Annotated in this window: 56 protein-coding genes (2 of these 56 only partly in view); 36 read left to right on the forward strand and 20 right to left on the reverse strand. The window is 63.9% G+C overall.

The window, feature by feature from the left end; all coding sequences use genetic code 11:
* From ACUXV1_RS05655 to ACUXV1_RS05665, 3 genes are all read left to right on the forward strand, one after another.
* Positions 1–812, forward strand: partial view of a valine--tRNA ligase gene (locus ACUXV1_RS05655; RefSeq protein ID WP_446015029.1) — the 3' end only. It extends 2,020 nt beyond the left edge of the window; the window shows 812 of its 2,832 coding nt (coding positions 2,021–2,832); the start codon falls outside the window, past its left edge; the stop codon is at positions 810–812.
* 148 nt (positions 813–960) lie between these two features.
* Entirely contained in the window at positions 961–1,959 is a 999-nt protein-coding gene (locus tag ACUXV1_RS05660) for a hypothetical protein (protein ID WP_446015030.1), read from the forward strand.
* Between the two features lie 597 nt (positions 1,960–2,556).
* A complete protein-coding gene (locus tag ACUXV1_RS05665; RefSeq protein ID WP_249605331.1) occupies positions 2,557–3,069 on the forward strand; it encodes a hypothetical protein in 513 nt (170 codons plus the stop codon).
* Between the two features lie 145 nt (positions 3,070–3,214).
* Here the strand turns inward: ACUXV1_RS05665 and ACUXV1_RS05670 are convergent, their stop codons facing one another.
* Positions 3,215–3,706, reverse strand: a complete 492-nt coding sequence (locus tag ACUXV1_RS05670) for a DUF2269 family protein (protein WP_019103105.1) — start codon at positions 3,704–3,706, stop codon at positions 3,215–3,217.
* Positions 3,703–4,179: a MarR family winged helix-turn-helix transcriptional regulator gene (locus ACUXV1_RS05675; RefSeq protein WP_039755883.1), complete on the reverse strand. Its 477-nt coding sequence runs from the start codon at positions 4,177–4,179 to the stop codon at positions 3,703–3,705. Before ACUXV1_RS05675 ends, ACUXV1_RS05670 begins: the two co-directional genes overlap by 4 nt.
* A gap of 404 nt (positions 4,180–4,583) precedes the next feature.
* On the opposite strand from ACUXV1_RS05675, the gene ACUXV1_RS05680 reads away from it, so the two are divergent.
* Genes ACUXV1_RS05680 through ACUXV1_RS05690 form a run of 3 tightly spaced genes read left to right on the forward strand, consistent with a single transcriptional unit; the run spans position 4,584 to position 7,278 of the window.
* A complete protein-coding gene (locus tag ACUXV1_RS05680) occupies positions 4,584–5,600 on the forward strand; it encodes an ornithine cyclodeaminase family protein (protein WP_052052096.1) in 1,017 nt (338 codons plus the stop codon).
* Positions 5,597–6,598 carry a threonine ammonia-lyase gene (locus ACUXV1_RS05685; RefSeq protein WP_019103102.1) on the forward strand — a complete coding sequence of 334 codons (1,002 nt, stop codon included), beginning with the start codon at positions 5,597–5,599 and terminating at the stop codon, positions 6,596–6,598. The genes ACUXV1_RS05680 and ACUXV1_RS05685 overlap by 4 nt, the downstream gene beginning before the upstream one ends.
* Complete coding sequence (locus tag ACUXV1_RS05690) at positions 6,595–7,278, forward strand: helix-turn-helix transcriptional regulator (protein WP_191186606.1); 684 nt, start codon at positions 6,595–6,597, stop codon at positions 7,276–7,278. The genes ACUXV1_RS05685 and ACUXV1_RS05690 overlap by 4 nt, the downstream gene beginning before the upstream one ends.
* 209 nt (positions 7,279–7,487) lie before the next feature.
* Here ACUXV1_RS05690 and ACUXV1_RS05695 read toward each other — a convergent pair whose 3' ends face one another.
* Entirely contained in the window at positions 7,488–8,393 is a 906-nt protein-coding gene (locus ACUXV1_RS05695; protein ID WP_191186607.1) for a LysR substrate-binding domain-containing protein, read from the reverse strand.
* 119 nt (positions 8,394–8,512) lie between these two features.
* Here ACUXV1_RS05695 and ACUXV1_RS05700 point away from each other — a divergent pair, with 119 nt between their 5' ends.
* Positions 8,513–9,436, forward strand: a complete 924-nt coding sequence (locus ACUXV1_RS05700; RefSeq protein WP_019103099.1) for a DMT family transporter — start codon at positions 8,513–8,515, stop codon at positions 9,434–9,436.
* An 18-nt stretch (positions 9,437–9,454) separates the two neighbouring features.
* Here ACUXV1_RS05700 and ACUXV1_RS05705 read toward each other — a convergent pair whose 3' ends face one another.
* Positions 9,455–10,003, reverse strand: coding sequence for a disulfide bond formation protein B (locus ACUXV1_RS05705; RefSeq protein ID WP_114153556.1), 549 nt, complete (start codon positions 10,001–10,003; stop codon positions 9,455–9,457).
* Positions 10,004–10,013: 10 nt separating this feature from the next.
* A complete protein-coding gene (locus ACUXV1_RS05710) occupies positions 10,014–10,169 on the reverse strand; it encodes a DUF5993 family protein (RefSeq protein ID WP_019103097.1) in 156 nt (51 codons plus the stop codon).
* 267 nt (positions 10,170–10,436) lie between these two features.
* On the opposite strand from ACUXV1_RS05710, the gene ACUXV1_RS05715 reads away from it, so the two are divergent.
* From ACUXV1_RS05715 to ACUXV1_RS05785, 15 genes are all read left to right on the forward strand, one after another.
* Positions 10,437–13,778, forward strand: coding sequence for a hybrid sensor histidine kinase/response regulator (locus ACUXV1_RS05715; RefSeq protein ID WP_446015031.1), 3,342 nt, complete (start codon positions 10,437–10,439; stop codon positions 13,776–13,778).
* Complete coding sequence (locus tag ACUXV1_RS05720) at positions 13,775–14,668, forward strand: response regulator transcription factor (RefSeq protein ID WP_081554660.1); 894 nt, start codon at positions 13,775–13,777, stop codon at positions 14,666–14,668. The genes ACUXV1_RS05715 and ACUXV1_RS05720 overlap by 4 nt, the downstream gene beginning before the upstream one ends.
* Positions 14,669–14,798: 130 nt before the next feature.
* Complete coding sequence (gene urtA, locus ACUXV1_RS05725; protein ID WP_194426215.1) at positions 14,799–16,064, forward strand: urea ABC transporter substrate-binding protein; 1,266 nt, start codon at positions 14,799–14,801, stop codon at positions 16,062–16,064.
* An 18-nt stretch (positions 16,065–16,082) separates the two neighbouring features.
* On the forward strand, positions 16,083–17,663 hold the full coding sequence (urtB, locus tag ACUXV1_RS05730; protein ID WP_446015032.1) for an urea ABC transporter permease subunit UrtB: 1,581 nt from the start codon (positions 16,083–16,085) through the stop codon (positions 17,661–17,663).
* 8 nt (positions 17,664–17,671) lie between these two features.
* Positions 17,672–18,772 (forward strand): urea ABC transporter permease subunit UrtC, encoded by a 1,101-nt coding sequence (gene urtC / locus ACUXV1_RS05735; RefSeq protein WP_446015033.1) that lies wholly within the window; start codon positions 17,672–17,674, stop codon positions 18,770–18,772.
* Positions 18,773–18,809: 37 nt separating this feature from the next.
* Positions 18,810–19,643, forward strand: coding sequence for an urea ABC transporter ATP-binding protein UrtD (gene urtD / locus ACUXV1_RS05740; protein WP_446015034.1), 834 nt, complete (start codon positions 18,810–18,812; stop codon positions 19,641–19,643).
* 1 nt (position 19,644) lies between these two features.
* Positions 19,645–20,343, forward strand: a complete 699-nt coding sequence (urtE, locus tag ACUXV1_RS05745) for an urea ABC transporter ATP-binding subunit UrtE (RefSeq protein ID WP_446015035.1) — start codon at positions 19,645–19,647, stop codon at positions 20,341–20,343.
* Positions 20,344–20,346: 3 nt separating this feature from the next.
* Positions 20,347–21,189 (forward strand): urease accessory protein UreD, encoded by an 843-nt coding sequence (locus tag ACUXV1_RS05750; RefSeq protein WP_043641691.1) that lies wholly within the window; start codon positions 20,347–20,349, stop codon positions 21,187–21,189.
* A 27-nt stretch (positions 21,190–21,216) separates the two neighbouring features.
* Positions 21,217–21,519: an urease subunit gamma gene (gene ureA / locus ACUXV1_RS05755; RefSeq protein ID WP_019101202.1), complete on the forward strand. Its 303-nt coding sequence runs from the start codon at positions 21,217–21,219 to the stop codon at positions 21,517–21,519.
* A 10-nt stretch (positions 21,520–21,529) separates the two neighbouring features.
* The gene (locus ACUXV1_RS05760) at positions 21,530–21,835 is read left to right on the forward strand and encodes an urease subunit beta (protein ID WP_081554666.1); all 306 of its coding nucleotides are present in this window, start codon (positions 21,530–21,532) and stop codon (positions 21,833–21,835) included.
* Positions 21,832–23,532: an urease subunit alpha gene (gene ureC, locus ACUXV1_RS05765; RefSeq protein WP_043641699.1), complete on the forward strand. Its 1,701-nt coding sequence runs from the start codon at positions 21,832–21,834 to the stop codon at positions 23,530–23,532. Before ACUXV1_RS05760 ends, ureC begins: the two co-directional genes overlap by 4 nt.
* A gap of 9 nt (positions 23,533–23,541) precedes the next feature.
* Positions 23,542–24,036, forward strand: a complete 495-nt coding sequence (gene ureE / locus ACUXV1_RS05770) for an urease accessory protein UreE (RefSeq protein WP_019101199.1) — start codon at positions 23,542–23,544, stop codon at positions 24,034–24,036.
* Complete coding sequence (locus tag ACUXV1_RS05775) at positions 24,033–24,713, forward strand: urease accessory protein UreF (protein ID WP_446015036.1); 681 nt, start codon at positions 24,033–24,035, stop codon at positions 24,711–24,713. Before ureE ends, ACUXV1_RS05775 begins: the two co-directional genes overlap by 4 nt.
* Positions 24,714–24,743: 30 nt before the next feature.
* Positions 24,744–25,409, forward strand: a complete 666-nt coding sequence (gene ureG, locus ACUXV1_RS05780) for an urease accessory protein UreG (protein ID WP_019101197.1) — start codon at positions 24,744–24,746, stop codon at positions 25,407–25,409.
* Positions 25,393–25,983, forward strand: coding sequence for a HupE/UreJ family protein (locus tag ACUXV1_RS05785; protein WP_446015038.1), 591 nt, complete (start codon positions 25,393–25,395; stop codon positions 25,981–25,983). Before ureG ends, ACUXV1_RS05785 begins: the two co-directional genes overlap by 17 nt.
* A gap of 99 nt (positions 25,984–26,082) precedes the next feature.
* Here the strand turns inward: ACUXV1_RS05785 and ACUXV1_RS05790 are convergent, their stop codons facing one another.
* Positions 26,083–26,604, reverse strand: a complete 522-nt coding sequence (locus ACUXV1_RS05790) for an AAA family ATPase (RefSeq protein WP_446015040.1) — start codon at positions 26,602–26,604, stop codon at positions 26,083–26,085.
* Positions 26,605–26,826: 222 nt separating this feature from the next.
* Between ACUXV1_RS05790 and ACUXV1_RS05795 the strand changes: the two genes are divergently transcribed.
* Positions 26,827–27,516 (forward strand): SOS response-associated peptidase, encoded by a 690-nt coding sequence (locus tag ACUXV1_RS05795; protein ID WP_446015042.1) that lies wholly within the window; start codon positions 26,827–26,829, stop codon positions 27,514–27,516.
* 68 nt (positions 27,517–27,584) lie between these two features.
* Here ACUXV1_RS05795 and fumC read toward each other — a convergent pair whose 3' ends face one another.
* Positions 27,585–28,964: a class II fumarate hydratase gene (fumC, locus tag ACUXV1_RS05800; RefSeq protein WP_446015043.1), complete on the reverse strand. Its 1,380-nt coding sequence runs from the start codon at positions 28,962–28,964 to the stop codon at positions 27,585–27,587.
* A 327-nt stretch (positions 28,965–29,291) separates the two neighbouring features.
* On the opposite strand from fumC, the gene acnA reads away from it, so the two are divergent.
* On the forward strand, positions 29,292–31,964 hold the full coding sequence (gene acnA / locus ACUXV1_RS05805) for an aconitate hydratase AcnA (RefSeq protein WP_446015044.1): 2,673 nt from the start codon (positions 29,292–29,294) through the stop codon (positions 31,962–31,964).
* A gap of 77 nt (positions 31,965–32,041) precedes the next feature.
* Here acnA and ACUXV1_RS05810 read toward each other — a convergent pair whose 3' ends face one another.
* The gene (locus ACUXV1_RS05810; protein ID WP_446015045.1) at positions 32,042–33,130 is read right to left on the reverse strand and encodes a polyamine ABC transporter substrate-binding protein; all 1,089 of its coding nucleotides are present in this window, start codon (positions 33,128–33,130) and stop codon (positions 32,042–32,044) included.
* A 490-nt stretch (positions 33,131–33,620) separates the two neighbouring features.
* Between ACUXV1_RS05810 and ACUXV1_RS05815 the strand changes: the two genes are divergently transcribed.
* Positions 33,621–35,171, forward strand: coding sequence for an APC family permease (locus tag ACUXV1_RS05815; RefSeq protein ID WP_446015047.1), 1,551 nt, complete (start codon positions 33,621–33,623; stop codon positions 35,169–35,171).
* Positions 35,172–35,229: 58 nt separating this feature from the next.
* Here the strand turns inward: ACUXV1_RS05815 and ACUXV1_RS05820 are convergent, their stop codons facing one another.
* The 9 genes from ACUXV1_RS05820 to ACUXV1_RS05860 all read right to left on the reverse strand — a co-directional run bounded on the left by ACUXV1_RS05820 (position 35,230) and on the right by ACUXV1_RS05860 (position 41,621).
* Positions 35,230–36,861, reverse strand: a complete 1,632-nt coding sequence (locus tag ACUXV1_RS05820; protein ID WP_052370947.1) for a methyl-accepting chemotaxis protein — start codon at positions 36,859–36,861, stop codon at positions 35,230–35,232.
* A 254-nt stretch (positions 36,862–37,115) separates the two neighbouring features.
* A complete protein-coding gene (locus ACUXV1_RS05825) occupies positions 37,116–37,898 on the reverse strand; it encodes a peptidylprolyl isomerase (RefSeq protein ID WP_446015048.1) in 783 nt (260 codons plus the stop codon).
* A 26-nt stretch (positions 37,899–37,924) separates the two neighbouring features.
* On the reverse strand, positions 37,925–38,713 hold the full coding sequence (locus ACUXV1_RS05830; protein WP_446015049.1) for a peptidylprolyl isomerase: 789 nt from the start codon (positions 38,711–38,713) through the stop codon (positions 37,925–37,927).
* Between the two features lie 25 nt (positions 38,714–38,738).
* On the reverse strand, positions 38,739–39,005 hold the full coding sequence (locus ACUXV1_RS05835) for a BolA family protein (protein ID WP_043641717.1): 267 nt from the start codon (positions 39,003–39,005) through the stop codon (positions 38,739–38,741).
* Positions 39,002–39,304 (reverse strand): YciI family protein, encoded by a 303-nt coding sequence (locus ACUXV1_RS05840; RefSeq protein ID WP_048414803.1) that lies wholly within the window; start codon positions 39,302–39,304, stop codon positions 39,002–39,004. The genes ACUXV1_RS05835 and ACUXV1_RS05840 overlap by 4 nt, the downstream gene beginning before the upstream one ends.
* Entirely contained in the window at positions 39,304–39,837 is a 534-nt protein-coding gene (locus ACUXV1_RS05845) for a septation protein A (protein WP_114153524.1), read from the reverse strand. Before ACUXV1_RS05845 ends, ACUXV1_RS05840 begins: the two co-directional genes overlap by 1 nt.
* A 119-nt stretch (positions 39,838–39,956) precedes the next feature.
* Entirely contained in the window at positions 39,957–40,901 is a 945-nt protein-coding gene (locus tag ACUXV1_RS05850; RefSeq protein WP_043641720.1) for an SPFH domain-containing protein, read from the reverse strand.
* A gap of 5 nt (positions 40,902–40,906) precedes the next feature.
* Positions 40,907–41,341 (reverse strand): NfeD family protein, encoded by a 435-nt coding sequence (locus tag ACUXV1_RS05855; RefSeq protein ID WP_043641722.1) that lies wholly within the window; start codon positions 41,339–41,341, stop codon positions 40,907–40,909.
* A gap of 151 nt (positions 41,342–41,492) precedes the next feature.
* Positions 41,493–41,621: a hypothetical protein gene (locus ACUXV1_RS05860; protein WP_019100378.1), complete on the reverse strand. Its 129-nt coding sequence runs from the start codon at positions 41,619–41,621 to the stop codon at positions 41,493–41,495.
* A 117-nt stretch (positions 41,622–41,738) separates the two neighbouring features.
* Here ACUXV1_RS05860 and ACUXV1_RS05865 point away from each other — a divergent pair, with 117 nt between their 5' ends.
* Entirely contained in the window at positions 41,739–42,326 is a 588-nt protein-coding gene (locus tag ACUXV1_RS05865; protein ID WP_446015051.1) for an IMPACT family protein, read from the forward strand.
* A 58-nt stretch (positions 42,327–42,384) separates the two neighbouring features.
* The gene (locus ACUXV1_RS05870; RefSeq protein WP_019100376.1) at positions 42,385–43,314 is read left to right on the forward strand and encodes an exopolyphosphatase; all 930 of its coding nucleotides are present in this window, start codon (positions 42,385–42,387) and stop codon (positions 43,312–43,314) included.
* An 80-nt stretch (positions 43,315–43,394) separates the two neighbouring features.
* On the opposite strand, the gene ACUXV1_RS05875 is transcribed toward ACUXV1_RS05870, so the two are convergent.
* Entirely contained in the window at positions 43,395–44,057 is a 663-nt protein-coding gene (locus ACUXV1_RS05875) for an HAD family hydrolase (RefSeq protein ID WP_446015052.1), read from the reverse strand.
* 103 nt (positions 44,058–44,160) lie between these two features.
* Here ACUXV1_RS05875 and ACUXV1_RS05880 point away from each other — a divergent pair, with 103 nt between their 5' ends.
* Positions 44,161–44,808 (forward strand): ParA family protein, encoded by a 648-nt coding sequence (locus tag ACUXV1_RS05880; RefSeq protein ID WP_232060562.1) that lies wholly within the window; start codon positions 44,161–44,163, stop codon positions 44,806–44,808.
* Positions 44,809–44,996: 188 nt separating this feature from the next.
* Complete coding sequence (locus ACUXV1_RS05885) at positions 44,997–45,947, forward strand: GMP reductase (RefSeq protein WP_446015053.1); 951 nt, start codon at positions 44,997–44,999, stop codon at positions 45,945–45,947.
* 14 nt (positions 45,948–45,961) lie between these two features.
* Here ACUXV1_RS05885 and ACUXV1_RS05890 read toward each other — a convergent pair whose 3' ends face one another.
* Positions 45,962–46,447: a MaoC family dehydratase gene (locus tag ACUXV1_RS05890; protein ID WP_019100372.1), complete on the reverse strand. Its 486-nt coding sequence runs from the start codon at positions 46,445–46,447 to the stop codon at positions 45,962–45,964.
* 97 nt (positions 46,448–46,544) lie between these two features.
* On the opposite strand from ACUXV1_RS05890, the gene ACUXV1_RS05895 reads away from it, so the two are divergent.
* The 5 genes from ACUXV1_RS05895 to ACUXV1_RS05915 all read left to right on the forward strand — a co-directional run bounded on the left by ACUXV1_RS05895 (position 46,545) and on the right by ACUXV1_RS05915 (position 50,646).
* Positions 46,545–47,297, forward strand: coding sequence for a copper homeostasis protein CutC (locus ACUXV1_RS05895; RefSeq protein WP_446015056.1), 753 nt, complete (start codon positions 46,545–46,547; stop codon positions 47,295–47,297).
* A gap of 324 nt (positions 47,298–47,621) precedes the next feature.
* Positions 47,622–48,143, forward strand: a complete 522-nt coding sequence (locus ACUXV1_RS05900; RefSeq protein ID WP_052052229.1) for a cupin domain-containing protein — start codon at positions 47,622–47,624, stop codon at positions 48,141–48,143.
* A 64-nt stretch (positions 48,144–48,207) separates the two neighbouring features.
* Complete coding sequence (locus tag ACUXV1_RS05905) at positions 48,208–49,014, forward strand: transporter substrate-binding domain-containing protein (RefSeq protein ID WP_161523609.1); 807 nt, start codon at positions 48,208–48,210, stop codon at positions 49,012–49,014.
* 86 nt (positions 49,015–49,100) lie between these two features.
* Entirely contained in the window at positions 49,101–49,778 is a 678-nt protein-coding gene (locus ACUXV1_RS05910) for a hypothetical protein (protein ID WP_043593544.1), read from the forward strand.
* A gap of 91 nt (positions 49,779–49,869) precedes the next feature.
* A complete protein-coding gene (locus ACUXV1_RS05915; RefSeq protein ID WP_446015057.1) occupies positions 49,870–50,646 on the forward strand; it encodes a transporter substrate-binding domain-containing protein in 777 nt (258 codons plus the stop codon).
* 153 nt (positions 50,647–50,799) lie between these two features.
* Here ACUXV1_RS05915 and ACUXV1_RS05920 read toward each other — a convergent pair whose 3' ends face one another.
* A complete protein-coding gene (locus tag ACUXV1_RS05920; protein WP_446015058.1) occupies positions 50,800–51,591 on the reverse strand; it encodes a helix-turn-helix transcriptional regulator in 792 nt (263 codons plus the stop codon).
* A 114-nt stretch (positions 51,592–51,705) separates the two neighbouring features.
* On the opposite strand from ACUXV1_RS05920, the gene ACUXV1_RS05925 reads away from it, so the two are divergent.
* On the forward strand, positions 51,706–53,076 hold the full coding sequence (locus tag ACUXV1_RS05925; RefSeq protein ID WP_446015059.1) for an APC family permease: 1,371 nt from the start codon (positions 51,706–51,708) through the stop codon (positions 53,074–53,076).
* 2 nt (positions 53,077–53,078) lie between these two features.
* Positions 53,079–54,060 carry the 5' portion of a DmpA family aminopeptidase gene (locus ACUXV1_RS05930; protein ID WP_446015061.1) on the forward strand. It continues 140 nt past the right edge of the window, so the window shows 982 of its 1,122 coding nt (coding positions 1–982); it begins with the start codon at positions 53,079–53,081; its stop codon lies beyond the right edge, outside the window.

Here is a 54,060-nt window from a genome sequence, read left to right on the forward strand (position 1 = left end):
ACCAGTGGATCATCGGCCGCCTGCAACAGGCCGAAATCGACGTCACCAACGCGCTGGAAACCTACCGCTTCGACATCGCCGCCCAGACCATTTACGAATTCATCTGGAACGAGTACTGCGACTGGTATGTGGAACTGGCCAAGGTGCAGCTGCAAACCGGCAACGAAGCCCAGCAGCGCGCCACCCGCCGCACCATCGTCCGCGTGCTGGAAGTGGCGCTGCGCCTGACCCACCCGCTGATGCCCTTCATCACCGAAGAGCTGTGGCAGACCGTGGCCCCGCTGGCCAACGCCAAGAGCGCCCCGTCCATCATGCTGGCCCCGTGGCCGGTGGCGGACGCCGGCAAGATCAACGCCGCCGCCAACACCCGCATGGACGCGTTCAAAGACATGGTCAACGCCGTGCGCAATCTGCGTGGCGAAATGGGCATCGGCCCGGCCGTCAAAGCCCCGCTGTTCATCGAAACCGGCGACGCCTCGGTGGCGGACTTCGTGCCCTACCTGAAGCTGCTGGCGCGGCTGACCGAAGGCTCCATCGTCGCCGCGCTGCCGGAAGACGACGCCCCGGTGGCCATCTCCGGCGACGCCCGCCTGATGCTGAAAGTGGAAGTGGACAAGGCCGCCGAAACCGCGCGCCTGAGCAAAGAGCAGGGCAAGGCGGAAGCCGAACTGGCCAAGCTCACCGCCAAGCTGGAAAAGCCGGGCTATGTAGACAAAGCCCCGGCCCATCTGGTGGAGCGCGACAAGGCGCAGTTGGCCGAGTTGAACGACAAGCTGGACAAGATCAAGGTGCAGTTGGCTAAGCTGGCTTGAACTTAAGCCTGATCTGGAAGTGAAGAAACCCGCCGCGAGGCGGGTTTTTTTTTTAAAGTGGTGTTATTTTGATGTAATATGCTAAATGATTTTTGTTTTTTAATGCGATGCTTGTGTAATTGATTTTTATATTTGGGAGGGTGGAGTGATGCAAGGTTTAGAACAATTGGTTCCAGCATTGAAAAGCTTCAAGGGTGGTGACTCGGATGTGCCGCTATCTAATTTGGTTGAGGAGTTGCTCAATTTTTTGGAAAGTGAGAGTGATGATTTGAAGTGTTTGCATCAGATTGCAAAAGAGAATTTCTATATTTCTGATGATTTTAACTTGGCTGAGTGCGTTGCAAGATTCGCATGGCCATATTTTTTGGATAACTTGCAACGCGATTTACCTTGGGGGGGAAGCTCTGGGCAGAGTAAGGAGGTGACGAGCTATAATAATTGGGCGAGAAAGTGTGTAGAGGTGTCATGTGTTGCTTTTTTTTTGAATGAAAAAATAACTAAGTGGTCTCTAAGTGAAAGGCGTAAAAGAGATGAGGATGTGGTTGCACAGTTTGACTTGTTGAAAATGGAGACTCAAGCAGTTTTGGGCGGTTTGGATGATCGCAAAAAAGATTTTGATTTGGTTAAGGGTGATTTTGACTCTTTGGTTAATGAACTAAAAACGTATTTGGCAAGGGCCAACTTTACTAAACTTTCAAGTGGATTTTCTGATTTAATTGAAAGTATTGAAGAGAGAAATGCTGGTGAAAGAAAGCGTATTTATATATTGGGTGTTGTGATGTTGTTGATTCCTGTTGTGATTTTCATTTTGACTTTTTGGGTGGGTGATTTGGGGTGGAGTGGCTATTTGTTGCACGCAGCCCCTCTTGCAACTGTCGAGTTGGTGGTTTTCTACTACTTTAGATTGTCTGTTATGTCTTGGAAGGACTCATCAGGACAAATTCTTCAGTTGAAAAACAAAAGATCATGCCTCGAGTTTATTGAGAACTACGTGGATTTTAAAGTAAATAAAGTGGATGTTAGGTTGGAGAAATTTGAATCATTAATTTTTTCAAGTGTTGTTGCCGATGAGGCAAAAATACCTTCGGTATTAGATGGTTTAGATCAGTTGGCAAATGTGCTAAAGGCACTAAAGTCCAGTAAGTGATGCGATTGATGGTATCCGCTGCGCGGATGATGATTTAGGGCCGGTTCCGCCCGGCAAACGGAAAAGGGAATTTGCGCGGCCAAATTCCCCTTTACCCCAAAGGCCGCCCTGCAAGCCTGGCCTGCGGCTTCCCGCCGGTTCCCGCCAGGCCCGAGGCGCGGCTGAACTTGCAGCGCGCTAACGTCGCGCTGCTCGAACAGGCAGCCGCTTAAGACCTCGGGCCTGCCACCCGCCGGCAGGCTTGAAGGGAGCAGGGGCGCGTCGGATACGCGGTCTGCTCGGTGTAACAAGCGAGTCGGTCTCGTTTGCTATGAACTGGAGCCGCTCTGGCTTGACTCCCCCCGCCATCTAGCCAACAATGGCCCCTGCGCTGCCACACAAACAGCGCCAGGATTAGTCTCCTGCAATCCATCCCAGCGGACACGCCGCGAAAGCGGCATTTTCGTGTCCGGTTGCTATTGCTTTGCCTAAAATCCGGGCGGGCCATGGCAGGGGCGCCCATGGGCGCGCCGGGGCTGGGATGCCGGTGAGACTAACCTTGTCATGTGCCCGCCTTGCCGCGTCTAGCGGCCAGGCCCTTCATTTAAGGAGGTTGCAATGGCGAAGCCAGTCCGTCCGATGCCCAACATCGAATCCACTCCATCCCATTCCAAGGACCCCGCCGTCCAGCAGGACAGCGTTTCCCCGCAACAGCCGGCGCTGCGGCGCTCGCAGTACCGCTGTGCTTCCGTGGAAATCAAGGCAACCCGTCTGCCTTTTGTCCGCTTCATTCCGGGGCGAAATCATCCGCATTACTGGCAACCGGCCGAGCCCGAGGATTACGCCGAGGCCTGCATGCTGGGCCGCCAGTACGCCGCGCACCTGGCGCAGTGGCTGAAAAGCAATGAGCTGGACGCCGGCCGCGGCTTGCTGCTGCGCATTGCCAGGGATATGGACCACAGCGACCACAGCCACCGCAACGGCTTGCGCCGCGGCTTTTTCAACTATCTGGAGACCTTGCTGTGCGTGGCCGGGCGGCAGTTGAACTTGTATCGCCACGTGGAGGCGATGCACCAGTTGCAGCGCAGCCGGGATCTGATGGCGTGGCTGGAGCGCAAGCGTAGGCGTTGAGCGGGTTTAAGCGCGGCTTGGCCTGGGTCAAACCGCGCTTGAGCTGATTGTAAAATGCCCCGCCTGCTGACGCTGGCGGGGCATTTTATTGAAAAAGAACAGGTGTGAGCGGAGCCGCTCATACGGCTTCATGCCCAAGCCTCCCTCAGCCAACTGACGGGATGCTTCCCGCCGCGCGAGCGCGAACGCCGGGTCGCCAAACCCCGACGGCGGCGGTGGCCACGATCAGCAGGATGTTGAGCCCGCCGCCTATGGCTTCGCGCAAAGTCGCGGCGTGGAAGTCCGCGCCCAGCGCTCCATTCAGCAGCGCGGCTTGGGCCAGTTGATTGGCTTGGTCCACCGCCGGCACCACCACGAAAGAGGCGTTGAGCAGGATCAGCAGCGTCAGGCCCAGCTTGAGCTGGAAGAAGCGGTTGCGCGGGCCGTAGCGCCGGTAGCCCAGTAGCAGGCCGCTGATTAGCATCAGCCACAGGCCGGGCACGGTCAGCGCCCAGGTGCCGATATGGATGTACTGCCGTGTTTGCGCCAGCAGGGCCGGGGTGGCCGGGCCGGTTTCGGACAGCACGACCCAGGCCAGGATGCTGCCCAAGAACAAGGCCAGCGCAATGAAGTGAATCAGTTTGAGCGTGCGGTTCATGACTCTTCTCCAATTGGGGGGCTGAGCGTGTCCAGCGTGCTCAGCAGTTGTTGCAGGGTGTGGCAGGCGGCCTCGAAATCCGCGTCGGGCAGGTGCCGCGCCAGTTGCTCCGTCCATTGCGCCTGGCTGCGCTGGGTGCCGGCCACGGTGCGTTCGCCCTTGGCGCTCAGCTGGTACAGCGGGGAGCGGGCGTGCTGGGGATTGGGCAGCACTTCGAAATAGCCTTCCTCCACCAGCTTGTGCAGTTGCTTTTGCGCGCCTTGGCGGCTGATGCCCATGCGGGCGGCGATTTGAGGCGCGGTTTGCGCTTCGCCCGCCAGGCCCGCCGCGCCCAGCACTTGCCAGCGCGCGCTATTGATGCCCAGGTGGGCTACTAGTTGGTCGCCTCTGTCCAGCAGGGTGCCGTTCAGGCGGAAGATCAGCAGCATCAGATCGGTGATGCGCTGTGGGCGATGGTTTGGTTTTGATGGCATGCGGCGCTCCTGTTTGACAACTGGTTGCCATTATTGACAACTGGTTGTCAAATTGCAAGCACTAATGGCTTGGAACGCGTTTTGTTGGATGGAGCTAGGGCCTGTTCAAAGTCTCGCCAGTAAGGGCGAGACAAGGCGAAAGCGGCTGAGAAAGCGGAATGTATATGTGGTACATGAGTATTTCGAAGCGGGTTTCAACGCCGTATCGCGCGATGCGCAGCAGACTATGTACAGGTTCTTAAGACGAATGAGGGTTAGGGCGGAGGCTAATGCGCGTTCGCGACGCAGTGCGCGGCACGACATCCAGCGAATATCTAGACAAATAGTCTACGGTTGACAGTTTGAATACGCATTCTTAGAATTAAAAACAGTTAGCTGCGTAGAGACGCCGGAGGAACATCAAGATGTTTTTCGTCAGTGAAGCAATTGCGGCCCGCGTTGTTGGCATATTGGATGCAATCGAGGTGGTTGAAGATGTATTCCGCCAGCTCTTTCGAGGCGAAGCGAGGGCGTATCCAGCGGTCATGGCAAAGGGTCCGAGCATGGCCGAGCTATTCGGCGTGAAATGCGGCGCGCTGGACAATGGCGCCATCTATGGCGCAAAGCTAGGCAGTTACTGGCCCGGCAATCGCCATTCGGGACTTCCTGCGCATGCGTCGTCAACGCTCCTGCTCGACGCGGAAACGGGTTTTCCCAAGGCCCTCATCGCCGCCACCTACCTGACATCGCTAAGGACGGCTGCTGCCAATGGCGCCGCCATACGCCATCTGGCGCGGGAAGACAGCCACAGCGTGGGTCTCGTGGGCGCCGGTCATCAAGCATGGTTTGAACTGCAAGCCGCTATTGCGGTGCGGCCAGTCGATTGCGTGCGCATATGGAATCGCAATATGCCGGAGGCCGAGCGATTGGCCGAGCGAGTCCGGCACGAGCTCGGCATTCAGGATGCAGCGGCGTCTGATCTTGAGAGCACGGTCAAGGCTGCGGATATCGTCATTACCGTCACTGCGGCACGGCAGCCCCTGGTGTCGCGCGAATGGGTGCAGCCTGGCACGCATATCAGTGCAATGGGGTCCGACGCGCCCGGCAAACAGGAACTCGATGCTTCTCTGGTCGCCTCTGCGCGATTGTTCACCGATTTGCTTGAGCAGTCCGTTTCGCTGGGCGAATTTGAGGCGGCCATCAAAGAAGGCCTCATAAGGCAAGAGGATATCGTCACACTTGGCGCCGTTATCGATGGAAGCGCAAAAGGCCGCGCCGGACGCGATGACATCACGATCTTCGACAGTTCGGGTATCGGTTTGCAAGACCTTGCCATAGGAGCGCTTGCGCTAAAACGAGCTTTGGAACTGAAGTTGGTGAGTCCGATTGGATTTCTTGAACAGGTTCCGGGCAGTCATCAAGTCCAGGGAGTGTTGAAATGAGAATCCCCACTTTTGCCGATATTGAGGCCGCGGCATCCAGATTGCGCCCATATATCGCCCATACGCCATTGCTTCGCAACCCGGTACTGGATCGGCGGCTTGGAGCACGACTTCTCATCAAGGCCGAATGTCTCCAGCTCACCGGCTCTTTCAAAGTCAGAGGGGCTTTCAATCGCCTTCTGATAATGTCTGAAAGCGAGCGCAAAGCGGGCGTCGTAGCCTGGTCTGCGGGCAATCACGGCCAGGCGCTGGCGTATGCCGGACAATGTCTCGGGGTCGCCGTGACGATCGTCATGCCTTCGGATGCGCCACGCGCAAAGATTTCGGGTACGGAGCGGTGGGGGGCTAAAGTCGTGTTGTATGACCGGCTCACCGAGAGTCGAGAACAAATTGGCCAGGATCTTGCTCTGCAAAACGACTTGGTCATCGTGCCGCCTTTCGATGATCCCGACGTCATCGCTGGGCAAGGTACTGCATTTCTCGAGGCCATTCGGGATGCCCAGGTCGTTGGTGAAACGCCGACGATGCTGCTGTGTGGCACGGGAGGCGGCGGCTTGATCGCAGGTTGCGCGCTAAGCGCCGAAGGCTCCGGAATGGACATCCGCATGCACGCCGTGGAGCCCGTAGGCTATGACGACATGGGCCGTTCGCTAGCCGCAGGACGACTAGTGTCCAACAATCCGGCGGCAGCTTCGATATGCGACGCGCTGATGACGATTAAACCGGGCGAAATCCCCTTTGAGATCAACAAGCGTCTCCTGGGCCCCGGCTATACGGTAAGCGATGATGAGATCCGTGAGGCAATGCGCGTTGCGCTTCAGGACCTCAAGCTCGTTGTCGAACCAGGCGGCGCAGCCGCCTTGGCGCTGGCATTGTCGCGGCCGGAACTTGTTCGAGGACAAACGGCGGTCATTATGGTGACAGGTGGAAACCTGGATCTGCCCACGCTGGCGTCCATTGCGGCTCCGATTCCAGATTCCTTCGAGGTGAAAAGATGAGCAGGAACGATGCCGACGTGGACAACCGCTTGAGATCCTATTACCCAATCGCCACGGCGATCAGTGGATTGTTTCATCCGCAAGTGGAAGTCGTGATCCACGATCTTAAGACTGAAAGAATTGCCTTCATTGCCAATCCAATCTCGAAGCGGAAAATGGGCGACTCGTCTCTTGGTGATCAATTCCCAAAGGCGGAATTGGAAGCAGACGTGATTGGCCCATACCGGAAGGTGAATCGCGATGGTCGCAACCTCCGGTCTATGTCGGCGGTAATACGCGATACCAAGGGCAAACCTGTCGCCGTCATGTGTATCAACTTTGACGTCTCGCAGCTCGAGAATATTGCGGACCAGATTAAGACTCTTGCATTTCTGCCCGGCTCGCTTGAGCCGCACGCTCCGTTTTTCCATGACAACTGGCATCAAGCATTGGACCGGGCCGTTGAGGAGCAGGAGTCAAGTTTCGGGAGGCCCATTAAAGCCATGGATGCCGAGCAAAGAATACAGTTCATCCGCCGGCTGGAGACTGGAGGCTTGCTCAATGTACGCAACGCGCCGTCAGTAGTAGCGGAGAAACTGGGTATTTCGCGTGCGGCGCTCTACAAGTACTTGAAGACGATCCGACGTGATGCGGAGAAAACAGGCCTAGAACCTAAAGAGGAGAGCAACAAAGCTAGATAAGACAGGTCGGCTTGCGCTCAGTGTGTGTCAAGGAGTGTTAGGTCAGCATGGATATATGCGCTGATATGCAGAAGCCCCCGCGCGGGGCTTTTTTCATGGGCGCGCGGCAGGGCCGGCGACACCGCATCTGGTGGCGGTGTACATCTATCAGCCGCTGGGCGGCAAGCCGCCGCATGTGACTCGCATCGAGAACGTGCGTCTGTAAACTGCTAGGCAAGACGCTGTTGCGCAACAAGCCCGCCGCCCGGCGGGCTTTTGTTTTGGGCGGCCGCGGCTTGTTTCAGCAGCCATTGTTTGAAGACGCCCATTTCCGGGTCGCGCAGGAGGTCCGGACGGTGTATCAGGTAATAAGCGAGGTCGCTTCGCAGCGGCGGCGCCGGCAGTTCGCGCAGCCGGCCGGCGGCCAGTTCGGCTTGCAGCAAGGAGCGTCGCGCCAGCGCGTAGCCGCGGCCGGCCAGCGCGGCTTCGATGGCCGCGTTGGAGTCCACGCAGACCACGCCTTGGTCGCAGTCCAGTTCCAGGCCGGCGGCGCGGCTCCACAGCCGCCAGTCGCCGCGGTGTTCGTCGTGCAGCAGCCGTTCCCCGCTGAGGGCGTCCAGCCGCGCCGGCAGCGTGGGCGCGCATACCGGCGTCAGTTCGTCGTCCAGCAGCTTGCAGGCGCTGAGGCCGGGGTAGTCGCCCAGGCCGTGGCGCACGGCGAAGTGGATGTTTTCCGAAGCGAGGTCGACCACGCGGTTGCCGGTACTGACGTGGACGTCGATGCGCGGGTGCTCGCGCATAAAGCCCTGTAGCCGAGGCAGCAGCCATTGAGCGCCGAACGATGGGGTGCAACTGAGCAGGATCACCCGGCGAGCGTCGGTCAGCCGCGCGGTGGCGTGGTCTATCAGGTCCAGCGCTTGGCGGCAGGCGTCCAGGTAGTCGCGGCCGGCGGCGTTGAGCGCCAGGCCGCGCGCGCGGCGTTCAAACAGGGGCTGGCCGAGGAAGCTTTCAAGTTTGCGCAGTTGTTGGGAGACGGCGCCGGGCGTGACGTGGAGTTCTTCGGCGGCTTGCTTGACGCTGAGTCGTCTTGCGGCGGCTTCAAAGAAGCGGAGGGAGTCCAGCGGCGGTTTGGGCATACGGTTTAGATTTTCTAAATCATCAAGCAGGAAAAATCGTTTGTTTGCCACATCTTTGCGGTTGATGATTTCAGTATCTGGTTTAGCAAAGTTAAATACAAGGCGAAGGGAGAGGCATCATGGGGATGGCGAGCTTGAGTCGTTTGCTGCTGTTGGCGGCTTTGTGGGGCGGCAGTTTTTTGTTCATGCGCATCGCCGCGCCGGCGCTGGGCGCGTTGCCCACGGCATTTGGCCGGGTGGCGTTGGGGGCGGCGGGTCTGTTGGGGTTGATCGCTTTGCTGCGGGTGCGTTTGTCTTTCAAGGGCAAGCTGGCCGCCGCCATGATGCTGGGAGTGATCAATTCCGGCCTGCCTTTTCTGCTGTTCGCGCTGGCGGCCCGGGTGTTGCCGGCCGGTTATAGCGCAATCTTGAACGCCAGCACGCCGCTGATGGGGGTGTTGATCGGCGCGGCGGCGTTTGGAGAACGTATTACCGCCAACAAGCTGGCCGGCGTGTTGATTGGCCTGGCGGGCGTGGCGGTGTTGACGCGGACGGGGCCGGCCGCGGGGCCGGAGGCGCTGTGGGGCGTGGCGGCTTGTCTGACGGCCACCGCCTGCTATGGGCTGGCGGGGTTTCTGACCAAGCGCTGGATAGCGGACCGGGGCGGCCTGGATAGCCGCGTGGTGGCTTTGGGCAGCCAACTGGGCGCGGTGGTGTTGCTGTTGCCGTTCATGGCGTGGCAGGCAAGCGCGCAGCCCTTGAGGTGGCCGGCGGCGGGAGCGGAAGTGTGGCTGGCGATGCTGGCCTTGGGCCTGCTGTGTACTTCGCTGGCCTATGTCTTGTACTTCCGCTTGATAGCCGACGTCGGCCCGCTGAAGGCGTTGACGGTGACGTTTTTGATTCCGCCCTTCGGCATTTTCTGGAGTTGGCTGGCGCTGGGCGAGACGGCGACGCTGTCCCAGGCTTTGGGCGGAGGTTTGATCGCGCTGGCGCTGTGGTTGGTGCTGCGGCCGGAAGCGCCGGCGGCGCGCGCCGCCGCGCCGGACGAGGATTGGTCGATCTAGCGGCGGCGCGGTGCGGGTTTAGTTAAGCAGCAGATAGTTGATCGGGCTTTCTCCGCAGGCCGCCAGGCCGCATTCGAGGAACACGGACAGGGCGTTGCTCAAGAGCAGCAGCATGGTCAGGGCCACGCCGGCTCTGGCCAGCCGGCTCAGTTGCGCCGGGGGCTGGCGGTCGAAGCTGTGTTCTCGCTGGCACAGCATCAGCAACAGCCCGCTGCCGATGAAGACGGCGAAGAAGGCGATGGCGGCCCAGGTGTAGAAGTGCAGGCCCAGGACGGGCGGGCCGAAGCCGGCGTCGCCGGGGGCGATGTGCAACAGCACTTGGCGGCCGGCCACGGCGAAGCCGGCGGCGGCGGCCAGCAGCATCATGCCGTAATGGCCGGGCTTGTCGCCCAGCAGCACGTTGGCGGCCAGCGCCACCGCTATCGCGCACAAGGCCACGCGTTGCAGCAGGCAGAGCGGGCAGGGCAGTTCATGCTGGGCGAACTGGAAGTAGAAGGCGACGAGCAGCATCAGGTTGATCAGCAGCAGGCCCAGCTGGTTTAGTTTGCCGGTGAGGTTTTGCGTCATGTCGGGTTCCTCACAGGGAAATGGGCAATGTGCTGGTGGCGTGGAACTTGAACCAGTACAGCGTGAGCGCGAAGGCCAGGCCCCAGCAGGCGTAGGCCCATTGGCGCTTGCGCAGAATCAGGGCCAGCAGGGAGGCGGCTAGCAGTAGAAACAACAGGGTATCCATCGGGAAGTCCTTAATGTGGCGGGTCGGCGGGGCCGGCCTGGGTGGTGGTTGCCAATGAATATTAGCGCTTGCTTAATGTTGTGTGAATAGCTTGTTTGCGGGCGGTGCAGCGAAATTCTTTACACAATCAGTACATTTACGATTCGTATCGTATAAAACGGGTGCGGCCGCACGCGATGCCGCGCCGCCGAGCTTTACGGCCCGTGGCGGCCATTGGCAAGCTTTTTGCATTGAAGCTGTTGTTAGCATACGCTCAAGGCCGCCGCCATGTCCGCCTCCGATCCCGCGCCGCTTTACGCGGTGAAAGTCCGTCGCGATTACAACAGCTGGGTAGCGCGCGAGTCGCTGGAGGATTTTGCGCTGCGTTATACCCCGCACAGCTTCCGGCGCTGGTCGCCGTGGCGAGTGGCGCACACCGCGCTGGGCGGCGCCGCCGCCTTTCTGGTGTTGGAGGCGGTGGGCGCGGCGATGCTGACGGCGGGAGGCTTCGTCAACGCGGCCTGGGCCATTCTGGCGGTGGGGCTGGTGATTTTGCTGGTTGGCCTGCCGATCAGCGTCTACGCCGCCCGCTATGGCGTGGACATGGATTTGCTGACCCGCGGCGCCGGTTTCGGTTATCTGGGCTCCACCGTCACTTCCTTGCTGTACGCCGCCTTCACCTTTATTTTCTTCGCGCTGGAAGCCGCCATCATGGCGTATGCGCTGGAGTTGGGGTTTGGTCTGCCACCGGCCTGGGGCTATCTGCTGTGCACAGTGGCGGTGCTGCCGCTGGTGGCTCACGGGGTCACCGCCATCAGCCGGCTGCAAGCCTGGACCCAGCCGCTGTGGCTGGGCTTGCTGCTGTTGCCTTACGGCTTCGTGCTGGCGCGCCAGCCGGAGGCGCTGAGCGGCTTCTGGCACTATGCCGGGGCGGAAGGCGGGGCGGGCGGTTTCGATCTGCGCCGTTTTGGTGCGGCCTTCGGCATAGGCATCGCCTTGATCGCGCAGATGGGGGAGCAGGCGGACTATCTGCGCTTCATGCCCCCGCCCGCCGCCGGCCAGCGCCGCCGCTGGTGGTTGGCCTGCCTGGCCGGCGGCCCGGGATGGGTGTTGCCGGGCATGCTGAAGATGCTGGGCGGCGCGCTGCTGGCCTGGCTGGCCTTGGATCACGGCCAGGCGGACGGGCCGGCGCCGGATCCGGCTCGCCTGTATTGGTTCGGCTATGTCCAGGGATGGGGCGACGGCCGGCTGGCGCTGGCGGCGACGGTGCTGTTTGTGCTGCTGTCGCAGCTGAAGATCAATGTCACGAATGCCTACGCCGGTTCGCTGGCCTGGTCCAATTTCTTTGCGCGGCTGACCCACAGCCATCCGGGACGGGTGGTGTGGGTGGTTTTTAATCTCTTGATCGCGCTGTTGCTGATGGAGCTGGAGGTTTTCCAGGCGCTGGCGCATGTGCTGGCGCTGTTCGCCAATCTGGCGATCGCCTGGATGGTCACCGTGGCGGCGGATTTGGCCATCAACAAGCCGCTGGGGCTGAGCCCGCCGGGCATAGAGTTCCGCCGGGGCTATCTCTACGACGTCAATCCGGTGGGGCTGGGTTCGCTGGTCTTGGCCTCGGCGGTTTCGGTGTCGGCGCATCTGGGGGCGTTGGGCGAGCAGATGCAGCCGCTGGCGCCCTTCCTGTCTTTGCTGACCGCCTTGCTGGCCACGCCGGCGCTGGCCTGGCTCAGCGGCGGCCGTTATTACCTGGCGCGCCGGCCGGCGTTGCCGCCGACCCCGCCGCAGCGCTGCGTATTGTGCCGCCGCCAGTACGAGCCGTCGGACATGGTGAGCTGCCCGGCGTATCGAGGCTGGATCTGCTCCTTGTGCTGCACGCTGGACGCGCGTTGTGACGACCGCTGCAAGCCCACGGCGCGGCTGGACGAGCAATGGCGCGCATGGCTGAGCCGGCTGTTGCCGACTGCTTGCCGGCCGTATCTGCAACGAGGCCTGGCCGATTATCTGCTGCTGATGACGCTGTTGCTGGCGGGCTTGGGCCTGTTGTTGGGCGGCTTGTTTTGCCTGGCGCGGAGCCGACCGGGCTTGGACGCGCTGGCGGCGCGGCTGCCGCAACTGGGCGCGGGCCTGCTGTTGGGCGGCAGCGTGCTGGCGTGGTGGCTGGTTTTGCTGCGCCAGAGCCGGCAGGTGGCGAGGCAGGAGTCCAAGCGGCAGACCCAGCGCTTGTTGCGGGAGATCGCGTCCCACCGCCGCACCGACGCGCTATTGCAAAAGGCGCGCCGGGCCGCGGAACAGGCCAACCAGGCCAAGAGCCGTTATGTGAGCACGCTCAGCCATGAGCTGCGCACGCCGCTGAACAGCATGTTGGGCTATGCGCAGATCCTGGACGGGGACCCTGAGATTCCGCCGTCGAAGCGGCCGGCGCTGGCGGTGATCCGCCGCAGCGGCGATCACCTGCTGTCGGTGATCGAGGGCACGCTGGATCTGGCGCGGATCGAGAGCGGCCGGCTTAATCTGGAGCCGCGGCCGCTGGATTTCGCTGAGTTCATCCGCCAATTGACGGCGATGTTCCAGTTGCAGGCGCGGGAGAAGGGGCTGGGCTTCCGCTTCCTTCCGCAAGGGGAATGGCCGGCCATGGTGCGCGCCGACGAACGCCGGCTGCGACAGGTCCTGATCAATTTGCTGGGCAACGCGGTCAAGTTCACCGCGCATGGCGAGGTCAGCCTGGGCTTGCGCTATCAGGGCGAGGTGGCGTGTTTCGAGATTGCCGACACCGGCCCCGGCATCGCGCCGGAGGAGGCCGAGCGCGTGTTCGAGCCGTTTGAGCGCGGCGGCGGGGCCGCCGGCCAGGGCGGCAGCGGGCTGGGCCTGACCATTGCGGGGATGTTGACCTCGCTGATGGGGGGCGAGCTGAGGCTCGACAGCCGGCCGGGCGAGGGCTGCGTGTTTACGCTGCGCTTGTTCCTGCCGCGATTGGGTGCCGCGCCGGCGCCGCCCTTGTCGGCGCGCGTCGGCTATCAGGGCCGGCGGCGGCGGGTGCTGCTGGTGGACAACCATGCGCAGGATCGGGAGATGCTGGCCAGCGCCTTGCTGCCTTTGGGTTTCGAGGTGGAGCAGGCCGCCAGCGGCCAGGCTTGCCTGGACTGGCTGGAGCAGGCGGGGGCGCTGCCGGACCTGGTGTGCATGGATCTGGCGATGCCGGGCCTGGACGGCTGGGAGACCTTGAGGCGTATCCGCCGGCGGCATGGCGATGCGCCGGCGTTGGCGGTGATTTCCGCCAACGCCTTCGAGCAGGGGCAGGACAACGACGCGGGCATCCGCGCCGAGGATTTCTTCGTCAAGCCCATCCGGGTAGAGCGCCTGCTGGGCTGGATAGGCCAGCGCTTGGAGCTGGAGTGGCTGAACGGCGCGGAGCCGGCGCTGCGCTGGCCGCCGGAGGAGGCTCTGGACGAACTGCGGCAGGCGTTGCGGCGCGGGTATCTGCGCGGCGCGCGCGCCGCCTTGCAGCGGCTGGAGGTGAGCGCGCTGGGCGCTGACCCTGCTTACGCGCCATTCCTCGCACGGGCGCGAAGCCTGCTGGACGGCTGCCGGCTGGACGAGCTGCTGCAATGGCTGCCGGGAGCGCCGGCATGAGCGCGCCCTGGGCGGAGCGGGCGACGGCGCTGATTGTCGACGATCAGCCGGAAAACCTGGCCTTGCTGCACGACGCGCTGGATTCGGCCGGCTACCGGGTCTTGCTGGCCACGGACGGCGCGGCGGCCTTGCGCCGCGCCGCCGAATGCCGGCCGGACATCATTCTGCTGGACGCGGTGATGCCGGGCATGGATGGGTTCGAGACGGCGCGGCGTTTGAAAGCGGAGGCGGAAACGCAGGCGATTCCCATCGTGTTCATGACCGGGCTCAGCGACAGCGAGCACGTGCTGGCGGCGTTTGCCGCCGGCGGCGCGGATTACGTGGTCAAGCCGCTGCGGCCGGCGGAGGTATTGGCGCGGCTGGCCGCCCATATCGGCAGCGCGCGCCAGCTGTGCCGGGCGCGGCAGGCGCTGGAGGCGTCGGGCCAGGCCTTGCTGGCGGCGGACCCGGCCAGCGGCCGGCCGCTGTGGTTGACCGAGCGCGCGCGCGGCCTGCTGCGCGCTCACGGCTGGTCCGAGGCGGCGCTGGCGGAGCGCTGGCGGCTTTGGCTGGGCCAAGCCGAGGCGGGCGCGAGCCTGGCGTTGGAGGAGGGCGACGGCTCGGGCTTGCTGGCGAAGCGCCTGGCCGGGGACGAGTGCTTGCTGGCCTTGAGCGAGGGGGGCGAAGCCGCGGCGCCGCAGCGCCTGATGCGGGCGCTGGGGCTGACTCCGCGTCAGGCCGAGGTGCTGCATTGGCTGAGCCTGGGCAAGACCAATCGCGACATCGGCGACATCCTCGGCATGAGTCCGCGCACCGTCAACAAGCATCTGGAGCATGTGTTCGCCCGCCTGGGGGTGGAAACCCGCACCTCGGCCGCGGCGCTGGCTTTGCGCAGCGCCGGAGGCGGGTGAGAGGGCATACGTCATGTAACGTATTTCGGCCGGGCGGGCCGGGGCTTAGTCTGATCCTGCAGTGCAACAATTCCCAGCCGGGCCGGCCAGACGGCCTCCCGGCGTTTCAGGATCGCCCCAGGAGCTTCTCATGTTCATTCGCCCTCATGTCTTGCCTACCCTTGCGCTGAGCCTGGCGCTGGGCGGCCTCGGCGCCGCGCCGGCCCTTGCCGCCGGCACCATCAAGGTGGGGGTGCTGCACTCCCTGTCCGGCACTATGGCCATTTCCGAAACCTCGCTCAAGAATATGGCGCTGTTCGCCATTGACCAGATCAACGCCGATGGCGGGGTGCTGGGCAAAAAGCTGGAGCCGGTGGTGGTGGACCCTGCATCCAACTGGCCGCTGTTTGCGGAGAAGGCGCGCCAATTGCTGAGCCGAGACAAGGTGGCGGTGACCTTCGGCTGTTGGACTTCGGTGTCGCGCAAATCGGTGTTGCCGGTGTTCGAGGAGTTGAACGGTTTGCTGTTCTACCCGGTGCAGTACGAGGGCGAGGAGATGTCGCCCAATGTGTTCTACACCGGCGCGGCGCCCAATCAGCAGGCGATCCCGGCGGTGGAGTACCTGATGAGCAAGGAAGGCGGCGGCGCGCGGCGCTTCTTCCTGCTGGGCACCGATTATGTCTACCCGCGCACCACCAACAAGATTCTGCGCGCCTTCCTCAAAACCAAGGGGGTCAAGGACGCGGACATCCAAGAGGCCTACACCCCGTTTGGCCATAACGACTACCAGACCATCGTCGCCAATATCAAGAAGTTCGCCGCCGGCGGCAAGACCGCGGTGGTGTCCACCATCAATGGCGACTCCAATGTGCCGTTCTACAAAGAGCTGGGCAATCAGGGCCTGAAAGCGGCCGAGGTGCCGGTGATGGCGTTCTCGGTGGGCGAGGAGGAGCTCAAGGGCATGGACGCCAAGCCCTTGGCCGGCCATCTGGCGGCCTGGAATTACTTCATGAGCGTTAAGAACCCGGTCAATGCCAAATGGACGGCGGACTACCGCGCCTGGGCGCGCAAGAAGGGCATTGCCGGGGCGGACAAGCTGGTGACCAACGATCCGATGGAGGCGACCTACGTCGGCATCCGGCTATGGGCGCAAGCGGCGCGCAAGGCCGGCAGCACCGATGTGGCCGCGGTGAGCAAGGCCCTGGCCGGGATGCGCCTGGACGCGCCGTCGGGCTATCCGCTGGAGATGGACGCCCGCAACCACCATTTGCGCAAGCCGGTGATGATTGGCGAGATTCAGCCCAACGGACAGTTCTCGGTGGTGTGGAAAAGCCGGAGCGTGGTGCGCGCACAGCCGTGGAGTCCGTACCTCCCTGGCAACGACAAACGGCCGGATGCCCCGGTGAAGAGCAAGTGAGCCGAGAAGGAGTCCGCGATGCCCTGGTGTAAAGCCTTGTCTTGGGCGCTGGCGCTGTGGTGCGCGGCGGCCGGCGCCGGCCCCTTGGCCGACCTGGCCGGCGCCGATCCGGCCGAGCGCGCCGGCTTGATTGAAAGCTGGGCGCCGCGCCCGGACGCGGAGCGCCGCGCGGCGGTGGCCGCGTTGGAGGAGGGCCGGCTGTTGCAGTCCGCCGATGGCCGGCGCGTGTTGTGGCTGCGGCCGGACGGCGCGCTCGGCGATGCGGTGTCCGGCCAGCCGGCGGCGGGCGACGCCGCCAGTCTGGAGCCGCTGCCGCTGAACAACCGGCTGCGCGGCGCTTTGGCGGTGTTTCACGCGGTCGACGAACTGGCCGCTGCGGATGCTGTCCGGCGGCTGGCCGCGGTCCGTGTGCTGGCGGACAGCGCTAACCCGGCCTTGCTGCCCTTGCTGCGGAACCGGCTGGCGCGGGAGGGTGACGCCGAGTTGCGGCGCGCGTTGGAGCAAGCGTGCGCCCGCTTGTCGCTGGCCAGCCCGGACCCGGCGCAGAGGAGAGCCGCCGCCGCGGCGCTGGCGGACAGCGGCGATCCGGCCGCCTGGGCCTTGCTGGCGCCCTTGACCGACGCCGCCAACGAAAGCGACGCCGGGGTGCGCGACGCCGCGACGAGTGCGCAAGCGGCCATCCGCGCCAGCGTGCAGGTGGACAATTTACTGGGAGCGGCCTTCGCCGGCCTCAGCCTGGGCTCGGTGCTGCTGCTGGCGGCGTTGGGCTTGGCCATCACTTATGGCTTGCTGGGCGTGATCAATATGGCGCACGGCGAGATGCTGATGCTGGGGGCCTATGTCTCTTATGCGGCGCAAAGCCTGTTTCAAAGCCGCTGGCCGGCCGCCGCCGACGCCTATCTGGCGCTGGCGTTGCCGGCGGCCTTCCTGTTCACCGCCGGCGTGGGCATGGCGCTGGAACGGCTGGTGATCCGCCATCTCTACGGCCGGCCGCTGGAAACGCTGCTGGCCACCTGGGGCATCAGCCTGGCGCTGATGCAGTTGGTGCGAACGCTGTTCGGCGCGCAGAACGTGGCGGTGGCCAATCCCGGCTGGTTGACCGGCGGCTGGGTCTTGAGCCCGGCGCTGACGCTGCCCTACAACCGCATCGCCGTCATTGTGTTCTCCGCGCTGACGCTGGGCCTGGTCTGGCTGGCGCTGAACCGCAGCCGGCTGGGTCTGTTTGTGCGCGCGGTGACCCAGAACCGGAGCATGGCGGACAGCCTGGGCGTGGCGACCGGGCGGGTGGACATGCTGGCCTTCGGCCTGGGCAGCGGCATCGCCGGCCTGGGCGGGGTGGCGCTGAGCCAGATAGGCAATGTCGGCCCGGACTTGGGCCAGGGCTATATCGTCGACAGTTTCATGGTGGTGGTGCTGGGCGGCGTGGGCCAGTTGGCCGGCGCGGCGTGGGGCGCGCTGGGCCTGGGCGTGGCCAACAAGCTGCTGGAACCGGCGCTGGGCGCGGTGCTGGGCAAGATTCTGATCCTGGCCGGCATCATTCTGTTCATCCAAAAACGTCCGCAAGGCCTGTTCGCCCTCAAGGGCCGGGCCGTGGATTAGGAGCCGCCATGCATCTTCCTTACTCTTTGAGGCTCTTGTCCGGCCTGAGCCGCAGGCGCTGGGGCGCGGCGGCGTTGGCCCTGGTCTGGCTCGGCTTGCTGGCGCTGCCCTTGCTGCATGTGTTCGCGCCGGCGGACAGCGGCTGGCGGGTGTCGGCTTATGTTCTGACCCTGGCTGGCAAGATTCTGTGCTACGCGGTGCTGGCGCTGGCTTTGGACCTGGTCTGGGGCTATGCCGGCTTGCTCAGCCTGGGCCACGGCTTGTTCTTCGCGCTGGGCGGCTACGGCATGGGCATGTATCTGATGCGGCAGATCGGCAACGATGGCGTCTACCAGAGCGCGCTGCCGGATTTCATGGTGTCGCTGGACTGGCGGGCGCTGCCGTGGTTCTGGCAGGGCAGCGAGCACCTGGCCTGGGCCTTGTGCCTGGCGGTGGGCGCGCCCGGGCTGTTGGCGCTGGGCTTTGGCTGGCTGGCTTTCCGTTCCCGCATTCGCGGTGTGTATTTTTCCATCTTCACCCAGGCGCTGACCTACGCGGCGATGCTGCTGTTCTTCCGCAACGAGACCGGTTTTGGCGGCAATAACGGCTTTACCGGTTTCAAGCGCATCCTGGGCTTCGGCATTGCCGAGCCGGCTACCCGCGCCTGGCTGTTCATCCTCAGCGCGCTACTGCTGTCGCTGTCTTTGCTGGGGGCGTTCTGGCTGATGCGCGGCAAGTTCGGCCGCATTCTCACGGCGGTGCGCGACGCCGAATCGCGGCTGATGTTCTGCGGTTATCGGCCGCAGGATTACAAGCTGGCGATATGGGTGTTGTCCGCCATGCTGTGCGGGCTGGCCGGCGCCTTGTACGTGCCGCAGGCCGGCATCATCAATCCGGGCGAGATGTCGCCGGGCAACTCGATAGAGGCCGCCGTCTGGGTGGCGGTGGGAGGCCGCGGCACCTTGATTGGGCCGGTGCTGGGCGCGGTGCTGGTCAATGCGGCCAAGAGCTGGTTTACCGTGGCATTGCCGGAGTACTGGCTGTTCTTTCTGGGCGGCTTGTTCATTGCCGGCACCCTGTTGCTGCCGCGCGGCTTGATGGGTTTGCTGGCGCGAGGCCGCGGCGCGTGAAGCCGCCGCGCGGTTATTTATTTTCCGGATATGCGACATGAATGCAACAAGCGAAAATCCTGCTCCGCGCGGGCAGTGGGAGGGCGAGGCGGTGGGCTTGTCCCGTCCATTGACGCCGGGACTGGACATCCGGCACGGACAGATATTATATCTTGACGATGTCATAGTTGATTTCGACAGTTACCGCGCCTTGAACCGCTTGACGCTGTCGATCGCCGTCGGCGAATTGCGGGTGGTGATCGGCCCCAACGGCGCCGGCAAGACCACGATGATGGATGTGATCACCGGCAAGACCCGGCCCGACGCCGGCAGCGTGTTCTTCGGCCAGACCATAGACCTGCGCCGGCACGACGAGGCCGAAATCGCCCAACTGGGGATAGGGCGCAAATTCCAGAAGCCCACGGTATTCGAGGCGATGACGGTGGCGGACAACCTGGAGCTGGCGCTGGCCGGGGACCGATCGGTGCGTGCCAGCCTGCGCGCGCGGCTGGGCGCGGCTCCGCGCCGCCGCATCGACGAACTGCTGGAACGGGTGCGGCTGCAAGATCAGCGCGGCCGGCTGGCCGGCCTGCTGTCGCACGGCCAAAAGCAATGGCTGGAGATTGGCATGCTGCTTGCTCAGCAACCCAAGCTGCTCTTGCTGGACGAGCCGGTGGCCGGCATGAGCGACGCCGAAACCGAGCAGACCGCGGAGCTGCTGCTGAGCCTGAAAGGCGAGCACTCCCTGATGGTGGTGGAACACGATATGGATTTCGTCGCCAGCCTGGGCGGCAAGGTGACGGTGCTGGCCGAAGGCGCGGTGCTGGCGGAGGGGACGCTGCGGCAGGTGCAGGCGGACGAGCGGGTGATCGAAGTGTATCTGGGGCGCTGACATGCTGGAAATCGACGGACTGGAACAGTATTACGGCGGCAGCCGCATCCTGCGCGGTATCAGCCTGCGCGCCGAGACTGGGCAGATCACCTGCTTGCTGGGGCGCAACGGCGCGGGCAAGAGCACGCTGCTCAAATGCCTGAGCGGGCAATTGCCGATACGCGGTGGGCGCATGCTCTGGCGCGGCGAGGACATTGCCGCGCTGGCCCCGCATCAGCGCGCGGCGCGCGGCATCGCCTATGTGCCGCAGGGGCGCGAAATCTTTCCGAGGCTGACGGTGGAGGAAAACCTGCGCTTGGGGCTGGCTCGCTTCTCCGGCGCGGCGGGCCGGCGCTTGCCGGACAGCGTGTTCGAGATGTTTCCGGTGCTTGACGAGATGCGCGGCCGCCGGGGCGGCGACCTGTCCGGCGGCCAGCAGCAGCAATTGGCGATTGGCCGCGCGCTGGTAGGGCGGCCGTCGCTGCTGATGCTGGACGAGCCGACCGAGGGCATTCAGCCCTCCATCATCAAGCAGATCGGCGCGGCGATCCGCCAACTGGCGGCTGGACGCGAGATGGCCATTTTGCTGGTGGAGCAGTATTACGACTTTGCCGAAGAGCTGGCGGACCGCTATCTGGTGATGGCGCGCGGCGAAGTGGTACGCAGCGGCCTGGGCGGGGACATGCAGGCGGACGGCGTGCGCGGACTGTTGGCGATCTGAGCGATGCGCCGCGACTCCGCCGCCATCGGCCTGCCGCCGCCCTGGGCCGCCGAACTGGAACTGGCTTACCAGCGCCGCGACGGGCGCACCATTCCGGTGCGGCGCCGGCATTGCGGCCCTTTGAGAGTGCAACGCCACTTCATCGACGCCGCCGGCCAGTGCCAGCACATCATCGTGCATCCGCCGGGGGGCATGGCGGGCGGCGACAGCCTGAATCTGGCGGTGAGTTTGGAGGAGGGCGCGGACGCGCTGCTGACCAGCCCCGGCGCCGCCAAGTGGTACGACGGATTCGGCCGCCCGGCCAGCCAGCGGCTGGAGCTGAGCTTGGCTCCCGGCGCGCGGCTGGAATGGCTGCCGCTGGAAACCATTCTGTTCGCCGGCGCGGAGGTGAGCTTGCAAGGCCGCGTCCGGCTGCAGGGCGACGCCGCGCTGCTGTACGGCGATGTGCTCTGCCTGGGGCGTCCGGCCTGCGGCGAGCGTTTCGACCGCGGCCGCTGGCGGCAAAGCCTGGACATTGAACGCGACGGCCGGCTGATTTGGTGCGAGCGCGCCGCCTTGGCCGGCGGGGACCGCATGCTGGACGCGGCGGCGGGGATGGGCGGCCAGACCGTGGCCGGCCTGCTGCTGTGGGCCGGGCCGGCGCTGCCGGCGGCCTTGCACCAGGCGATCTTGGAACTGCCGCTGACGGGCCGCGCCGCCGCCAGCCAGTTGCCGGATGTCTGGCTGGCGCGCTTCATCGGGGACAGCGCCGAAGCCGCCCATCATTGGCTGCGGCGGGCCCGGCGTTTGCTTTACCCGTTCACCCATGGCCGCGCGGCGCAGGAGCCGCGCATCTGGGCGACTTGACCCTTCAATGAGAAATGGGACTTCACGATGGAATTGACGCCCAGAGAAAAAGACAAGCTGCTGATCTTCACCGCCGGCCTGCTGGCGGAGCGCCGCCGCGCGCGGGGCCTGAAGCTGAACTATCCGGAGGCGGTGGCTTACATCAGCGCCGCCATCATGGAGGGCGCGCGCGACGGCAGGAGCGTGGCGGAGCTGATGCATTACGGCGCCACGCTGCTGGGCCGCGAGGAGGTGATGGACGGCGTGGCCGAGATGATCGCCGATATTCAGGTGGAAGCCACTTTCCCGGATGGCACCAAGCTGGTCACCGTCCACCAGCCCATTGTATGAGGACGCCGCGATGATTCCGGGACAGATCCAGGCAGCCGAAGGCGAGATCGAACTCAACGCCGGCCGCCGCACCGTGACGCTGACGGTGGCCAATACCGGCGACCGGCCTATCCAGGTGGGCTCGCACTATCACTTTGCCGAAACCAACGACGCCTTGCAGTTCGACCGCGCCGCCGCCCGCGGCTGCCGGCTGAACATCGCGGCCGGCACCGCGGTGCGCTTTGAGCCGGGACAGACCCGCAGCGTGGAACTGGTGGAACTGGCCGGCCTGAAGCGGGTGTTCGGCTTTCAGGGCCGGGTAATGGGGGGCTTATGAAAATCAGCAGGCAGGCGTATGCCGAGATGTTCGGCCCCACCGTCGGGGACCGGGTGCGCTTGGCCGACACCGAATTGTGGGTGGAGGTGGAGCGCGACTACACCGTGTACGGCGAGGAGGTGAAGTTTGGCGGCGGCAAGGTGATCCGCGACGGCATGGGGCAAGGGCAGGGGCTGGCGGCGGAGGTGGCCGACACCGTGCTGACCAATGCGCTCATCCTGGACCACTGGGGCATCGTCAAGGCCGACATCGGCCTCAAGGACGGCCGCATCGCCGCCATCGGCAAGGCCGGCAACCCGGATATTCAGCCCGGCGTCGACATCGTCATCGGCGCCGCTACTGAAATCATCGCCGCCGAAGGCATGATCGTCACCGCCGGCGGCATCGACAGCCACATTCATTTCATCTGCCCGCAGCAGATCGAAGAAGCCTTGATGTCCGGCGTCACCACCATGATAGGCGGCGGCACCGGGCCGGCCACCGGCAGCAACGCCACCACCTGCACGCCGGGGCCATGGCATCTGGCGCGGATGCTGGAAGCGGCGGAGGCCTTTCCGATGAACCTGGGCTTCACCGGCAAGGGCAACGCCAGCCTGCCGGAGCCGCTGCGGGAGCAAGTGCGCGCCGGCGCCATCGGCCTCAAGCTGCACGAAGACTGGGGGAGTACCCCGGCGGCGATAGACAACTGCCTGACGGTGGCGGACGAGATGGACGTGCAAGTGGCGATCCATACCGACACCCTGAACGAATCCGGCTTCGTCGAAGCCACGCTGGCCGCGTTCAAGGGCCGCGCCATCCACACCTATCACACCGAGGGCGCCGGCGGCGGCCACGCGCCGGACATCATAAAAGCCTGCGGCTACGCCAATGTGCTGCCCAGCTCCACCAACCCCACCCGGCCGTTCACCGTCAACACCATAGACGAGCACCTGGACATGTTGATGGTGTGTCATCACCTGGACCCGGGCATCGCGGAGGACGTGGCCTTCGCCGAAAGCCGCATCCGGCGCGAGACCATCGCCGCCGAGGACATCCTGCACGACTTGGGCGCCTTCGCGATGATGTCCTCGGACAGCCAGGCGATGGGGCGGGTGGGGGAAACCATACTGCGCTGCTGGCAGACCGCGGACAAGATGCTGCGCCAGCGCGGCCCCTTGCCGGGCGATGGCCCCGGCCACAGCAACTTCCGGGTCAAGCGCTATCTGGCCAAGTACACCATCAACCCGGCGTTGACCCACGGCATCGCCCATGAGGTGGGCAGCGTCGAGCCCGGCAAGCTGGCGGATTTGGTGCTGTGGCGGCCTGCCTTCTTCGCGGTCAAGCCCAGCCTGATCCTCAAGGGCGGCGTGATCGCCGCCGCCGCGATGGGAGACCCCAACGCCAGCATTCCAACGCCGCAGCCGGTGCACTACCGGCCGATGTTCGGCAGCTGCGGCGCGGCGGTGGCGCGCGGCAGCGTCACCTTTGTATCGCAGGCGGCGCTGCAGGCCGGCATCGGCGCGGAACTGGGCCTGCGCAAGCGCTTGGTGGCGGTGCGCGGCTGCCGCCATCTGCGCAAGACGGACCTGATCCACAACGATTATCTGCCGCATATCGAGGTGGACCCGCAAAACTATCAGGTGCGCGCCGATGGCCAGCTGCTGTGGTGCGAACCGGCCGAGCGCCTGCCGCTGGCGCAGCGCTATTTCTTGTTTTGAGAGGATGCCATGTTGCTGCTGACACGCCGCGCCGACGATGCGAGCGCCTGGGACGATGAGCTGCTGATGAGTTGCGAACTGCGCGGCAAGCGCCGGCTACGCACCCGCAGCGCCGCCGGAGAAGACTGCGGGCTGTTTCTGGAGCCGGGGCCGCCGCTGGCCGACGGCGAAGTGCTGCAGGCAGAGGATGGCCGCCGGGTGCGGGTAGTGGCCGCGCCGGAAGCCTTGCTGCATGTCAGTTGCGCCGACGCCATGGCCTTGACCCGCGCTGCTTACCACCTGGGCAACCGCCATGTGCATCTGCAAGTGGGCGACGGCTGGCTGCGGCTGTTGGACGACGAGGTGCTGGCGCGGATGCTGGAGCAGATGGGCGCGCAGGTGCGAAAAATCGACGCGCCGTTTCAGCCGGAGGCCGGCGCTTACGGCGGCGGCCATCACCACTCCCACGGCAAAGAGGCGGCCTTCCAATATCCGCCGCGGCTGCATCAGTACGGCGCGGCATGAGCGCGCTGTCGCGGCTGCAACTGCTGCGGCTGGCCAGTCCGGGCCTGCCTATCGGCGCGTATAGCTACTCGCAAGGGCTGGAGAGCGCGCTGGAGCTGGGCCTGGTGCATGACGCCGCCAGCGCCGCCTCCTGGCTGGGCGATGTGTTGCAAGGACCGCTGGCCCGTTTTGAAGCCGCTCTGCTGGCTCAGGCCTGGCGCGCGCTGGCCGCCGACGATCAACCGGCGCTGGCGCGGATCAATCAGCAATTGCTGGCCAGCCGAGACAGCCGCGAATTGAGGCAGGAAACCGTGCAGATGGGGTATTCGCTGCGCCGCTTGCTGCAAGCGCTGCCGGAGTGCGCCGCTTTGCCGTGGCCGGCCGGCCTGGAGCAGCCGGAGTTGGCGCTGCCGGCGGTATGGGCGCAGGCGGCGCGCGCGCTGGGCGCGGACGAGGCCGGCGCGGTGGATGCTTATCTATGGAGCTGGCTGGAAAACCAAGTCACGGTTCTGCTCAAGGCGATGCCGATGGGACAGACGGCCGGCCAGCAATTGTTGTCGGCGCTGTTGCCGGCCGTGGCCGCGGCCGGCGCCGAGGCGAGACGGATGCCGGCGGAACAACTGAGCAATTTCGCCCCTGGCCTCGCCTGGGCGGCGATGAAGCATGAAACCCAGTACAGCAGGCTGTTCCGGTCTTGAGCCGGCGGCCGCGATCTCAAGGAGAAAGCGATGAACACAACAGGACTCGCCAAGGGCCGCGGGCCGTTGCGAGTGGGCATAGGCGGGCCGGTGGGCTCCGGCAAGACCCACCTGACCTGGGCGCTGTGCGCGGCGCTGCGCGATAAATACAATGTCGCCGCCGTGACCAACGACATCTACACCCAAGAAGACGCGCAATTCCTGGTCCAGCATCAAGCGCTGGAGGCGGACCGCATCATCGGCGTGGAAACCGGCGGCTGCCCGCACACCGCCATCCGTGAGGACGCGTCGATCAACCTGGAGGCGGTGGCGCGGCTGAACGCCCGCCATCCCGGCCTGGATATCATCTTCATCGAAAGCGGCGGCGACAACCTGGCCGCCACTTTCAGCCCGGAGTTGTCCGATCTGACGCTGTACGTGATCGACGTGTCCGCCGGCGACAAGATTCCGCGCAAGGGGGGGCCGGGCATCTGCAAGTCGGACCTGCTGGTGATCAACAAGATCGATCTGGCGCCGTTGGTGGGGGCCTCGCTGGACGTGATGGCGCGCGACGCCGGCCGCATGCGCGGCGAGCGGCCCTTCGTTTTTTCCAATCTCAAGCTTGGTCAGGGTCTGGCCGACATCATCGCCTTTGTCGAAACCCAGGGCATGCTGCAACTCAACGTCTCAGGAGCCGAAAATGACTCTCTTGCGTAAACCTCCGTCGGCCGCGCTGGCCATATTGCTGGTCAGCGGGCTGGCCCAGGCTCACCCCGGTCACGCCGTCGCCGGTTTCTCCAGCGGCCTGGCGCATCCGCTTGGCGGGCTGGACCACCTCTTGGCCATGCTGGCGGTGGGCTTGTGGTCGTGGCGGCTGGGCGGCGCGGCCCGATGGCAAGGACCGCTGACCTTCATGGCTTTGCTGGCCGTTGGCGGCGTCCTGGGCTGGTTGGGCGTGAGCGCGGCGGCGCTGGAAAGCGGCATCGCCGCCAGCGTGATCGCGCTGGGCTTGCTGCTGGCCTTCGCCTTGCAGCCGCGACGGGGGCTGGCCTTGACGGCGATTGCCGGTTTCGCCTTGCTGCATGGCATCGCCCATGGTCAGGAGATGCCGCACGACGCCTCCGGCTTGGCTTACGCCGCCGGTTTCGTGCTGGCTTCCGGCCTGTTGCATGCAGCCGGCTTGTTGTTGGGGCAAGCGGAAGCGCGCTTTGCGCTGGGCGAACGGCTGGGCCGCGTTGTCGGCGGCGGCATCGCCCTGTGCGGAGCGCTGATGCTGGGCGGCTGGGTCTAGCGGCGCGGCAAGGCAGGGCGCCGGCGGGTAAGCGGCCATCTTGCCAATGAAAAAACGCCGGCTTGCCGGCGTTTTCCGCTGAGACGGCCAGGGGCCGGTTCAGGCCTCCGCGTTGCTGTGGGCGACTACGTTGAAGCCTTCCTGCGGGCTGGGCGGCACGAAGTAGCGGGTGATATGGTCGAACTCCGCCTCGCTGACGCTGAACGGGTGGGAGCCCTTGGCGTTGCGCTGACGCAGCCGCGCCTTGCAGGCTTCGTCGCTGACGTCCAGCAGGTGCAGCTGATGCGCCGCGCCGCTGGCGTCGATCAGCTCGCGCATCCAGCGGCGGCTGTCCAGTGTATTGGCCGGCATGTCCAGCACCACGGACAGGCCTTGGCGCAGCAGGGCGGCGATGTGGGCGGTCAGCGCCTGTTTGAGCGACTGCGAGCGGCGCACGTAGTCGGTCATGGTACGTATCTCGCCGGGGTAAAGCTGGGCCAGCCATTCGTCCTCGCTGATCAGTACGGTGCGAGCTTGTTTGGCCAGGTTGCGGGTCAAGGTGGACTTGCCCGCGGCGATCTTGCCGCAAACCAGATGCAGCGTTGCCGCGGCCGTGTCTTTGGATTGTTCATTGCTAGGCATGGCAGTCTCCTGGTGGTGGCTCATATGAAAAAACCCGCCGGGTGGGCGGGTTGCCGGGCTTCGTCTGGCCGCGCGCTAACCCGCCCCGAAACGGGCGTCGATCCAATCTTGGCTGGCATAGGGGACGAAACGGCGCATAGTGGGCTTATGGTCGCCGCTTGAGGCTTGCTTGTCAAACCGAGGCGGCGGGCCGGCCGCCGCAATATCCGGTAAACTGCGCCGATGTGCGTCAACTATCTATGTCCCCATCCTGATCAACTGCCGCTGTTCGGCGTGGAGCCTGGCGGGCTGGTCTGGCAGGAAGAGGCCTGGCAGGACTACGCCGCTCCCTTCATCGTGGCTGGCCGCCAGGGCCTGGAGCTACGGCTGGGCAATTACGGGCTGGTGCCCAAACGCCATCAACCGGACGGCCTGCGGTTGTCCACCACCAACGCGCGCTCGGAAACCGTGGCCGAACTGAAAAACTTCCGCTACCCGTGGCGGGCCGGTCAGCGTTGCCTGGTGCCGATGCGGGCCTTCTTCGAACCTTCGTATGAAACCGGCCGCGCGGTGCGTTGGCGAATCGGCTTGGCCGACGATGCTCCGTTCGCGGTGGCTGGGTTGTGGCGGGCGTGGTCGGAGCCGGACGGCTCAATCAGCCACGCTTTCACCCAGTTGACGGTAAACGCCGAGGCGCACGCGCTGATGCGCCGCACGCATAAGCCGGAGGACGAAAAGCGTTCGCTGGTGATTGTGCGGCCGGAGGATTACCTGGCCTGGCTGACGGCGCGCCGCCCGGACGACGCGCATCGCTTGCTGCGGCTGTTTCCGGCGGAGGAGATGCGCGCCGAGGACGCGCCGCTGGCGCCGCGCCAGGGCGGGCTCAAGCCGGCGCCTCAGCCGCTGCCGCGTACATTGGGTTTATTCGACTGAGCGCCGGCGGTCTGTTCATGCTCTTCCTCTTCGCCCCGCGAACCACGAGGAAGAGCGTGAACCGGTTTTTAGATCATCGCCTTCGGATCCACCCACTGGTCAAACTGCTCCGCCGTCACATAGCCCAGCTCCAGCGCCGCCTGCTTGAGGGTGCCGCCGTTGGCGTGGGCCAGCTTGGCGATGGCGGCGGCCTTGTCGTAGCCGATGTGCGGATTGAGCGCGGTGACCAGCATGAGCGATTGCTCCAGCAATTGCTCGATGCGAGGGCGGTTTGCCTGCATGCCGCGCACGCAATGATGGTTGAGGCTGTCCATGCCGTCTGCGAGCAGGCGCACGCTCTGCTGGAAGTTGTGCGCGATCAGCGGCTTGAACACGTTCAACTCGAAGTTGCCGGAAGCGGCGCCGATGGACAGCGCCACGTCGTTGCCCAGCACTTGGCAGCACAGCATGGTCATCGCCTCGCACTGGGTGGGGTTGACCTTGCCCGGCATGATGGAGCTGCCCGGTTCGTTTTCCGGAATCAGCAGTTCGCCCAGGCCGCTGCGCGGGCCGGACGCCAGCCAGCGGATGTCGTTGGCGATCTTGATCAAGGCGGTGGCCAGTTGTTTGAGCGCGCCGTGCGAGTGCACCAGCGCGTCGTGCCCGGCCAGCGCGGCGAATTTATTGCCGGCGCTGACAAAGGGCAGGCCGCAAGCGCGGTTGAGTTCGGCCGCCACGCGCGGGCCGAACTCCGGGTGGGTGTTGAGGCCGGTGCCCACGGCGGTCCCCCCCACGGCCAGTTGGTAGAGGCCGGGCAACGCGGCGCGGACGGCGTGTTCCGCTTGCTCCAGCTGATCCACCCAGCCTGACAGCTCCTGGCCCAAAGTCAGCGGAGTGGCGTCCTGCAAATGGGTGCGGCCGATCTTGACGATGTCGGCGAAGGCGGCCGCTTTGTCCACCAGCGCGGCGCGCAGCCGGCTCAGCGCCGGCAGCAGCCGGTCATGCACCGCGCGCGCGGCGGCCACGTGCATGGCGGTGGGATAAATGTCGTTGGAGGATTGGCCGCGGTTGACGTCGTCGTTGGGGTGGACGAGCCGGCCGGGGCCGCGCTCGCCGCCCAGCAGTTCCGAGGCGCGGTTGGCCAGCACCTCGTTCATGTTCATATTGGTTTGAGTGCCGGAGCCGGTTTGCCATACCGACAAGGGGAAAGTGTCCGGGTGTTTGCCGGCCAGCACTTCGTCGGCGGCGGCGACGATGGCGTCGGCCTTGTTCGCCGGCAGCTTGCCCAGCTCGCGGTTGGTCAGCGCGGCAGCGCGCTTGACTTGGGCCAGCGCCAGGATCAGTTCTTGCGGCATGGTTTCGTTGGAGATGGCGAAGTGGCCGAGCGAGCGCTGGGTTTGCGCGCCCCACAGCGCATTGGCCGGAACTTCAATGTCGCCGAAGGAATCGTGTTCTATTCTGTGTGTCATGGCATGCCTTTCGCACGGGAATGAGGTTTCGATTGTATGCCAAATGCAAGGCAAGGGCTGAACCATTGACCTGTTTCAGGGTCTGAATACAAGGCGGAGCACCTCGGACTAGCCGTTTTTCGAGGTGCTCCCATCGTTTTGGCCTTTGAGAGCGTGTTGACGATCTCGCGAGAAAAAGCGAGACAAGACGAAAACAGCGGAGAAAGCGGCACGTACATGGGGTACATGAGCGTTTCGACACTGTACTCACCGTGTCGCGTCTGACGAATCGCAGCAGATCGTAAACAGGTTCTTGGCTTGCATCTTGGCTTTCAACAGGAGTCCACCATGTCGCTTCGTTCCGAATCCACTTTGCGTTCCTTTACCCTGGCCTCGGGCCAGTCCTGTCAATTTCATTCGCTGCCGGCCCTGGCGGAGCTGGGTATCGGCGATGTCAGCCGGCTACCGGTGTCGCTGCGCATCGTGCTGGAGTCCTTGCTGCGCCATCTGGACGGCCAGCGCGTCGGCGAGGAACATGTGCGCCAATTGGCGGGCTGGCGGCCGCAGGCGCCCCGCAGCGAGGAGATCCCCTTTGTGGTGGCGCGCATCGTGCTGCAGGATTTCACCGGAGTGCCGCTGCTGTGCGATCTGGCGGCGATGCGCTCGGTGGCCGAGCGCTTCGGCAAGCCGCCCAAGCGCATCGAGCCGCTGGTGCCGGTGGATCTGGTGGTGGACCACTCGGTGCAAGTCGACCACTTCCGCGAGAACAACGCTTTGGACCTTAACATGAAACTGGAATTCCGCCGCAACGCGGAGCGCTACCGTTTCATCAAATGGGGAATGCAGGCCTTCGACACCTTCAAGGTCGTGCCGCCGGGCATCGGCATCGTGCATCAGGTGAACCTGGAATATCTGGCGCGCGGGGTGTTGAGCAAGGACGGCGTGTATTACCCGGACAGCTTGGTGGGCACGGATTCGCACACCACCATGATCAACGGCCTGGGTGTAGTGGGCTGGGGCGTGGGCGGCATCGAGGCGGAAGCCGGCATGCTGGGCCAGCCGGTGTATTTCCTGACGCCGGACGTGGTGGGCGTGCATTTGAAGGGCAGGCTGCGCGAGGGCGTGACCGCCACCGACCTGGTGCTGACCGTCACCGAGCTGCTGCGCAAGGCGCAGGTGGTGGGCAAGTTCGTGGAGTTCTACGGCGCAGGCGCGGCCTCGTTGACCTTGCAGGACCGGGCTACGCTGGCGAATATGGCGCCGGAGTACGGCGCCACCATGGGTTTCTTCCCGCCGGACGAGCAGACCGCCGCCTATCTGACCGCCACCGGACGCAGCGAAGCGGAGGTGGACGCGTTCCGCCGCTATTTCCAGGCGCAGCAGATGTTCGGCATGCCGCAAGAGGGCGAGATCGATTACAGCAGCGTGTTGGAACTGGACCTGGCCACGGTGGTGCCCAGCGTGGCCGGACCGCGCCGTCCGCAGGACCGCATCGCCTTGCCGCAGCTGAAGCCGCGTTTCACCGAGCTCTTGCATCAGCCGGCCAAGGCCGGCGGCTACGGCAAGAACGAGGCAGGCGGTTTCAGCGGCAAGCTGCGCCACGGCTCGGTGCTGATCGCGGCGATCACCTCCTGCACCAACACCTCCAACCCGGGGGTGATGCTGGCCGCCGGCTTGCTGGCGCAAAAGGCGGTGGCGCGAGGGCTGAGCGTGGCCAGCCATATCAAGACCTCGCTGGCTCCCGGCTCGCGGGTGGTGACGGACTACCTGGGCAAGGCGCATTTGCTGGCGCCGCTGGAGCAACTGGGTTTCCGCGTGGCCGCCTACGGCTGCACCACTTGCATCGGCAACGCCGGCCCGCTGGATCCGGAATTGGAGAACGAGGTCAGCGGTCAGGATTTGATCTGCGCTTCGGTCCTGTCCGGCAACCGCAACTTCGAGGCGCGCATCCATCCGGCAATCAAAGCCAACTTCCTGATGAGTCCGCCGCTGGTGGTGGCCTTCGCCATCGCCGGCCGGGTGGATATCGATCTGGAACATGAGCCGCTGGGCGTTGGCGTGGATGGCAAGCCGGTGTACCTGCGCGATATCTGGCCCAGCCAACAGGAAGTGGGAGAGGCTTTGCTGCAAGCTACGGACGCGGCCACTTACCGCCGGCTGTACCAGGATTTCGCCAGCGGCAACCCCTTGTGGAACGACATTGCCGCCAGCGTGGGCGAGGTCTACGGTTGGGAGCCGTCCAGCTATATCGCGGAGCCGCCGTTCTTCCAGAATTTCGCGATGCAGCCCACGGCGCAGCCGCCCATCCGCGGCGCGCGCGCCTTGGCGATCTTCGGCGATTCGGTGACCACAGACCACATCAGCCCGGCCGGCTCGATCAAGCCCAGCTCGCCGGCCGGTCTGTATCTGCAGGCGCAGGGCATCACGCCCGGCGATTTCAACAGTTACGGCTCGCGCCGAGGCCATCACGAGGTGATGATGCGCGGCACATTCGCCAACGTGCGCATCCGCAACCTGATGCTGGCGCCGGATGCGGACGGCAAGCCGGTGGAAGGCGGCCTGACCCTGTTGCAGCCGGACGGCGAGCAGATGTCGATTTACGACGCGGCGATGACCTATGTGCGCGCCGGCACGCCGACGCTGATCTTCGCCGGCGAGGAGTACGGCACCGGCTCCAGCCGCGACTGGGCCGCCAAGGGCACGCGGCTGCTGGGCGTGCGCGCGGTGGTGGCCAAGAGCTTCGAGCGCATCCACCGCTCCAACCTGGTGGGCATGGGGGTGTTGCCGCTGCAGTTCCTGGACGGCGACAGCGCAGCCGGCCTCAAGGGCGACGAAACCTTCGAGCTGCGCGGGCTGGAGGACGGCATTGAGCCGCGGCAGCGGGTGCGCCTGCTGATCCGCGACGCCGCCGGAGGCGAACGTGAACTGCCCTTGCTGCTGCGCATCGACACGCCGGTGGAAGTGGATTACTACCAACACGGCGGCATCCTGCCTTATGTATTGAGGCAGTTGCTGGCCTGAGCGCCGTATTTTGAACGGCGCTTAATGAACAACAGCCGCTCAAAGCGGCTGTTGTTCATTGGCGGCGCGGCGTGGATTCAGCTGCGGCCCAGCTTGAAGTTTTGCCACAAGCGGCCGTAGATGCGCAGGGTTTCCTGACCCACGCTCTTTTGGATGAAACTGTTTTTCAAGTCTTCGGCGTTGGGGAAGATGGAGCGGTCGTTCAAGTACTGCTTGTTGACGAACTGCCGCGCCGGCAGGCTGCCGGGGGCGAAGGTCACGGTGTTGGCGTTGTCCGCGGCGATCTTGGGATCCAGGCTGTAGTTGATGAAGGACAGCGCATTGGCCACGTTCTTGGCGTCTTTGGGGATGGCCATGCTGTCCACCCAGATGGCCACGCCCTGTTTGGGCATCAGCGGCACCACTTTGACGCCGTTCTTGGCGTCCACGGCGCGGCGCTTGGCGATGTTGAGGTCGCCGCCGTAGCCCATGGCCAGACAGACTTCCCCGCTGGCCATATCGTTGATGTAGCCCGAAGAGGAAATGCGGGTCACGCTGGCGCGAATGGCGTTGAGCTGGGGCATGATGGCCCGGTAATCGGCTTCCTTGGTGCTGCCTGGGTCCTTGCCGAAGTAGTGCAGCGCCATTGGGAAGAATTCGGATGGGGAATCCAGGATGCTGACACCGCAGGATTTGAGCTTGGATACATATTCCGGTTTGAACAGCAGGTCCCATTCGTTGGCCGGCAGCTTCCCGCCCAACGCTTTTTTAACCTTTTCCTCATTGATGCCCAGAGTGATCACGCCCCAGAAATACGGCACCGCGTATTTATTGCCGGGGTCCGACACTTCCATCATTTTCAGCAGCGCGGGGTCTATGTTCTTGTAATTGGGGATCTTGGTCTTGTCCAGCGGCTGGAACAGCCCGGCCTTGATGCCCAGGCCCAGCACATTGTTGGACGGCACCACCAGGTCGAAGCCGGAGCGGCCGGTCATCAGCTTGGCGTTGAGGGTTTCCATGCTGTCGTAGACGTTGTAATTGACCTTGACGCCGGTTTGCTTGCTAAAGCCTGGCACGGTGGTGGGGGCGATGTAGTCGGACCAGTTGTAGACGTTGACGGTATTGGCTTGGGCATGGGCGCCCGCGGCGAGGCCGAGCGCTAGCAGGCCGTGCTTCCAGGTATTCATATTCTCTTCCTTCTCTCTCTCTCTCTCTTTGCGTGGTTCTTTTAGAGCCTGTTCAAAGTCTCGCGAGCAATGGCGAGACAAGGCGAAAACGAGCGAAAAAGCGGAGTGCACAAGGGGTGCATGAGCATTTTGAGCTTGTACCCACCGTACAACGCTTCACTAAGCGCCGCGGATTTTGAACGGGTTCTTATGCGGTGGCCGGTGAGCCCGGCTCTAGCGCAAGGCGCCGGCGCGGGCCGGATCTTGCCGAGCCAGCATATCGCCCCATGCGAGTTGCGTCTATTATTTTTGCCATTTGATGTTTTTGTGTTAATTATCTGCATACTCCATGCAACCACGCATGACGCGCGCGGTCCTGTCATAAGCGGGGCCGGCCGGCGGACACGGCGGGACGCGCGCATTCGCGCTGGTGCTTGTGTGCCGGCGCGGACAAAGATAACAAGGCGAGGGCCGACGTTGCGGCGGGGTCCCGGAGCAAAGGAGATGCACCATGCGTAATGTTGACAACGCGCTGCCGGCCCCGGACGGGGGAGGCTTGAGCGCCAAGGGCTTGCCCGCCGGTTCCATTGGCATTCTCGGACTGGTGGTGATTGGGATTTCCGTATGCGCGCCGGCGTACACGCTGACCGCCTCCCTGGGTCCCGCGGCCACTCAGGTGGGCAAGCAGATGCCGGCGGTGTTTTTCGTCAGTTTCATTCCCATGCTGTTGGTGGCCATAGGTTACCGCGAGCTGAACCGCGAGATGCCGGACGCCGGAACCTCCTTCACTTGGGCAACGCGGGCTTTTGGGCCATGGGTAGGTTGGGTCGCGGGCTGGGGGCTGGTGGTGTCCACGGTGCTGGTTCTGTCCAACACCGCCGCGGTGGCGGTGGACTTCATGTATCTGGCGCTGGGCCAGGCCTTGGAGCGGCCGGACATCGCAGCGCTGCCTGACGACGCGGTGGTGAACATCGCCTCCTGCCTCAGCTTCATGGCCGTGGCCACCTGGATTTCCTGTCGCGGTCTGCAATCCACCAAGCGGGTGCAATATGTGTTGGTGTCGTTCCAGGCCTTGGTGTTGGCCTGGTTTGCCTGGGCGGCGTTCAGCGCCGCCGCCGACGGCGACCATCCGTATTCCATACCGGTGGCGTGGAGCTGGTTCAACCCCTTCGCGGTGGAGAGTTTTTCCCAATTCGCCGCCGGGGTGGCGGTGTCCATCTTCGCCTATTGGGGCTGGGACACGGTGGTGACCATCAGCGAGGAAACCACGGGCGACAAACGCGCCAATCTATCCGGCAAGGCCGCCACGCTGGTGATGGTGCTGCTGGTGGGCTCTTATGTGCTGATCAGCGCGGCGGTGGTGTCCTTCGCCGGGGTGGGCACCGACGCCACCGGCCTCGCCAACCCGGCTATCGCGGCCAATGTGTTCACCGCGCTGGCCGGACCCGTGATGGGGCCGGCGGCCATCTTGCTGTCGCTGGCGGTGATGTCCAGCTCCGCCGCGTCCTTGCAGTCCACCTTTATGTCGCCGGCGCGCACCATGCTGGCGATGGGCCATTACCAGGCCTTGCCGGCCAAGTACGCGGTGGTGGAGTCCCGCTTCAAGGCGCCGGCTTACGCCACCGTGGTGTCTGCGCTGGTGGCCTCTGTGTTTTATGCGGTGATGCGGGTGGTGAGCGAGAACGTGCTGTCCGACACCATTACCGCGCTGGGCATGATGGTGTGTTTCTATTACGGCCTGACGGCCTTTGCCTGCGTCTGGTATTTCCGCAAGCAGGCACTGACTTCGGCACGCCATTTCCTGTTGCGCGGCCTGTGTCCGGGCTTGGGCGGCATCCTGCTGTTCGTCGCGCTGGTTCGCACCACGCTGGACAGCATGGACCCGGCCTTCGGCAGCGGCTCTCATATCGGCGGCCTGGGCTTGGTGTTCATTCTGGGCGTGACAGTGGCGCTGACGGGCTTGCTGGTCATGCTGTACATGTATCGTAAATATCCAGCTTTTTTCCGCGGCGAGGTATTGAAGAAGGGTACGCCGGTGTTCGGCTTCGACGAAAAAATCTGAGCGCGCGCAAATGAAAAGCCGCCCGGAAGGGCGGCTTCGACTGGGCCGGCGCGGAGGTTCAGATGCGGAAGAAACGCACCGCTTGATGCAGGCGCTGGGCAATGTCGGACATGGAGTGGGAGCTGTCCGCCACATTGCTGACGATGGCGGTATTTTCTTCTGCCATCTGCGCCACTTTTTCCATGTTCTGCGCGATTTCGGTGCTGGCCAACTTCTGCTCCTGCACGGCGCTGACGATGGTGCCGGTGCTGTCGGTGGACTTGGCCACCGCTTGTTCGCCCTCCTGCAAGGCGTTCTCCACGGTGGAGACAAAGGCCTGGCTGCTGCTGAGCGAAGCAAGGCTGCTGGTGATGGCGTCTTCCAGTTCCACCGACTGGGTGCCCAGCACATGAGTGACCTGGTCGATTTCCTTGGCGGATTCAGCCGAGCGTTCGGCCAGTACGCGCACTTCGTCGGCCACCACCGCGAAGCCGCGGCCCAGTTCGCCAGCGCGCGCGGCTTCGATGGCGGCGTTGAGCGCAAGCAAGTTGGTTTGGTCGGCGATGTCACGCACCTGGCTGGTCATGCTGGTGATCTTGCGGGTGTTGGCGACGAAGTTCTTCACCGCTTCGGCAATGCCGTTGACGGCTTTTTCGACATTGTTGACCTCCTTGACCAGCAAGCTGAGTTGGGCGGTGCCGTTCTTAGCGGTGACCAGGCTGGTTTGCGCGTGTTCACGCACTTCCTGGGCCGCTTCTGCCACATGGCTGATGCTGACGGTCAGTTCTTCCACCGCGGCGGCGGAACTGGCGGCGGCCTGGCTTTGCTGGTGGGAAGCGGTCAACACTTGCTCGGCGGATTCGGACAATTGGCTGGCCACGCTATTGGCTTCTTCCGCGCCTTGCTGGACGTTGCCGATGGCTTGCACCAACTGCTCGCGCATATCGGCCAGCGCGGCGATCACCTGGGCGGGTTCGTCCTTGCCGTCCGGCTTCAACTCGATGCGCAGATTGCCGGCGGCCACTTCGCGCGCGGCCTCTACGGCGCTGTTCAGCGGGCGGGTGATGGAGCGGGTCAGCAGCCAGCCTATCAGCGCGGCCGCGACCAGGCAGATGGCGGTGATGGTCAGCGAGGTGGCGCGCACGGCGGTGGCGCTGGCCTCCGCGTCCTTGCGGCTGTCTTGAGCCCGGTCCGCCAGCGCCTTGCTCAGCGCTTCCACCTTTTGTTCCAATTGGTGGATCAGCGGACGGTGCTGGTTGACCATGAAGGCTTCGGCCTCCTTGTTCTGGTTGGCCATGGCCAACGCCATCAGCTTTTTAGTGGGCGCGTCCAGCGCTTCCTGTGCCTGGCCCACGTCTTTGAGCAGGGCGGCGGTAGCGGGCATGGGCGGAAACTTGGTGAAGTGGTCTTCCAGCGCTTTTTCAGCGTTGTTGAAGGCCTTGATGGTTTGGTCGGTCTGCGCCTTGATCTCGGCCATCTTGGCTGGATCGGTTTCAATGATCAGATCGCGCGCGCCGATGCGCTGCTGCTGCAGGTGGTGGTCCAGCTGAGCGACTATCAGCAGGGATTCCAGCCGGTTGTCGGTAATGTCCTCCATGCCGTCGCTGATGGAGGAGAGTCCGTTGAGCATGACCACACTCATGATCAGCACCAGGGCGATCAGCGCGCCGAAGGCGAGGGCGAGTCTTTGTCCAATGCGCAGGTTTTTCATCAGTTTGTCCCGTAGTGTCTTTATTGTGGTACTTCCAATTTAATATATTTATGAAGTGATCAAAAAGTGAATAATTACTTATAGGACAGCGGATAAAATTTTTGGAGACGTTTTTGCTACCTTGCGGAAAACCATGGGCATGAAGCAGGCGAAGGCAAGGCGGGTGGGAGCGCGGCCTGGCGGCGCGGATTATGCGAAAGATATGAAAAAAGCGGACCGGGGTCCGCTTGATCTGCTTTGCCGCGGCGCGCGGCTTACTTCTGGATTTGCGCCTTGGCTTTGAGCTCGGCGATCAGCTTTTCCACGCGGCCGCCCATGATGCGCTGGGTCAGTTGCGGGCGGATGTCGTCCAGCGCCGGCACATTGCGTTGCACGCGGGCGTCGTCCAGCTTGATCACGTGCCAGCCGAACTCGGTTTTCACCGGTTTGGCGGTCACTTCGCCCTTGGACAGCTTGGTCATGGCTTCGGAGAACGGCGCTACGAAGGTGCCGGCTTCCTGCCAGTCCAGATCGCCGCCCTTGTCCTTGCTGCCCGGATCCTGGGACTTCTCCCTGGCCAGCTTGTCGAAGGCCTTGCCTTTCTTCAGCGCGTCGATCACCGCCTTGGCTTCGGCTTCGGTTTTCACCAGGATATGGCGAGCATGGTATTGCTTGGTTTCCGGCACGCTGGCCACCAGCTTGTCGTATTCGGCTTTCAGGTCGGCGTCGCTGACCGGGTTGGACTTTTCATAGTCCTTGATCAGGCGGTTGGCCAGCGCCATTGCCTGCATATTGGCCAGTTCGGCGGCGAATTCCGGCGATTTGTCCAGACCCTTCTTCACGGCTTCCTGGCGCAGCACTTCGGCAGTGACCAGTTGATCCTTGACCATGTCGCGCGCTTGCGGGTTGGCCGGCTGGCCCTGGGCTTCCATCATCTTGACCACGGCGTCGATGCGGGCGTCGGAAATGGCCTGGCCGTTGACGACCGGGCCGGCAACCACGATGGCGCTGCCGGCGAAGGCGGCGACGAGGGCGCTGGTCAGCAGGAGTTTACGCATATTCTTAGGTGTCCTGAAGGTTTGGTTTATTGGATCTTGGCCTTGGCGCGCAGGTCTTCCACTGCCTTGGCGATGGCTTCTTCTTGCAGTTGGCGGCCGATTTGCGGCTTGGCCTCATCCAGCGACGGAAGCTTGGCGTCACGAATGTCTTCCACCTTGAACACGTGCCAGCCCAGCGGGGACTGGTACGGTTTGCTGCTGGTCTGGCCTTTGCGGATGTCTTTCAGCGCGGCGGCCAGCGGCGGGTCCATGCGGTTGAGGTTGCCCCAGCCCATTTCGCCGTTGCTTTGCTTGGCGTTGGGGTCGATAGAGCGGGTTTTCACCAGATCGTCGAACTTGGCGCCTTTTTTCAGATCGGCGATCACTTTTTGCGCGTCGGCCTCGCTCTTCAGCGTGATCTGGCGCGCGTGGATTTCCTTGCTGCCGGTCTGTTGGGCGGCGAGCTTGTCGTAGACGCTCTTGATCTGGGCGTCGCTCACCGGCGCTTGTTTGGCGATGTCGGCGAACAGCGCTTCTCGCAGCATTTCATTGCGGATGTCATCCAGGCGCTGGGTGAACAGCGGCTGCTTGTCCAACTGGCGCTTGCGCGCTTCCTGCAGGATGACTTCGCGGGTGATCAGCGAGGTTTTCAACTGCTCGCGCAATTCCGGATTGTCCTGAGCCTTGCCGCCGCTGCTTTGCACGATGTTGGCGACTGCGGCGTCCAGTTCTTTCTTGTCGATGGCTACGCCGTTGACCACGGCGATGGATTCCGCGGCGGCGGGCAGGGCGATGGTGGCGGCCAGCACGACGGCGGCGATGCGGGAAAGCTTCATGGGGTACCCCTTGGATGGAATCAATTCAGATTTCTTCAGGCGTGAACGCTCTGATGGCCAGAGCGTGCACCTTGGTTTGCATCAAGTCGCCCAGCGTTTCGTAGATCAGCCGGTGGCGATGCACGCGGCTCAGCCCCTGAAAGCGGGCGCTGACAATGGTAAGCGTGTAATGCCCGCCGCCGTCGCGCGCGCCGGCGTGGCCGGCGTGCAGCGCGCTGTCGTCCTGGATGTCCAGGTGTTCCGGCGTTAAGGCTTGCAAGGCGGCGCGGAGGAGTTCAACCGTGGCGCTCATTGAGGCAATACCTTGAGGAAGGGCTTGACGCTGACGCCGGCGTAGACGCCGGCCGCCACATAGGGATCCGCGTCGGCCCAGGCCTGGGCGGCATCCAGTGATTCGAACTCCGCGACGATCAGGCTGCCGCTGAAACCGGCGGGGCCGGGGCTGGCGCTGTCGATGGCGGGACAGGGGCCGGCCAGCACCAGGCGGCCGGCGTCCTGCAGCGCCTGCAAGCGCGCCAGATGGGCCGGACGGGCTTCCAGCCGGCGCGGCAGCGAGTCTTCGTGATCTTGGCCGATGATGGCGTAAAGCATTATTTCTTTTCCTCAATGTATTTGGAGAGGAACAGGCTTTGGGCGATGACGAAGGCCAGCATCAGGCCCAGGCCGCCAAACAGCTTGAAATTGACCCATACGTCTTCGCTGAAGCGATAGGCGACGAACAGATTGAGCGCGCCCATGAAGGCGAAGAAGCCCACCCAGGCCCAAGTCAGCTTGCGCCATACCGGCGCCGGGAGCTGCAATTGTTGGCCCATCATCAGCTTCAGGCCGTTTTTACCCAGGAAGTCGCTGATCAGCAAGCCGGCGCCCATCACCCAGTACAGCACGGTGGGCTTCCACATGATGAAGTGCTTGTCGTGCAACAGCAGGGTGGCTCCGCCCAGCACCACGATCAGGCCCAGGCTGACCCACTGCATGGTATCGACCTTGCGGTGACGCAGCCAGGTCCAGCCCACCAGCAAGGTGGTGGCGGCGATGGCGACGCCGGTGGCGATGAACATGTCGCGGCTCAGCCAGTAAGTGGCGAAGAACAGGACGACGGGAAATAGGTCAGTGAAGAATTTCATGCGCACGATTATGGGGGCGGCCCGGCGGATATTCAAGCCGGGCAAGGGTTGAAGAGTTCAATGTGAAACGTTGGCTCGCCCGGCGTCCGCGCGTTGGGTGAGCCTGTTGCAAGGCAGCGTCAGCGCTGGGTTTGCTTGACCACGCTCATTGCGCTGGCCACTAGCGAGCTTACGTCGGCCACGTTGGCAGGCAGGATGATGGTGTTGTTTTCCTTGGCCAGTTTGCCGAAGGCCGCGACATATTGCTCCGCCACTTTCAGGTTGACCGCTTCCAGACCGCCCTCGGTGTGGATGGAACTGGCCACGCGCTTGATCGCGTCGGCGGTGGCGTCCGCCACTAGGCGCAGCGCCTCGGCCTCGCCCTGCGCTTTATTGATGGCGGCCTGTTTGTCCCCCTCGGAATTGTTGATGGTGGCTTGCATCTCGCCCTGGGATTTCTGGATCGCCGCTTCGCGCGAGCCGTTGGCCAGGTTGATCTGCTCCATCTTCAAGCCTTCGGACTGGGCGATGCGCGCGCGCTTTTCCCGCTCCGCGGTGATCTGCGCCTGCATCGCGTGCAGGATGTCCTGTGGGGGCACCAGGTCCTTGATCTCGTAGCGCAGCACTTTCACGCCCCAGTTGACGGCGGCTTCGTCCAGCGCGGCCACCACGGTCTGGTTGATCTCGTCGCGTTCCTCAAAGGTCTTGTCCAGCTCCATCTTGCCGATCACCGAGCGCAGCGTGGTTTGCGACAGCTGGGTGATGGCGATGATGAAGTTGCTGGTGCCGTAAGAGGCGCGCTGGGCGTCGGTTACCTGAAAGTAGAGGATGCCGTCCACTTTCAGCTGAGTGTTGTCGCGGGTGATGCAGACCTGGCTGGGCACGTCCAGCGGCACTTCCTTCAGGCTGTGCTTGTAGGCGATGCGGTCGATGAAGGGAATGATGATGTTGAGGCCGGGAGCCAGTGTGCCGTGGTAGCGGCCGAGGCGCTCGACGATGTAAGCGTTCTGCTGCGGCACCACGGCCAGTGATTTGAACACGAAGACGATGACGGCGGCGAGCAGGATCAGGGGCAGGAGTTCCATGGGTCTTATTGTTCCGGTTGGGTTGAACTGATTTTGAGCAGGTTGCCGTCGCGGCCGACGATGTAGGCGGTGGCGCCGGTTTCCAGCGGCGCGCCGTCGACCGGGGCGGCGTCCCAGGCCGCGCCGCGGTATTGCACGCGGGCGTGGCCGGAGGCGGGGGCGTGGAGAATTTGCACCGGCTGACCCAGGTCCGGGTCGTCGGCCCGCGGCTGGGCGGGGAGGGGCGGATGTCGGCGTTTGTAGCCGTAGACCAGCGCCACGCCGGCCACGCCGGCGATGCTGGCGATCACGTATTGGCTGGCTTCGGGCGCGCCCAGCCAAGCGGACACGCCGCCGCACAACATGGCGACGGCGACGACCAGCAGGTAAAAGGTGCCGGAGTAGAACTCGGCGATCAGCGCGATCAGCGCGCTGGCAATCCAGATGGCGGTTAGCGGCAAGACGATGCCCTTGTCAAATTAATGCGCTCATTTTCATGCCATCGCCGCGGAATGACAAGCGAGCGGGAGCGTGTCCCTCAAAAACGAACGCGCTCTCAAGAGTCGGTTCAATGCCGCGTTGCCGAAGCGCGGCGGACATCAAACCGGTTCTTTAGACATGATCTTTGTCCGGCAGATAATGGGACAGGCGAGCCTCTTCCTCGTCATCCAGCCAGAATTTGTCCAGCATGACCCAGACTACGGCAAGCAGCGAAGCGAGCACGACGAGCAGGATGATCATGGCTTTGGCTCCTTTAAGGTGAACAAGGCGCATTCCCGTTTTCATTATAGTGCTTGCCCCGGTGCTTTGCCGGCGATAGGGGTACAATCCACCCCTTCAGACATCCAGAGGGACGGAATGTTCCATTTGCAAGCGTTGGCGCAGGCCGAGGTTGAAATCAAGAAGAGCCGTTTCATCGGCATTGTGCAAGCGGTGAGCAGCCGGGAAGAGGCGCAGGCGCGGCTGGCGGAGATCCGCGCCCAATGGCCGGATGCGCGTCATTACTGCGCGGTGTTGCTATGCGGCGCGGATTCCATGCTGGACGACGACGGCGAACCTTCCGGCACTGCTGCGCGGCCAATGTACAACGTGCTTAGGCACAAGGGCGTCTGCGATGTGCTGGCGGTGGTGGTGCGGTATTTCGGAGGAATAAAATTGGGTGCGGGCGGCTTGGTCAGAGCCTACACTCAAGCTGTTAACGCCGCGATGGACGCGGCCAGCCTGGTGGCGGTGGTGCCGCGCGGAGATTGCAAGGCGACGGTGGATTTCGCCGGCGAGGCGTGTCTGCGCCATTTATGCCAAGAGCTGGGGGTGCCGGTGTCGGCCCCCAGTTACGGCGAGCGGGTGAGCTTGAGGCTGAGCTTGCCTCTCGCCGAGGCAGAGGCCCTGCTGGCGGCGTTGACGGACGGGATGGCCGGCGCGCTGGAGGTGTCGCCGGTCGACTGAGGCGCCGTACGGCGCGGGCGGGGCCGCGCCGGCCCTTCAAGCTGGAGAGAGGGAACTCATGTCGCAACAGCAATATCGCCTGGTGACGCGCAGCGATTTCGACGGACTGGTGTGCGCGGTGCTGCTCAACGAGCTGAATCTGATCAACGAGATCAAGTTCGCCCACCCCAAGGACATGCAGGACGGCAAGGTGGAGATCACCGAGAACGACATCACCACCAACCTGCCGTACGTGGCGGCGGCGCATCTGGTCATCGACCACCATCTTTCCGAAACCCTGCGCAACTCCAGCGCGGACAATTATGTGATAGACCCCAAGGCGCCGTCGGCGGCGCGGGTGGTGTACAACCACTTTGGCGGCAAGCAGGCGTTCCCCAATATCAGCGACGAGATGATGGAGGCGGTGGACAAGGCCGATTCCGCGCAGTACACGCTGCAGGAAGTGCTGCACCCGTCCGGCTGGGTGCTGCTCAATTACCTGATGGACGCGCGCACGGGGCTGGGGCGCTTCAAGGAGTTCCGCATCAGCAATTATCAGCTGATGCTGGACTTGATCCGGTATTGCCGAGATCACAGCATCGATCAGATTCTGGCCCTGCCGGATGTGCAGGAGCGCGTGGAGTTGTACGCCAAACACGAGGCGCTGGCCAAGGAGCAGATCCGGCGCTGTTCCCGCGTCTATGGCAACCTGGTGGTGTTGAATCTGCTGCATGAAGATGTGATTCACCCGACCAACCGCTTCATGATTTACGCGCTGTTCCCGGACTGCAATATCTCCATCCATCAGCTGTGGGGCGTCAATCGACAGAACACGGTGTTCGCGGTGGGCAAGTCCATCATTAACCGCACTTCGCGGACCAATGTCGGCGCGCTGATGCTGCAGTACGGCGGCGGGGGGCACGAGGCGGCCGGCACTTGCCAGGTGGGCAACGACCAGGCCGAGGACGTGCGGGACGAGTTGATCGCGCGCATCCGCGGCCACGGCTGAGAAAACGGGCGCTGGCGCCCATCAACGACTTTGCGAGCAAGCCCTAGCCAGCGCAACAGATCTTGAGCAGGCGCTAAACGTCAGGCTAGCTGGCGCAGTATGTCCAGGGCCTGATGCAGGTCTTGGCACACCGCCAGCGCGTGATGGGTCTGGTCCGCTGGCGGAGCCACCAGGTCCGGCACCAGAATCACGCGCATGCCGGCGGCAACGCCGGCGTGCAGGCCGTAAATCGAGTCCTCAAGCACTACGCAGCGCTGAGGGTCGACGCCTAGCTTGCGCGCGGCGGCCAGGTAGACGTCCGGCGCCGGCTTGGTGTGGGCCACTTCGTCGCCGGCCACCACAGTGTCGAAATAACGCGATAGCCCGGTGCGGCCCAGCTTGATGTCCGCCAGTTGACGCTGGGTGGATGTAGCCACCGCGCGGGGCAGGCTCTGCGCGAGCGCCCAGTCCAACAGCGCCTCGATGCCGCGCTTCAGCGGAATCTCTTCATGTTCCAGCATCTGCCAGTAATGCCTGCGGCCCACGTTCTGCAGCGCGACGGCGTCGTCTTGATTGCCCAGCTTTTCGCTGAGGAATTCGGTGCAGCGGCGCATGGACAGGCCCACCATGTCCAGTAGCAGCTGATCGCTGAGCGTCATGTCCAGCTCGTCGGCGGCTCGGCGCCAGGACTCCATGGAAATTCTCTCGGTATCTATCATCAAGCCATCCATGTCAAGCAGAATGGCGTCATAATTTTGCGGCATGCGGACTCCTTTTCCGGGCTTCGACCATACGCCTATAGCCCGGCTGCGGCAAGCGCTCGCCCTCTGGTATAGTGTCCCATCGCAAACGGCAGAGGAGGCGGATGTGCAATCGGTATTGGTAGCCAATCCCAAGGGCGGCAGCGGCAAATCGACCTTGGCGACCAATCTGGCCGGCTATTACGCTGCGCGCGGCAAACGCGTGATGCTGGGCGATGTGGACCGGCAGCAATCCTCGCTGGGCTGGCTGGCGCAACGCGACGCTGCGCTGCCCTCCATCGCGGGTTGGGAGGTCAAGGCCGGCGAGGCCGCGCGGCCGCCCAAGGGCACCGAGGTGGTGGTGCTGGACAGCGCGGCGGGCCTGCACGGCAAGAAGCTGGCGGCGCTGGTGTCCCGGGTAAGCCGCATCCTGGTGCCCATTCAGCCGTCGCCGTTCGATATGTGGGCGAGCGAAGCTTTTTTCGAGCAACTGCTGGAAGAGAAGGCCATTCGGAAGAACAAGGCTTTTATGGCGGTGGTGGGCATGCGGGTGGACCCCCGCACTCGCTCCGCGCGCGAGCTGGAGAAATTTCTGGCGGACCACGAAGTGCCGGTGTTGACCTGGTTGCGCGACACCCAACTTTACGTGCAGGCGGCTTCCAGCGGGCTGTCCCTGTTCGATCTGCCGCCGTCGCGCACCCAGCGCGACCGAGAAGCCTGGCAGCCGCTGCTCAACTGGCTGGGCGAGGGAGACGAAAGCTGGTGCGACAAGTGAAAAATTTTGTCTTGATCTGAAATAAAATGGCTTGACGTGAAGAAACCGGCGGCGTAAGGTGTGCCGGTAAGTGCGTGCGAGCCAAACGAGGCGTCGCAGGGGACACTGTAAACGGGAGCCGTCGGGGCTCCCGTTTATATTTGGGGCCCCTCGTTTTTTGACTCTATTTTCGCTTTGGGAGCACACGCATGATCAAGACAGAACTCAATTACGGCGACGTTTATCTGGTGCCGAAAAAAACCGTAGTGGACAGCCGCAAGGAATGCGACACCTCGGTGCAGTTCGGCCCGCGCCGTTTCGACATGCCGGTCTACGCGTCGAATATGAAGTCGGTGGTCAGCGCCGAGACCAGCGAGCTCTTCGCCGCTCAGAACTGGTTCTACACCATGCACCGCTTCAATGTGGACGCGGTGGCTTTCACCCGCGCCATGCAGGAAAAAGGTCTGTTCGCCTCCATCAGCGTAGGCGTCAACGAAGACACCCTCGAACAACTGGACGCGCTCAAGCAAGCGGGGCTCACCCCTGAGTACATGACGCTCGACATCGCCAACGCCTGGTGCGTGAAGGCGGAGCGCATGATCAAGCACATCAAGCAGCTCTTCCCCGCTACTTTCCTGATCGGCGGCAACATCGCCACCGCCGAGGCCGCGCGCGACCTGGAAAGCTGGGGCTGCGATGCGATCAAGGCCGGCATCGCCGGCGGCCGCGTCTGCATCACCAAGAACAAGACCGGCTTCCATCGTCCGATGATTTCCACGGTGCAGGACTGCGTGGCCGCGGTCAAAGTGCCGGTGATCGCGGATGGCGGCATCGTCGAGCACGGCGATATCGCCAAGGCGCTGGCCTGCGGCGCCAGCATGGTCATGGCGGGCTCGCTGTTCGCCGGTTACGACGAATCCGCCGGCGAGATCGTCGAGATCAACGGCAAACACTACAAGGAATACTTCGGCAGCGCCTCTCAGTTCAACAAGGGCGCCTACGTCAACGTCGAAGGCAAGAAAATCCTGGTGGAGTACAAGGGCAGCATCGGCAAGCTGTTGCGCGAACTGAAGGAAGACCTGCAGTCGTCGATCAGCTACGCCGGCGGCAACACCTTGCAGGCCTTGCGCAACGCCGAGCTGATCCAGGTTCGCCGCTGATCGGGCTGCTCGGCTCAGGCGTGCTGCGTCGTCGGACGGGGCGCGTCTTCTTGAGGCTGGGCGCGGCATTGCGCCCAGATCGAGCACTCCAGTTGCATGGCCACCTCGTCGCGTTGATTGAGGGTGGTCCAGCGCACTTTCACCACGCCGAAGCCAGGCTGGCTGTTGGAGCGGCGCTTGTCCAACACCTCCACGGCGACGCGCAAGGCGTCGCCGGCGCGGGTGGGCTGCGGCCAGCGCATCTTGTCGATCTGCATGCCGATCAGGCCGTTGGCCATCTTCCCAAGCTCGGTCTGGGTCACTAGCCGCATGCTCAGGCTGCTGGTCTGCCAGCCGCTGGCGGCCAGGCCGCCGAACAGGCTGTCCGCGGCGCTTTGCGGGTTGGTATGGAAATGCTGCGGATCATACTGCCGTGCGAAGCCGATCAGCTCTTCCTCGCTCAGTACGTGGGTGGGGCTGTGGAACAATTGTCCCGCTTTCAAATCTTCAAAATAGAGCATATCGACTTACGTTCGCGTCATCTCGAGCGCGCAGCTTAACGCGGCCGGCGAAACGGGTCAAAATCCGCAAGGCATTCAGCCTGGCAAGGGGGATATTTTGTCGCAAGATAGACAGTTGGAAGTGTGCGCCGGCTCGTTGGCGTCCTGCCTGGCCGCCGCGCGGGGCGGGGCGGCCAGGGTGGAATTATGCGCCAGCCTGGAAACCGGAGGGGTCACGCCGTCGCCGGGCATGATCGCACTGGCGCGGCAGAGGCTGGACATCTGCCTGCATGTGATCGTGCGTCCGCGCGGCGGTGATTTTCTGTATTCCGACGATGAATTCGAAGTCATGCGCCGCGACGTGCTGGCCTGCCGCGAACTGGGCGCGGACGGGGTGGTGCTGGGCTTGTTGACCGCGGACGGCGACGTGGATGTGGAGCGCACGCGCGAGCTGGTGCGGCTGGCGGGGCCGATGACAACCACCTTCCACCGCGCCTTCGATATGGCGCGAGATCCGGAACTGGCGCTGGAGCAGGTCATCGCCAGCGGCTGCCGGCGCGTGTTGACCTCCGGTCAGGCGCCGGACGCGCTGCGAGGGGCGCCTTTGATCGGCCGCTTGCGTCGTCAGGCGGGAGAGCGCTTGATCCTGATGCCGGGCAGCGGCGTGCGACCGGACACGTTGGCCGAGCTGGCGCGGGCCACTGGTTGTCGTGAATTCCACGCCTCTGCTCGGAGCAGGGTGAGCAGCGCGATGCGCTATCGCCAAGCCGGGGTGAGCATGGGGGCGGCGGGCATGGACGAGTATGACAGGATGGAAACTTGTGTCGAAACCGTGCGAGCCATGACGGATTTGCTGCGCGGATTGGATTGACGCTTGTCTGGCGGAACGGATTTGCAGGATGATGATGACATTTACCGGCGGCGGGCCATTTTAAGAGCCTGTTCAAAGTCTTGCGAGCAAGAGCGAGACAAGGCGAAAACGGCTGAGAAAGCGGAATGACGCGTGGTGCATGAGCATTCGAGGACGGTTTCAACGCCGTATCGCCGACGTGCAGCAGATCGTGAATAGGTTCTAAGAGCGGCTAAGCAAACCTCGCGGAGACCTGCACCAAGGCGCGCCGACTCAGGCCTTGAGTACGACAAGAAGGCTCAACGCAGGGTCAGGGGTTTTGTGAGCGGTTTTAAGGAGCGCAAGATGAGCAAGCCGTCGCATGTGGTCAATATCGACCAGGTGGAAGCCGTGGACTATCGGGAAGGGGATGGGTGGGGCGGCAGCTATCAGCCGTTGACGCCGGCGCTGGACGCCTTGCCCGGCCGGCTGGGCGCCAATCTGACCCGCCTGCCGCCCGGGCGCGCGGGCTGTCCCTTTCATTCCCATGCCCGCGAGGATGAAATCTTCTATGTGTTGTCCGGGCGCGGAGTGCTGCGCCTGGGCGATAGCCTGCAGGAAATCGGTCCAGGAGACTGTATTTCCTGCCCTGCGGGCACCGGCGTCGCGCATCAGATCGCGAATCCCTTCGATCAAGACCTGGTCTACCTCGGCATCGGCGTCAACGACCCGCACGAGGTTTGCGTGTATCCGGATAGCGGCAAGGTGCTGGTGCGCCATCTGAAACAAGTGGGGCGATTGGAAAGCGCGCCGTATTACGATGGCGAGCCGGCGCGCCCAGGCATCTTCGACTTGCTGGAGCGCCAGCAGGTCTTGCCCCGGAAATAGGCGGTTTGGCATGCGGCGGCGGCATGAGCGATAAAGGAACCATCGCTCATTAATGGACAAGGCAATGAAGAGGCGGGGATTAAGTCTTGCGGGAGCGGTGTTGGCGCTGGCCTGGCCGCTGAGCGCGGCGGCGGCGGAGCCCTTGCTGCTCTGCTATGAGGACCAGGCCTCCTATCCCTGGCTGGACGGCCGCGGCGGCGGGCTGGACATTCAACTGATCAAACACCTGCAGAGCGGGTTGAAACGGGAGCTGTCCCTGCATCCAATGCCGTGGCGGCGCTGCATCAATATGCTGCGCCAAGGCAAGATGGACGGCGCTTTCGCCGCTAGCTTCCTGCCCGAGCGCTTGCAATGGGGCGTGTACCCCATGTTGTCGGATGGCGAGCCGGACGCCAGCCAGCGGCTGCATAGCGCCACTTACTCCCTGTACCGGCTCAAGGGCACCACGGTGGACTGGGACGGCGCGCGTCTGTCCAGCGGCATGGCGCCGATAGGCATGCAGACCGATTTCTCCATCGGTGTTTTCCTGCGCAAGCAGCAGGTGGCGATAGACGACAGCAACCGCGATCCGCTGGCCATCCTGCAAATGTTGCGCTTGCGGCGCTTAAGCGGCGCGGCGCTGCAAACGCCGCGCGCGGAGCAGATTCTGCACGACCATCCCGAGCTGGCGGAGGCGATAGAGCGCTGCCGGCTGCCTTTGGAGGAGAAGCCTTATTTTCTGATACTGTCTCGCCAATTGGCGTACCGCGAGCCGGGCCTGCCGGGCAGAATCTGGGCGGAACTGGAACGGCAACGGGAAGCGCCGGCTTTTCTCGCCCAGTTGCGGGCGGCGGGAGCGCACCGGGAAGCAGGCGGGGCGGCGCGCAAATGAAGACATAATGCTCAGCGACCGCTTGCTATCAAACTTAAAGTTTTTGCTTTATTATTTTCCGTTTCATGATTGACTTGGGAATCCCAATGCATAAAAAAACGCTTCTGGCCGCAGGCTGTTTGTGGCTGACCGCCGGGCCGGTCTTGGCGGAGGCCTGGTCCTATCCCGGCTGGCAGGACGGCCGCGACACCCGCGTCAAGGCGCTGGCTCTGTTGCAAACCTTGAACGCCACCTTGCTGAGCAATAGCAGCGCCACCCGCACTTTGCAGCAGTGGTGCGCCGATCACCGGATGGCGTCGCCGGCCCAGATTCGCGCCTTGCGCAATCCGGCGGACCACAAGGACGCCAGCGCGGAAGTGCGCGCCCAGTTGCAGGCGCGGCCGGGCGAACGCATCGCCTACCGCCGCGTGCAATTGGCCTGCGGCGAACACGTGCTGTCCGAGGCCGATAACTGGTATCTGCCCTCCAAGCTGAGCGCGGAAATGAACCGCCTGCTGGACAGCAGCGATGTGCCGTTTGGCCGCGCGGTAGCCGCGCTGAATTTCCGCAGGCAGACCGAGGAGGTCAAACTGCTGTGGTCGCCGTTGCCGGCTGGCTGGGAAATGAAAGCCGCTGCTTCGGAGACCGCCGCCGCCGGGCTGGATATCGCCCAGCAAGTGCTGCAACACCGCGCCGTGCTGTATCGCGGCAGCGACAACGCGCCGTTCAGCGTGGTGGTGGAAACCTATCAGCGCGAAGTCTTCGCCTTCCCGCTGGCTTATTGAGAATCTGTTCATGATCTGCTGCGGGTCAGCAGATAGCTCGAGCCGGGTGCTGGCAGCGCCCGCCGAGTAAACATCACAAGAAAAAACGACCATGATGAAGCAAAAACAAATGCTGGGCTGCCTGTTGGTGGGCAGCCTGATGGCGGCGGGCCAGCCGGCGCTGGCGGACCGCTTGGACGACATCCTGCAACGCGGCAGCGTGCGGGTGGGCACCACTGGCGACTACCGCCCGTTCAGCGAACGCGACTCCGGCGGCAACTACCGCGGCCTGGATATCGAAATGGCCCAGAGCCTGGCGCGGGCGCTGGGCGTCAAGTTGGAACTGGTGGCCACCAGCTGGCCGACGCTGATGCGCGACCACGCTGCCGGCAAGTTCGATATCGCGATGAGCGGGGTGTCGATCAATCTGGAGCGGCAGAAGAGGGCGCTGTACTCCTTGCCTTATCTGAACGACGGCAAGACGCCGATCACCCGCTGCGAAAACGTCCAGCGTTTCCAGACCATCGCCCAGATCAACCAGCCTCAGGTCAAACTGATCGTCAACCCGGGCGGCACTAATGAAAAGTTCGCTCGCGCCCGCCTGCCGGCGGCCGCGTTGACCGTGCATCCGGACAACGTGACCATTTTCAAGCAGATCATGGACGGCAAGGCGGATCTGATGGTGACCGATGCGGTGGAAACCCGTTACCAGCAAAAGCTGCACCCGGAGCTGTGTGCGGTACACCCGGACAAGCCGTTCGACTTTTCGCAAAAAGCCTATCTGCTGCCCAATGACTGGCGCTGGAAAGCCGGGGTGGACCAGTGGCTGAGCCAGACACTGCAAAACGGCGAGTTCGCCGGCTTGTCGGCCAAGTGGCTGGGAAACTAAGCGGGATCTAAGAATGTGTTTACGATCTCGCGAGTCGGGGCGAGACAAGGCGAAAACCGCTGAGAAAGCGGAATGTGCAAGCGCTACATGAACATTTCGAAGGGGTACTCACCGTGTCACGTCTCACAACGCGCGGCAGATCGTGAACAGGTCCTAAGTTTCACTGCCGCGTAGTTGCTTGATATAGCAATTGAACAGCTCAGCGTGGCTGGCCACGCCGAGCTTCAGATACAGATTGCGGCGGTGCACCTTGACCGTTTCCGGCGAAATGGCCAATTGCTGGGCGATGGCCTTGCTGGACAGGCCGCACAGCGTCAGCCGCGCCACCTCGGCTTCGCGCTCTGACAGCTTGCCGTGGCCAAAATGACTCAGCGTTTGAGTCAGTTGGTCGGACAGGCGGGCAGAAGGCGGGGCGGGCGCGGAGCACAACTGCCAGTGGCGCCGCATTGCGGACAGCAGCCATGGCTGCATCACGCGCAGCTTGCCGATGTCGGTCGGCTCGAACTCGCTGGCCTTGCCCAGCGACAATGACAAGACCTGTCCCGCATCGACGCGCAGCAGCACCTGAACCTCGTCCACGCCGACTTCGCCGCTCATGTATCGTTGAAAATATTCGCTTTGACGGAAGTGGTCCGGCGCGATGTCGGGCAAGTGGTGGATGCCGTCGACAAAGGGATGCTGGGTGTATTGATAGAAGGGGTCCAGCAGGTACAGCCCCTGGCAGTAAAGCGCCATCGGCGACGCCGCGGCCTGATGTTGAAAATCGCACTCTTCCAGAATCCGCGGCGGCGCATCCGTGTGGTAACAGGCGGCCAGCGCATTGTCCAGCGGCACGCCGCCGCGCAACAGCAAAACCATCTGACGCCAAAACCCGGGCAGGCCAATTTGCGCCATCAGCTGAGCCAGATGATGGTGCAGCGGCAGTTCCTTCAACAAAGCTTCCATCCGGCAATCCCCGCTTGGGGTAACCCATCACGGTGATTGGGCACCTTCTCGCGTCAAAATACACTGTCTTCCGCAAGTCTGACTACAAGACCATAGCGACAAGAGGAGAACAGCATGAGCCAAGAAGCAAGCAGTCCGGGATTGCGCCGCTCGTTGAGCGTGACGGATGTCGTGTTGATTACCGTATCCGGCGTGACGCCGGCCAGTTCCATTTTCGTGATTGCGCCGTTTGCGCTGCAAGGCGCCGGCAGCGGGGCTTTTTTGGCCTTCGCGCTGGCGGCGGCGCTGGCCGTCGCGTTCGCGCTTTGCTACGCCGAGCTGGGCGCGGCCCACCCCAACGCCGGCGGAGAATACGTGATCATCGAACGGGTGTTCGGCCGAGCGCTCAGCCTGCAGATGTATCTGCTGATTCTGTGTCTGCTGCTGTTCATTCCCGCGGTGCTGGCCACCGGCGCCGCGCCCTATCTGAATTCCGCGCTGGGCACCCGGCTGGACGGCGCTGAAGTGGCGCTGGCCATGATTGTGCTGTGCTTCGGCATCGCGGTGCTGGACATCAAGCTGAACGCCTGGCTGACCGGCTCCTTCCTGCTGCTGGAGCTGGCCGCCTTGGCCTTGATCGCCTGGCTGGGTTTCAGCGAGGCGCAACAGCCGGCGACGGTGCTGTGGCAGCCGGTAAAGGCGGGGGCCGACGGCGGCCCGAGCGCGGTGTCCGCCGCGACAATCTTCGCCATGGTGGGGACGGCCGTGTTCGCTTACAACGGTTTTGGCGGGGCGGTGTACTTTGCCGAGGACATGCGAGAAAGCGGCCGGCCGGTGGCGCGGGCGGTGCTGGCTGCGCTGTCCATCGTGGTACTGGTGGAGCTGATACCGGTGACCGCCTTGATCCTGGGGGCGCCGTCGCTGGCGGAGATGAGCCGGCAGGCTGACCCCATCAACTACGTGCTGAGTCATTTGAGCAGCCCGACGCTGGCGCGGGTGATCAGCGGCGGCATCTTTTTATCGGTATTCAACGCCATCATCGCCATCGTGGTGCAAAGCGGTCGCTTTTTGTACTCCAGCGGCAGGGACGGCTTGTGGCCGGCGCCGGCGAGCCGGGCGCTGCAGCGCATCCATCCGCGCTTTGGCACGCCCTGGGTGGCCACGCTGGCATTGGCCATCCCGTCCGCCTTGTTGACCTTTCATTCCAGCTTGGGCGATCTGGCTTCCTTCACCGTAATCATCCTGATGCTGAACTACTTATTGCTGGCGCTGGCGGCCTTGCGCAGCCGCCTGGGCCTGCACCCTCACCCTTACCGCATGCCGGGCTGCCCGTGGCCGCCCTTGCTGGCGGCGGTTGGCAGCCTGGCCCTGTTGTGGGCGGTGCTGCGGGACGCGCCGGCGCGCGACTGGTGGATTATCGGCGGCATCGCGCTGACCGGGCTCTTGCTGGCGGGCCGTAAGCAGCCCGCCGCGGTATTGATCGTTGAAGAACAGAAAGAGAGGTGATTATGTTGAAACGAGCCAGGGCATTGGGCATTCGCATCGGCCAGGGCGAGCCCGGCCCCTTGAACGCGATTACGGACGTGCCCGGCGTGCGGGTGGGGCATGCCGCCGCCTGGGTGGATTTCGACGACGGCCGCCGCGCACGCACGGGGGTCACGGTGATTGAGCCGCGGCCGGGTTTGGCGCGGCGCAGGCCGTGCTTTGCCGGCGTGCATGTCTTGAACGGCAACGGCGACGCCACCGGGCTGGAGTGGCTGCGCGAGGCCGGCGTGCTGAGCACGCCGATCGCGCTGACCAATACCCACAGCGTGGGCGTGGTGCGAGACGCATTGATCGCCAGCGAGCGCGAAGCGGTGGCCGGAGAGCCTCAGCTGTATTGGACCATGCCGGTGGTGCTGGAAACCTTTGACGGCCTGCTCAACGACATCAACGGCTTCCACGTGACGGCGGAGCACGCGCGCGCCGCGCAAAAGGCGGCCAGCGGCGGCTTGCCTGCCGAGGGCAGCGTGGGCGGCGGCAGCGGCATGATCTGCCACGAATTCAAAGGCGGCATCGGCACCGCCTCGCGGCGGCTGCCGGCGGAGGCGGGCGGTTGGACCGTGGGGGCGTTGGTGCAGGCCAATCATGGCAAGCGAAGCTCGCTATTGGTGGAGGGCTACCCGGTAGGCCGCCAGCTGAGTTGCATGGAGATTCCCTCGCCGTTTGAAACTGGACGGCTGCCGCAGCCCGGCATGGGTTCCATCGTGGCGGTGCTGGCCACCGACGCACCCTTGTTGCCGGATCAATGCCGGCGGCTGGCGCAGCGCGCCGGCATCGGCATCGCCCGCACTGGCGGCGGCACCGAGGACTCCAGCGGCGACATCTTCGTGGCCTTCGCCACTGGCAATCAGGGCTTGCCGATGACCGATTACGCCGGCAAGGGCGAGTTGACCTGCGCGGTGGAAATGGTGAACGCGGACCATCTGTCGCCCTTGTTCGAGGCGGCGG

The sequence above is a fragment of the Chromobacterium sp. W521 genome (genome assembly GCF_052805975.1).

What these genes read in the sequence shown, in the direction of transcription:
- ACUXV1_RS05785 (WP_446015038.1), top strand. Translation starts at nt 25,393, where the DNA reads ATGACTCTCTTGCGTAAACCTCCGTCGGCCGCGCTGGCCATATTGCTG.
- ACUXV1_RS05720 (WP_081554660.1), top strand. Translation starts at nt 13,775, where the DNA reads ATGAGCGCGCCCTGGGCGGAGCGGGCGACGGCGCTGATTGTCGACGAT.
- acnA (WP_446015044.1), top strand. Translation starts at nt 29,292, where the DNA reads ATGTCGCTTCGTTCCGAATCCACTTTGCGTTCCTTTACCCTGGCCTCG.
- ACUXV1_RS05810 (WP_446015045.1), bottom strand. Translation starts at nt 33,130, where the DNA reads ATGAATACCTGGAAGCACGGCCTGCTAGCGCTCGGCCTCGCCGCGGGC.
- ureE (WP_019101199.1), top strand. Translation starts at nt 23,542, where the DNA reads ATGTTGCTGCTGACACGCCGCGCCGACGATGCGAGCGCCTGGGACGAT.
- ACUXV1_RS05825 (WP_446015048.1), bottom strand. Translation starts at nt 37,898, where the DNA reads ATGCGTAAACTCCTGCTGACCAGCGCCCTCGTCGCCGCCTTCGCCGGC.
- ACUXV1_RS05870 (WP_019100376.1), top strand. Translation starts at nt 42,385, where the DNA reads ATGTCGCAACAGCAATATCGCCTGGTGACGCGCAGCGATTTCGACGGA.
- ACUXV1_RS05680 (WP_052052096.1), top strand. Translation starts at nt 4,584, where the DNA reads ATGTTTTTCGTCAGTGAAGCAATTGCGGCCCGCGTTGTTGGCATATTG.
- ACUXV1_RS05665 (WP_249605331.1), top strand. Translation starts at nt 2,557, where the DNA reads ATGGCGAAGCCAGTCCGTCCGATGCCCAACATCGAATCCACTCCATCC.
- ACUXV1_RS05915 (WP_446015057.1), top strand. Translation starts at nt 49,870, where the DNA reads ATGATGAAGCAAAAACAAATGCTGGGCTGCCTGTTGGTGGGCAGCCTG.
- ACUXV1_RS05890 (WP_019100372.1), bottom strand. Translation starts at nt 46,447, where the DNA reads ATGCTCTATTTTGAAGATTTGAAAGCGGGACAATTGTTCCACAGCCCC.
- ACUXV1_RS05875 (WP_446015052.1), bottom strand. Translation starts at nt 44,057, where the DNA reads ATGCCGCAAAATTATGACGCCATTCTGCTTGACATGGATGGCTTGATG.
- fumC (WP_446015043.1), bottom strand. Translation starts at nt 28,964, where the DNA reads ATGACACACAGAATAGAACACGATTCCTTCGGCGACATTGAAGTTCCG.
- ACUXV1_RS05670 (WP_019103105.1), bottom strand. Translation starts at nt 3,706, where the DNA reads ATGAACCGCACGCTCAAACTGATTCACTTCATTGCGCTGGCCTTGTTC.
- urtA (WP_194426215.1), top strand. Translation starts at nt 14,799, where the DNA reads ATGTTCATTCGCCCTCATGTCTTGCCTACCCTTGCGCTGAGCCTGGCG.
- ACUXV1_RS05885 (WP_446015053.1), top strand. Translation starts at nt 44,997, where the DNA reads ATGATCAAGACAGAACTCAATTACGGCGACGTTTATCTGGTGCCGAAA.
- urtD (WP_446015034.1), top strand. Translation starts at nt 18,810, where the DNA reads ATGAATGCAACAAGCGAAAATCCTGCTCCGCGCGGGCAGTGGGAGGGC.
- ACUXV1_RS05695 (WP_191186607.1), bottom strand. Translation starts at nt 8,393, where the DNA reads ATGCCCAAACCGCCGCTGGACTCCCTCCGCTTCTTTGAAGCCGCCGCA.
- ACUXV1_RS05820 (WP_052370947.1), bottom strand. Translation starts at nt 36,861, where the DNA reads ATGAAAAACCTGCGCATTGGACAAAGACTCGCCCTCGCCTTCGGCGCG.
- urtC (WP_446015033.1), top strand. Translation starts at nt 17,672, where the DNA reads ATGCATCTTCCTTACTCTTTGAGGCTCTTGTCCGGCCTGAGCCGCAGG.
- ACUXV1_RS05905 (WP_161523609.1), top strand. Translation starts at nt 48,208, where the DNA reads ATGAAGAGGCGGGGATTAAGTCTTGCGGGAGCGGTGTTGGCGCTGGCC.
- ACUXV1_RS05715 (WP_446015031.1), top strand. Translation starts at nt 10,437, where the DNA reads ATGTCCGCCTCCGATCCCGCGCCGCTTTACGCGGTGAAAGTCCGTCGC.
- ACUXV1_RS05710 (WP_019103097.1), bottom strand. Translation starts at nt 10,169, where the DNA reads ATGGATACCCTGTTGTTTCTACTGCTAGCCGCCTCCCTGCTGGCCCTG.
- ACUXV1_RS05660 (WP_446015030.1), top strand. Translation starts at nt 961, where the DNA reads ATGCAAGGTTTAGAACAATTGGTTCCAGCATTGAAAAGCTTCAAGGGT.
- ACUXV1_RS05900 (WP_052052229.1), top strand. Translation starts at nt 47,622, where the DNA reads ATGAGCAAGCCGTCGCATGTGGTCAATATCGACCAGGTGGAAGCCGTG.
- ureG (WP_019101197.1), top strand. Translation starts at nt 24,744, where the DNA reads ATGAACACAACAGGACTCGCCAAGGGCCGCGGGCCGTTGCGAGTGGGC.
- ACUXV1_RS05835 (WP_043641717.1), bottom strand. Translation starts at nt 39,005, where the DNA reads ATGAGCGCCACGGTTGAACTCCTCCGCGCCGCCTTGCAAGCCTTAACG.
- urtE (WP_446015035.1), top strand. Translation starts at nt 19,645, where the DNA reads ATGCTGGAAATCGACGGACTGGAACAGTATTACGGCGGCAGCCGCATC.
- ACUXV1_RS05860 (WP_019100378.1), bottom strand. Translation starts at nt 41,621, where the DNA reads ATGATCATCCTGCTCGTCGTGCTCGCTTCGCTGCTTGCCGTAGTCTGG.
- ACUXV1_RS05675 (WP_039755883.1), bottom strand. Translation starts at nt 4,179, where the DNA reads ATGCCATCAAAACCAAACCATCGCCCACAGCGCATCACCGATCTGATG.
- ureA (WP_019101202.1), top strand. Translation starts at nt 21,217, where the DNA reads ATGGAATTGACGCCCAGAGAAAAAGACAAGCTGCTGATCTTCACCGCC.
- ACUXV1_RS05830 (WP_446015049.1), bottom strand. Translation starts at nt 38,713, where the DNA reads ATGAAGCTTTCCCGCATCGCCGCCGTCGTGCTGGCCGCCACCATCGCC.
- ACUXV1_RS05840 (WP_048414803.1), bottom strand. Translation starts at nt 39,304, where the DNA reads ATGCTTTACGCCATCATCGGCCAAGATCACGAAGACTCGCTGCCGCGC.
- ACUXV1_RS05845 (WP_114153524.1), bottom strand. Translation starts at nt 39,837, where the DNA reads ATGAAATTCTTCACTGACCTATTTCCCGTCGTCCTGTTCTTCGCCACT.
- ACUXV1_RS05815 (WP_446015047.1), top strand. Translation starts at nt 33,621, where the DNA reads ATGCGTAATGTTGACAACGCGCTGCCGGCCCCGGACGGGGGAGGCTTG.
- ACUXV1_RS05925 (WP_446015059.1), top strand. Translation starts at nt 51,706, where the DNA reads ATGAGCCAAGAAGCAAGCAGTCCGGGATTGCGCCGCTCGTTGAGCGTG.
- ACUXV1_RS05760 (WP_081554666.1), top strand. Translation starts at nt 21,530, where the DNA reads ATGATTCCGGGACAGATCCAGGCAGCCGAAGGCGAGATCGAACTCAAC.
- ACUXV1_RS05795 (WP_446015042.1), top strand. Translation starts at nt 26,827, where the DNA reads ATGTGCGTCAACTATCTATGTCCCCATCCTGATCAACTGCCGCTGTTC.
- ACUXV1_RS05775 (WP_446015036.1), top strand. Translation starts at nt 24,033, where the DNA reads ATGAGCGCGCTGTCGCGGCTGCAACTGCTGCGGCTGGCCAGTCCGGGC.
- ACUXV1_RS05910 (WP_043593544.1), top strand. Translation starts at nt 49,101, where the DNA reads ATGCATAAAAAAACGCTTCTGGCCGCAGGCTGTTTGTGGCTGACCGCC.
- urtB (WP_446015032.1), top strand. Translation starts at nt 16,083, where the DNA reads ATGCCCTGGTGTAAAGCCTTGTCTTGGGCGCTGGCGCTGTGGTGCGCG.
- ACUXV1_RS05865 (WP_446015051.1), top strand. Translation starts at nt 41,739, where the DNA reads ATGTTCCATTTGCAAGCGTTGGCGCAGGCCGAGGTTGAAATCAAGAAG.
- ACUXV1_RS05790 (WP_446015040.1), bottom strand. Translation starts at nt 26,604, where the DNA reads ATGCCTAGCAATGAACAATCCAAAGACACGGCCGCGGCAACGCTGCAT.
- ACUXV1_RS05705 (WP_114153556.1), bottom strand. Translation starts at nt 10,003, where the DNA reads ATGACGCAAAACCTCACCGGCAAACTAAACCAGCTGGGCCTGCTGCTG.
- ACUXV1_RS05685 (WP_019103102.1), top strand. Translation starts at nt 5,597, where the DNA reads ATGAGAATCCCCACTTTTGCCGATATTGAGGCCGCGGCATCCAGATTG.
- ACUXV1_RS05750 (WP_043641691.1), top strand. Translation starts at nt 20,347, where the DNA reads ATGCGCCGCGACTCCGCCGCCATCGGCCTGCCGCCGCCCTGGGCCGCC.
- ureC (WP_043641699.1), top strand. Translation starts at nt 21,832, where the DNA reads ATGAAAATCAGCAGGCAGGCGTATGCCGAGATGTTCGGCCCCACCGTC.
- ACUXV1_RS05700 (WP_019103099.1), top strand. Translation starts at nt 8,513, where the DNA reads ATGGGGATGGCGAGCTTGAGTCGTTTGCTGCTGTTGGCGGCTTTGTGG.
- ACUXV1_RS05690 (WP_191186606.1), top strand. Translation starts at nt 6,595, where the DNA reads ATGAGCAGGAACGATGCCGACGTGGACAACCGCTTGAGATCCTATTAC.
- ACUXV1_RS05850 (WP_043641720.1), bottom strand. Translation starts at nt 40,901, where the DNA reads ATGGAACTCCTGCCCCTGATCCTGCTCGCCGCCGTCATCGTCTTCGTG.
- ACUXV1_RS05920 (WP_446015058.1), bottom strand. Translation starts at nt 51,591, where the DNA reads ATGGAAGCTTTGTTGAAGGAACTGCCGCTGCACCATCATCTGGCTCAG.